Genomic DNA, 57,671 nt, shown 5'->3' with positions numbered 1-57,671 from the left:
AGGAGCACCGTTGGCTACATCGTTGTCTGTCCATGCGCGTCTGAAGTTCGGACACGGACCTTCTTTTATGAATTCTTTTCCGCCATAAACCAGTGATGTGATTTCACCGTTTGCTTTGCTGAATGAAACGTTGAAATTGTCACCATTGATATTATAAGCCTCATTGTTGTCGTTCATGTTCAGATTGCCATTCAGCTTTTCTGTTTTCATTTCAGGCATATCAACCGGAAGTTTCCATTGTTCTATGGCAGCTATATGACCTTTTTCTACCAATGGCGAATTGTTTGTTGTAACAGCTTCCAGTCTCAGGAAATATTCCCTTCCGTCGGCATTCAATCCCTTGAACGGTATTTCTACAATACCGCTTTCGCGTGGAGCCAAGAAAGGCATTTTCATACTTCCGCTTTCAATGCTTTTTCCGTCAGTTTCTACATACCATTTCAGCTCGTAATTATCCAATGAAATGAAGTCATGCCAGTTGGTTACCTTTATCTTGTTTTTAGTGAAGCCAACAGGAGCGAAATGTACATATTGGTAAACTTTCTTCACTTCCCAGATGTGTGGATGCAAGCTTCTGTCCGAAGCAACCAGACCGTTGGCGCAGAAGTTAGAGTCGTTAGGAATACCGGCATATCCCATGTCGCCGCCATATGCCCAGATATTGTTTCCTTTTTCATCTTTCTTTGCGAATGTCTGATCTACCCAGTCCCATATGAATCCGCCCTGCAACTGGTCGTATTTATATATCAGATCCCAATAATCTTGAAGATTACCCACACTGTTACCCATGGCATGAGCATATTCGCACATAATCATAGGTCTTGCGTCACGCTGGTTGATATGTCTTCTCAAAGACCATATTCTGGCATACATAGGGCAGTAAATGTCGCTCACGCTGTCATATCCGCCACCTTCGTACTGAACAGGACGTGTCTTGTCAATGTTTTTTGTCCAGTGGTATATAGTTTCAAAGTGTTTGCCATATCCAGACTCATTGCCAAGCGACCATGTAACGATTGATGTAAAGTTGCGGTCTCTCATAACCATTCTGCTCATTCTCTGCATGAATGCACCTTCCCAATCAGGATAGTTGGCTAGAGTTTCATCCTTGTGCGACATCATTCCATGACTCTCAATGTTAGCCTCATCTACCATGTAAAGGCCGTATTTGTCGCATAGATAATACCATGCATAGTTGTTAGGGTAGTGGCAGTTTCTGACAGAATTGATATTGAAATGTTTCATCAGTCTGATATCCTCAACCATGCTTTCCACAGTTATGGTACGTCCCTTCACGTTGTCATGTTCGTGTCTGTTCACACCTTTGAACAGAACGGCTTTTCCGTTTATCAATTGCATACCGTTGAACATTCTTACATTTCTGAAACCGAAAGGATGGGCAAACGATTCCAGACAATTGCCTTGTCCGTCAGATGTAGTAATCACCAAAGTATATAAGTTTGGAGTCTCGGCATTCCACGGCAAAACATCTTTAAATTGTTTTCTGATGCTGATAAGCGTATCATTTTCATTCTCCAGTTTTTCTTCTGAGGTGAAAATTTCCTTGCCCGTATTGTCAAGAAGTCTTACGGTTACGTTGCTTCCGTTTACCGGAGAATTTACTATGGCATCAAGACTGAAATCACCGTCTTTATATTCGTTCACAAGGTCAGCGTTTAGCTTGAAATCCTTTATTCTGGTGTGTGGACGGGCATAGACGTAAACATTTCTTTCTATACCGCTATATTTCCAGTAATCCTGATCTTCCATATACGAACCGTCACTGAAACGGAACACCTTTACAGCAAGTTTGTTTTTCCCTTTTTTCAGAAGCTTGGTGATGTTGAAATGCGCAGGCAGACGGCTATCTTCGCTATATCCTGCCAGTTCTCCATTCACCCAACAGTAGAAAGCGGATTCCACTCCTTCAAAGTCGATATAAATATCCATTCCGTTCCAGTTTTCAGGAACTGAGAATTCTCTTATGTATGCTCCTACCGGATTATAGTCTTCCGGCTGTACAGGCGGGTTGGTAGGGAAAGGATATGATACGTCGGTATATATAGGAGCGTCAAAGCCTTGAAGTTCCCAGCTGCCAGGTACTTCAATGTTTTTCCATTTTCTGGTGTTGTAACCCGGCTTGTGGAAGTCGGCTGGACACTCATTGTTGTTTTTTGAATATAAGAATTTCCATGTGCCGTTTAGCGAAATTCTTCTTTCTATCTTCGGATTGACATTGAATCTTGTCACATCATCCAGTAATATCTGGTTCAAGGCAGCCTTTTCGCTTGTGTATGGGATGAAATGTGCGTGCATAGGTTCGCGGTTTATCTCATTCACAAGAGGATTTTGCCAAGGCTTGTCCGAATGTGCAAAAGAAGTAAAAGCAGTAAACGACAGTATTGAGTATATAAATAGTTTCTTCATGATATCAGTTTTAAATAGAACAGAAAAAAGTAACAAGGAAAGGAACGCTGAAGTCAACCACAAATCCGTGGAAGATTGAAACCACCACAAATTCCTGTCCGCTGCATCTTGTGATGATCGGCAGTGTGGTATCCATGGTTGTAGCTCCACCTGATGATATTGGAGCCAGATTGCCGAACCATCTTACCAGTAATGGCGCAGCCAGCAGAGTTATTATTTCCCTTGTAATGTTTGACAGAAGGGCTATAGTTCCCAGTTCGGCTCCTTTGTATTCGGTTATGAATATACTTGATAGCGAATAATAGCCGAAACCGCTACCTACAGCCATACATTCAGCCATAGTTCTGTGTGTCAACACGAAACTGGCTAAAGCTGTTCCTGCCAATGTTCCCAGTATTGTCATTACCGGTAGAAAGACCAGTCTTGGATTTAATTCTCGGAAGTTCTTTATAGTTTGCGGATCATTACCGATGCTTAGCCCTACACTGAACATAAGGGCACATAAAGCATAAAAACTTATGTCTGTTTCAGCAATATTGAATGAAACAAGATTGAATAATCCTGTGAGACATCCCAACGCGAAAAAACCTACTATTATCAGACTTCCTTTCATGCTTTTCCTCCTTTCTTTCTTTTATATAGTGCATACCATAATAACCATGCCGCCACACAACTGCCAAGGACGGCTGCTATAGTAATGACAATAGCTTCAAGTCCCAAAGTGGCCAGCCCGTTTATTATTTGCTGGTTGCTTCCAACTTCTATACCCAGAATGAAAAGTAATACCCAAATTAGAGTAGTGATGATAGAGCTTAGGAATTTCAGGCGGTAATTTTTAATTGCATAGCCTAAAATAATTCCTCCGAACATTATTCCAATGACTGTGAACATAATAAATGTTTTAATATACTATATAATTGCTTTTAAAATTGCATTTATAAACGTCTTCCATAATTGTCATGTTGCCTGTATATATCATTACAACTTTCGTTGTTATTGAATATAGGACAAATACGGAATGAGTAACTGTAATTTGAAGCAGGTATTAAATATTGTTGATGTGGGAAAGCTCCCCAGCTGGTATCTCCACCTACTCCCATCTGTCTAAAGTCAATATTCCATGTTATCAAGTCTTTCATTTTTATGTCAGAGATGTGGCGCTGGCTTTTCTTTGTGCCCGGCTCATCCAGATCATCGTTAGTGAAAGGATATACACTGGTACTTATATACGGTTCGCCTATTACCATTATACCTTTTCCTGATTGGTCTTTCAAACTCATCCATCTGACATCTATTTTGTTTCCTGTTTCTTGAGGTCTGTCGTACAGGAAGAATTGTTCGGTTACGTCCCCTTTATACAATCCTACATATGCAGATGTATAACGGTCAATATAGTTTTCGTGAGGACCTCTGCCGAACCATTCAACATTTTCGAACTGTCGTTGCAGAGTAAATGTCAGCCCTAATTTTGGCATAAGTGGTAATGTGTCGTTTCCTGCTGCAAAGTTACAGCTTAAATCAATTATTCCATTTTGAGAAATATTATATTTTACGTAGAAATCAGAGTCACCTACAGGTAATTTATAATGGGATTTAATTGTATGTGAGCCGTTTGTGCAAGAATTGTGCTCAATTGATATTAACTTGCTTTCATTTCCTGCATGTCGCCATGGTCTAAGTCTTTTTTGCAGACCTGCTCCCATATCATTGTCTGTAACAGGACGCCAGAAATTTGGAGTAATGCTGTTTTTCAATATCTCTATTCCGTTTACCTTGTATGAATATAAGGCACCGTTTTGTTTATCAAAACTGATAGATATTCCGTTTTCAGTTTTAAATTCATAAGCATCGCTGTTTTCTGAAAATTCTATTTTTCCTTCTGCCTCTTTTACCTTTTCGTTTTTATAGAAAGGAAGTTTGAATTGTTCGGAAGCCAATATTTCACCGGCATCAACCAATCCGTCTTTTTCTTTTACAGAAGCATATATGTTCAGGTAGTATTCAGTATTTGGCGTAATTTCTATTTTAGGTAAAATGGTTTCCACTACGCATTTTCTCTGTGGCTCAAGTTTAATGTCATTTAGTTTACCTTCTGACAGTTTAATGCCATTTGCTTCAAGTTCCCAAGTAAAATTGAAATTGTCAAGATTAATGAAGAAATATTTATTCTCAATTTCTATCAGTCCTGAAGAATAATCAAGAAGTTTAAAACCTATGTTCTGATAAACTTTCTTTACCTCATGAATGTGTGGTTTCAGGGTTCTGTCTGCGCATATCAAGCCATTCATACAGAAATTCGCAGTGCTTGGAGTTCCTTTAGGAGCCAGGTCACCTCCATAAGCCCAATAGAAATTTCCATTTTCATCTTTTGCTGCTAAACCTTGGTCAACCCAGTCCCATATAAATCCACCTTGCAGTGATGGGAAACGCTCGATTACATCCCAGTAATCCTGAAGATTTCCTACACTATTTCCCATCGCATGTGCATATTCACATAAAATCAGAGGTTTTGTAGGCATATATATGGCGTGGTTTATAAGCACGTCTATTTTTTTGTACATAGGGCAGAAAATATCTGTATTGGGCCCTTTAATTCCATCTTCAGAATGTACCGGGCGGTTTGAACGGTCATTGTCGTGAATCCATTTGTAGGTAGTGGCAAAATTACAGCCTTCTCCAGATTCGTTGCCCAACGACCATATTATTATTGAAGGATGGTTCTTGTCTCTTTCAAACATTCTTTCTGTTCTGTCAACAAATGCTTTTTCCCATTCAGGCTGATTGGCCAGACATTTGTCTTTATCATATCCCATACCGTGACTTTCTATATTGGCTTCATCTACTACATAAAGTCCATATATGTCGCATAGTTCATACCATCGTGGGTCGTTAGGGTAGTGTGATGTTCTGACAGCATTGATGTTATGTTTTTTCATCAGCATAATATCTTTTATCATAGATGCTTCATCTACTACATGTCCGTTATAAGGGTCGTGTTCGTGTCTGTTTACACCTTTTATGTAAATAGGCTTTCCGTTAACCAGCAATTGGGCATGCTTTATTTCAGATTTTCTGAAACCTATATATTGCGATATATATTGTTGCGGTTTACCGTTTACGGAAAGACATAAATTCATTCTGTACAGATTTGGTGATTCTGCACTCCACAATAAAGGAGATTTGATATCTTTCTCAAAAGATATTTCTTTTGTACCCTTTGCTGCTTGTTTACGTTCTTTATAAACTTTATTTCCTTTCAGGTCTGATATTTCTATTTCTACAGTTGAACTCTGTGGAACGGATTTCATACTGCCAAGTTCAACAAATAGTTTGAATTTTGCATCTTTATATGATTTGTCCAGGTCCGTTACAACTTCATAATCTCGTATGAAAGTTTTCGGACGGGCATATACATATACATCGCGTTGAATGCCGGCCATTCTCCAGAAATCCTGATCTTCAAGATAATATCCGTCGCTGAATTTGAATACTTGTACAGCTATTTGATTCTCACCTTTTTTTACATATGATGTAATATCGAATTCTGATGGAGTTTTTGAGTCTTGTGAATATCCTACCTTTTCACCATTTATCCATACATAGAATGCAGAAGCTACACTTCCGAAGTATAGAATTATTTGTTTGTCTTTCCAATTGTCAGGAATAGTGAATGTACGTTTATAACTTCCTACGGGACTATTCTCTACAGCTATGAGAGGCGGATTCTTTTTGATACCATATCCTGCACCAATATAAAAAGGATAGCCGAAACCTTGCAGTTCCCAGTTTGACGGAACTTTAATATTGTCCCAATTGGACAGATCAGCGTCTTTTTTATAAAAATCCATAGGTCTTTCATCGTACCGTGGAACATATTTGAAATTCCAAGTTCCATTCAGAGAAAGATAATAAGGAGATTTTTCTTTGTTTCCTGCTATGGCCATTTCCCTGGTTGGATACCACATGAAGGAAGCAGCAGACGGAAGTCTGTTTATGTGTAAAATATCCATATTTTCCCAATCGTTTTCTGATTTTGGATATTTCGACTTAACGCTTTCCTTGTTTGTGATGTTTTCTTTGAGAGCGTTGGATTGTTTTTCCATTGGAGCTCCGTCGTATTGAGATTGTGCAATAGCGGGCATGTTTAGTAGTCCTACTACTGCGAGCAGTATATTAATTCGTTTCATATCGGATATATCTTTTATTTGTTAACCAAGAGTTTAAGAATCAATGCAGATGACCAGCCGAAATTAGGTGCGTTTAGAGCCTCTCCTGTCAGAGGATTGTAATTTTCGTGTATTGGGCCGTCCGTCATGAGTCCTTGTGCATTATTCATAAATTTTCGTGTTAGATAGTCAGCTTCTTTTTCGTATCCATAGTTCTTTAATCCTATAATGCCAAAATATACCTGATTAAACCATACCGGACCTCTCCAATAACCTCTGGTAGGACGTAATGCCGGGTGGCTTATATCAAGAGTGCCTAAAGGAAGGTGTGAGTTGAAATGATTTTCATTCATCATGTTTTGTTTGACTGATTCAGCTTGTTCTTTTGTTGCTATACCAGCCCATAATGGTAACCATCCTTCGGCTCCCATTACTTTTACTTTTTCTTCAGAATCTATTTTTACATCGTAGAAAAAGCCGGTTTCTTCATCATACATATTTTTCTGTACATATTCTTTTATGAATTCGGCATCTTTGTTAAGTTTTTCGGCAATGTCAGTTTTGCCTAAAATCGAGGCCATTTCAGCAAGCACTTTTTTGTCTATGTATAGGAATGAATTTAGACATATGCTTTCTTGATTCATAGACCATGCATCATCACGTCCATTATTCAAGATTTCTGTGTCATCGAATCGTACGCCATTGTCCATTCCGCTTTCCCATGCTGCTGCAATAAGTGAGCCATCTGTAGAACCGTATTCACAAATACCGTTTTTGTTGTGGTCGCGGTCATTATACCACCAGTTATGGAATTTATAGAGTTTGTCAAATATTTCCTCAAGGAATTTCTTGTCACCGGTTGCCTTATATACATTCATTGCTCCCCATGATGCAACAGGTGGTTTACTGTCTCTCCAGTTGTTTCTTTTTTTGTTGTAATTTATAAAGTCAGGAACCATGCCGTTATCAGCCTGATAGTCAAAGAGTGCTAACATTTCGCTTTTGGCTCCTTCCGGATTGTAAAGTACATTTCCGGATGCTATTTGCCATGCATCCCATGACCAGCATCCTCCAATGAAACCTACATATGAAGGGAAACTGCATCCGCGCAAGATGTCTCCGGCGCTGCTTCTCCAGTTTGAGTTTAATGTCATCATTGCTTTGACAGCTATATTACGATATGAATTTTCTTTCATGTACGGGCTGTCTGAGTCCATTAACTTTGTGATATATCCGTTCCATCTAGTTTCATTTTTTATGAAACATTCATCTATGGATATATTTGATAAACAGTCTTTTTCTTTATTAATATCTTCATCTTTTAATACAAGAGTTTCTATATATGATGACTGATACTGTTTTCCCGGCTCCAATGTATAATTGTTTTTTTCATTGACAAAAAGACTGTCTTTTCCGTTGGTTACTACATTCTCGGCAGTATTGAAACTGATTGAAATGTTAACATTGTCAACTGGTGAGGTCTTTGGTTTATCGTTTTCTTTTGTTCCATATTTATAGAATGGATAAAAAATATTTATTTGATTATCTTTGGCATCCAGTTTCGCAGTATTTTCGAATACTCCGCCTTTCCATTTGAGTGATATATTTAGTGGAGCTTCTGTCAGGTTTGTTATTGTTGAACGAACTACAGCTGAACGCGAAGTTGCAAAACATAATTCTGTCACAAACTTCAGATTTCCATTCTTATATGTCTGGATGAGCTTGCCCGGTAGGTATTCAGATGTCTGGATGTTACGGGCAAAGTCGAACTTTTTACCATTTATAGATAAATCGGGTTCTGCTAGTGATTGTGCCAGCCATCCGCGTCCCGTCATAACCATTGGACCGATAAAAGCTCCGGCATTATAGCTGCTTTCATTTTCAGGCAGAGCATAACCACTCCATGCGCCCAGGTCAGAAAATAAGTACAAATCATATTCATGCTGTTCGGATGGAACATTCTTTATGTTGATTAGATTTGGGAAATCTTTTTGTTGTTCATTTAGAAAAGAAGTGTTTGTAGTAGGAGTATTGCAAGAACAAATAAGTGCGGTACTACAAATTCCTATTGTATTTATGATTTTCATGGATTTGATAGTTTTAAAGTCTGCTTAATTATAATATAGCGAAGAGTTAATCAAAGACCAATCTCTTCGCTATATAGGTATTATAAGAATGTGTTTATGTTACTTACCGAAGTTAGGATTCTGTTCCCAATCCGGATTAAGAAGGAATTCCTGATGTGGAATAGGGAATAGCTTGTGTTTGGTGTCAACATAATTCTCAACAAGTTGCTTGTTATGATCCTTAAGTGTTTGTTCCGTAATTCCCCAGCGTACCAGATCGTACCATCTTGAACCTTCCAGTGCAAGTTCACATGGGCGTTCTACATCTTGAAGATGTTTAAGTATTTCATCTTTACCCATTGGTGCTTCCAATTCAGGAACTCCTGCACGTCTGCGTACATCATTGATATAATCAATAGCACCTTTTCCATTATCATCTGTAGCTCCTCTATCGTTCAGACATTCTGCATATAGCAATAATACGTCGGCATAGCGTACTATAGGTATATTGAAGAAACTCATATCCCAATATGGACTCATACCTTCTTCCCATGTTACAAATTTTTTCCAATATTTTTTACCTCCTTTATGATAGTCACTATAGCTTTTACCTGTTTCGTAATACCAAGGTTTACAGCCAGGATCGTCAATCATTATAGTGTTCAATGTACGTACACTATATTCACCTGTCGATGTCTTATCGTTGCTTAAGACTTCATATATCCAATCAGAAGGATAGGCTTCTTCATATCCACCTATAACATCTGTTGCAAGATGTAATGTTATGTAGTTATATTCGGAATGATCTCCGGTTGTATTACCAGTAAATTGTACTTCAAATATTGATTCTGAATTATTTTTATGAAGTCCGTCAAAATTATCATTCCAGTTTTCTGTTAGTTTGAATAGAGTATTCTCCTGATCAATGATTTTTTTGAATTCGGCTTCAGCTTTTGTCAGTTCATGTCTGAACATATAGAATTTTCCAAGGATTGCTGCAGCTGCATATCGTGTAGCACGTCCTTTATCTTCTTCTGTATCGTATTTTTCCGGTAAACTAGGCTGTATTTCGGAAAGTTCAGTTTCAATAAATTGAACCAATTCACCTTCTTTTGCCTGTTCTGGATAAAATTCTGAATCTTCTCCTTTTATCTGTGTTTTATAAATAGGAATTTTTTCACCAAAATTGAGATAAAGTCTGTAGTAAAAGTAAGCTCTTAAAAAACGTGCTTCGGCTATAGCCTGTGTTTTAAGTTTTTTTATATCGTCATTAGTCTCTGGTACATTGGGGATATTGTCTATACATTGATTTGCATAGTTAATACCTTTATATAAGTTTGTCCATTCTCCTTTTGTTACAGAATTGTTTTGATCGTTGTTGAATGAAGCAATATCCATCCATGAAGTAACGTCATCACGATATTTAATTTCATCACTTCTGTAATTATCAATAACAATGTAACGTTCGTAAGGTATTGCCCAGTTCATATTCGGCTGTAATGCTGCATAAACAGATGTAAGCCCTTTAAGTATATCTTGTTCACTTTTCCAAAAAACTGAAGGTGATAATTCATTCGGGTTAATATCCTCATTTAAAAAGTCAGCACATGAACTTAATGACATTGATCCAATAAGTGCTGTGTATAATATAATGTTTTTTATTTTCATAATAGTATAAGTCTTAAGTTGTTAGAATCCAAATTTAATACCCATCATATAATCTCTGCTCAATGGTACTGATGCATAATCAAATCCCATACGTCCTGCTGCAGAACCTGTAGAAGGATCATATCCGGTATATTTAGTTATGGTGAACAAACGAGTACCACCTACATATATTCTAAGATTGGATAGACCTATTTTCTTGCAGTATTTTGCAGGAAGATTATATCCAATTTGCAAGTTGTTCAAACGAAGGTAATCTCCGTTTTCTACAAAACGGTCTGATTGTCTTGAGTTTTTGTTTGGGTCACCTGACACTGCTCTTGGAATATCGGTATCTGTATTATCCGGTGTCCATGCATCAAGGCAATTCTTACCGTAATTGAAGACTTGATCCATTCTTTCAAGTTGGTATTTAGTGTAATTATAACGTTTTGCACCGAAATTTCCGTAGAAATTAGCGACAAGATCAAAAGCTTTGTAAGAAAGGTTGACATTGAAACCTAATGATACTTTAGGTGTACCACTTCCCACTTTAACTTTGTCGTTTGTATCTAATTTTCCATCACCATTCTGATCTACGAATTTTATGTCACCAGGTTTTGCACTAGGTTGCATTTTTTGCCAGTTACCATTTTGGTCTTTGTAACCGTGTTCTTTGTTCCATTCATCCACTTCTTGTTGGTTTTGGAATATTCCAGCAGTTCTATATACCCAGAATTCTCCGATTTCACCACCTACATATGTACGGATTGCACCACCATATTCATCTAAGTAGTCAGGATTAGCCATTTCTTTCAAAACACTTTTATAGTGTGACAGGTTTAAATCAAGGTCGTATTTGAAATCTCCTGCATTTCCATGATATATAGCCTGAAATTCAGCTCCTGTTGTACGTAGTTTACCATCATTTACTAAGATAGAACCATATCCTGTACACAAACTGATATCTTTGCTTGAAAGCATATCGTGTGTGTCTTTAATGTATGCTTCTGCTGTAAGTTCTAGTTTGTTGTTCCATAAACTTACATCTAATCCTATGTTTTTATAGTATGTTGTTTCCCATTTTATATTGTTTGATGGTAATGATGTTATTGCATATCCTAATGATGTATTTTGACCTCCAAAAGGATAGTTTAGAGTGTTATTGTTTGAACTTAACGTAGGAATATATTTATATAGACCTATTTGCTGGTTTCCTAAACCACCATAACTTAATCTGAACTTAAATGTTGATACTTTTTCTTTAAATGGTTCCCAAAACTCTTCGTTTGCAATGTTCCATCCTAATGACATAGAAGGGAAGAATCCCCACTTGTTTCCTTCGGCAAAACGTGAAGAACCGTCGTAGCGGAATGAGGCCATGACCATGTAGCGCATTTTGTAATTATAGTTCAGACGTCCAAATAAAGAACGTAATCCACTACGGCTTTCATATCCACCAACAGCATAGTTTTCTTGTGCGTGACCCAGGTTGTCCAGTTCGTTATTTTCGAATACTTCACCATAAGAACTTATCTCTTCATATTTGTTTTCTTCCTGTGACAGACCTAACAATACAGAAAGGTTATGATCTTCTTTTATGGTTGTGTTGTAATTAGCTGTAAATTCAAGTAAGTCGTTTATAGTTTGAGACCTTTCTTCGTATAAACTGGCTCTGGTGTTCACTTTCAAAGATCCAATTTCGTATGTTGGAGTAAACTGATGTAATTTACCGAAATATATGTTACGGCTTGCATTAAATTTTAAAACAAGTCCTTTGATAGGTTCATATTGTAAATATCCTGATGCTGCAATATAGTCATTAGACTGTGAATTGTCGAGTAACTTGTTGTAAGCTATCTGGTTTCCTGCATCTGACATACCCATACCACTGATTGCACCACCATATCCGCCAATGTTATTTTCGTCATAAAGTGGAGCCAAAGGTTCCATATTTGTGATCTGGTATATTGATGAAAATCCTGAATTAGATTCTAGTTCAGCATTCCATTTACTGTAGTTTACAGATTCTCCCATTTTGAATTTACCGATAGTTACATCTGAATTTAATCTGAAACCGAATTTTTCATCTCCTGTAGCTATGGCAACTCCATCTGTGTTAGAATAGAAAGCAGATAATGAGATATTTGATTTGTCACTTCCAGCTGTATAACCAACGTTGTATTTTTGTGTAAATCCACGGCGGTAATATTCATCCTGCCAATCTGTATCGGCAAATTGACTTGGATCTCTTTCGTATTCTTTTATATATACAGGCCAATCTTCTTCAGGTGTACCGGCATTAGTCAAAGCCATTTTACGTACTTTGATAAACTCTTCCGCATTACAAACAGGCAACTTTTTGGGAGTGTCTGTTATACCCCAGTAAGCAGAAAAAGATACTTTAGGTTTTGTGTTTGTCGCACCTCTGTGTGTTTCAATAAGGATAACACCTGCTGCTGCACGTGCACCATATATTGCGGCAGTTGCCGCATCTTTTAATACTGATATTGATTTTATGTCTTCTGGGTTAAGATATGACATGTTTCCCGGAGCACCGTCTATGATAACCAACGGTCCGTTACTTTCTCCACTTTCTGTTTCATCTGATTTCCATGATGTCACACCACGTACTTGTAGTGAGGCTGAAGAACCGGCAGCACCACTGCCAAAGTTTACCATAAGTCCTGGAGCCATTCCCTGAAGTGCCATTTCTGCGTTGGCAGTAGGTATTTTAGACAATTTTTCTCCTGAAACGGAAGCTACAGAACCTGAAACGTCAGATTTCTTTTGTGTACCGTAACCAATAACTACTACTTCATCCAATAATTCATTGTCTTCTTTTAATGTTATATTAAATACTGTTTGTCCGTTAACAGGAATTTCCTGTGGCTTATAGCCAACATAAGATACTGATAAAGTCGCATTTTTGGATACGCTGAGTTTAAATTTACCGTCGAAGTCGGTGATAATACCGTTTGTTGTACCTTTTTCAAGGACACTAGCCCCAATGACAGGCGTAGAAGAATTGTCTAAAACTGTTCCTGTAATTTCGATAGTTTGGGCAAAACCCAAGACAGGAAACATAAAAGATAATAGCAACACTAGTTGCATTACTTTTGAATAAGTTCTTGTTTTCACCATTTGTGTTTTTTTAAGGTTAGATAATAATGTTTAATGGTAAAGGCTATTAAATGAATAATTAACCTTTGCCGTTATCACAAAATTATTAATCTAGTGGTGTTAAAACAAGAAATGTGATATTCATAAATATCTACAATGTAATTTATTATATATGGTAATAATCTACATTGTAGTTTTTAATGTGCTGATAAATAATGTGTTAACTATTTATTGTATATCTACAAAGTATATAACTTATTGTCTTTGTCTAGATTTGCTTTATGTATTCCGAAAGGTCTGTTTCATTGCTTAAGTTTAGTGCCTTTCTTAGTCGGTATCTATTCATGTTTATGGTTTTTGGTGTAGTACCTGTAATAATTGCAATTTCTTTTGCGGACATGTCTGTTCTTAGCAGACATGCCAGGTGTTTTTCACCTTGGGTTAAGTTTGGATGTCTCTTTTCCAGTCTTTCAATGAATTCATTATTTATGTCTTCCGTGCTTTTTAATGTGACACTATTAGTCTTGTCATTGTTTTGGTACTGAGTAATTATTGCATTTATTTTCTTTAAATGTATAGTTGTCTCACTTCCGTTCAGTTTATATCCTTGCTTTATTAGTTCTTTTATTTTTTCCAGCAATTCGTTTCTGCTTTTCAGGAAAGCGGCCATATTGGTCATTTGTTGTTTATTGTTTTCTAATGTAAGTTGGGCATTCTGTAATTCCATATTCTGCAATTCCATTTTCTGCCGTGCTATTTCATGTTGGGACTGTTCCAGTTTATATTGTGCTTTAATTAAGGTCAGTTTCTTTTTCCTTTTAGAACGTTGAGTCAACAAAATGGTAATGACGGTTATCAGGCTGAATATAATAATAATCCCGTATATGTTTCTTTCCAGTTTTTGTATTTCGTATTCTTGTTTTTTAATTTCGTTTTCCCTTATTACTTCTTTTAATCTCTCTTCGGCGATGTTTAATTCTATTTTTCTGAGATTGTTTTCGCTTTGGAGTTCCTGTTTTAGAGAGTTAAGTTTTGTTTGATATTCAAAGGCTTTCTGATAGTTACCTGATTGTGCATTTAATCTGGAGAGATATTCATAGTTATCGCAGACTATACCTTTAGCGCCGATTTCGTTGGCTATAGTATATGCTTTTTTCAGTGCGGTATTTGCGTTTTCGTAGTTCTTTTCGTAAATATATAATCTTCCCAGATTATTATAGTTTTCTGCCAGTGCCCATTTGGCATCAAGGTTCTTGTTTATTATTATAGCTTCTTGTATGTATTCTTTTTGTTGCGATAAGTTTCCGTGGTATAAACATAAGTTGTTTAGATTGGCAGATATTCCCTTAATGTTTCTCAATGCTCTGTTGATTCTTAATGCTTCCAATAAAAATTTCTCAGTTTGTGTGTCTTCTGACATGTGGTTATGAATTATTCCTTTGTTATTATATGCATATGCCAATCTGATAGAATCGTTATTTATTTTAAATATTGATATGGCTTTGTCATTAAGTTCGATAGCTTTTTGATAATCTGATAGATTACAATAATTTAGTGCCATTAAATTATATATTTCGCCCTTAATATCAGTTTCATTTAATGATTCAAGATTTATTTTATATAGAGAATTTAGACTTTCATCAAAATTGCCTAATAGTCTTTCTGCCTGTGCTTTTGTAAACAACAATCTGACTATATCGTTTTCATCATCAGTTTCTGTAAGTGCTTTTGATGCAAGGAATACTGTTTGTCTCGGGTTTGTGTAAAGTCCGTCTTCTGCCTTTTTTATTGTGTTTTTAACATCACTGTTTGCTGCAAGAATATTGAATAACGAGCTTATAAATATGAATATTATGGCAATAGAGTAATTTCTCATGATTGGAGTAATATATGGTTAATATTAATAATCGTACAAATATAATACATATTTGTTACAAACATTGGCGGTAATGTTCTGTTTTTGTTAATAAAGATATATGGCTTGTAAATCGTGTTATAAAACATACTTTTTCTCTTGAAAAAATTGCAGATTAAATTTTACTCCTTATCTTTGTACTGTGTTTTTCATAGTATTAGATTTAAGGTTAATAAAGGTTGGAGTACAGCGGTACTCCTTTTTTTATGTCCGTATTTTTGGCTTTTAGAACTCAATATAAAGCGTGCGCACGTTTGACCTTAAATGTGCGCACGCTTCAATTAAAACGCGGGCACGTTTTACTTAAAACGACAGTGCGTTTTTTTATAGAATTATCACTCGGAATTTTTATATACAAAAAGGAGGTTTCAGCCGAATAGAACTGAAACCTCCTTTTCTGTTTTAGAATATAATCGATTATCCTATATTCTTGACTTTTATCAGATATTCTGCAATCTGTACTGCATTGAGAGCGGCACCTTTCTTTATCTGGTCGCCTACAATCCAGAATGTAAGTCCGTTTTCGTCTGCCAAATCCTTACGGATACGACCAACGTAAACAGGATCCTTGCCAGCAAGGAACAATGGCATAGGATATTCTTTTTCAGCAGGGTTGTCCATCAAAACAAGTCCTTCACCTTTTGAGAATGCTTCGCGAGCCTCTTCTACTGATACTGGACGTTCTGTTTCAATCCAGATGCTTTCAGAATGTGAACGAAGAGCAGGAACACGTACACATGTTGCACTAACCTTAACGTCAGAGTGCATGATCTTGCGTGTTTCGTTATACATCTTCATTTCTTCTTTTGTATATCCGTTATCTGTGAACACGTCAATCTGAGGAATCAGGTTGAAGGCAAGCTGGTAAGCGAACTTTTCAACTTTTACAGGTTCGTTTGCCAATACCTGACGATACTGCTCATAAAGTTCGTCCATAGCTGCTGCACCTGCACCGCTGGCTGCCTGGTATGTTGATACGTGAACACGTTTGATATGTGTCAGGTTTTCGATGGCTTTAAGTGCCACAACCATCTGTATAGTAGTACAGTTAGGGTTTGCGATGATACCGCGAGGGCGGTTCAATGCATCCTCTGCGTTAACTTCAGGAACTACCAATGGAATGTCGTTATCCATACGGAAAGCACTTGAATTGTCTATCATTACCGCTCCGTACTTGGTGATTGTTTCCGCAAATTCTTTTGAAGTACCAGCACCGGCAGAAGTAAAGGCAATGTCAACACCTTTAAAATCATCGTTGTGCTGCAGAAGTTTGACTTCGATTTCTTTTCCACGGAATGTGTATTTTCGTCCTGCACTACGTGAGGAACCGAACAAAACTAATTCATCTAAAGGAAAATCTCTTTCTTCGAGCACTCTCAGGAACTCTTGTCCTACGGCTCCGCTCGCACCAACAATTGCTACTTTCATGTCTTTATAAATCTATTAAGTTAATATTTCCCTAACTATTATATATTCGTAAATTTTAGTCGTATTGTATCGTTTGTTATTATTTAGACTGCAAAAATAAAACATTCTGACTGATAAATATTGAAACTCGGAATTTTTTTTCTATTTTTGTTCAATAAATGAAAAATTACGATACGAATTTATGAAAGATTTGCTCAATTTACTAGACCTTGATTTTCATTTCCCCATAACAGACCCGACGTGGATTTTCTTTTTGGTGCTGGTAATCATATTGCTTGCTCCTATTATCTTGGAAAAACTGCATATTCCGCACATCATAGGAATGATATTGGCCGGAGTCGTTATCGGTGAGCATGGATTTAATATCCTGGCGCGCGACAGCAGCTTTGAACTGTTCGGGAAAGTAGGACTGTATTATATCATGTTCCTTGCCGGTCTGGAAATGAATATGGAGGACTTCAAGAGCATACGTGGAAAAGCGATGGTATTGGGGTTGTTGGCCTTCGTCATTCCGTTGGGCATCGGTTTTTGGACCAATGTAAACATCTTGGGCTATGGAGTCGTCTCTTCGGTATTGCTTGCCAGTATGTATGCGTCGCATACTCTTATCGCTTACCCCATTGTCATCCGTTACGGCATAAACCGCCATCGGGCTGTAGGTATCGCGGTAGGGGGTACGGCGGTGACAGATACCCTTACTTTGCTTGTGTTGGCAGTCATCGGCGGCCTGTATAAAGGCGAGACTTCGGATATGTTCTGGGTATGGCTGGTGTTGAAAGTGTTAGTGCTTGGAGCCATCATTATGTACACTTTCCCGCCTATAGCCCGCTGGTTCTTCCGCCGTTATAGTGACAATGTGGTGCAATATATTTTTGTCATGGCGATGGTGTTCCTTGGTGCCGGACTGATGGAAATCGTTGGCATGGAAGGTATATTGGGAGCGTTCTTGGCCGGATTGGTATTGAACCGTTTGATTCCTCACGTGTCACCGCTGATGAATCATTTGGAGTTTGTGGGTAACGCGTTGTTCATCCCTTATTTCCTTATAGGTGTCGGCATGCTGATAAACGTAAACGTGTTGTTCGGGCATATAGATTCTATAAAGGTAGCTTCTGTGATGATTGTGGTGGCATTGGTCGGGAAATGGATAGCTTCGTGGTTGACTCAGAAGATTTTCCGGATGCGTGCCGTGGAGCGTGAGTTGATGTTCGGGCTGAGCAACGCGCAGGCGGCGGCCACTCTGGCGGCGGTATTGGTGGGTTACGACATTATCCTTCCCTCCGGTGAGCGGCTGTTGAACGAAGATGTGTTGAACGGGACGATTTTGCTTATATTGGTGACATGTGTTGTCAGTTCGTTCATTACCGAACACACGGCCAAGCAGATTGCCACGAGCGACGATGTAGGCTTGGATGAAGGCAAAGAGCATGAAAAAGAGCGTTTCCTGGTTCCTATAGCTAATCCGGAAACTTTGGAAAGCTTGATGAGTTTGGCGTTGGTCTTGCGCAACGAAAAGATAAGCGACAATTTGGTTGCGCTTAGTGTCATCAACGACAACAACGATTCGGTGAAGCAGGAAATGCGAAGCAAGCGTAACTTGGAGCGGGCGGCCCAGATAGCAGCGTCAACCAATGTGCGGATGAAGACTGTTAGCCGTTTTGATTTGAACATAACAACAGGCATTCTTCATACGGCAAAGGAATGTGATGCGACTGACATTATCATAGGTTTGCATTATAAGGCGAGCATCGTTGACTCTTTTTTCGGTAACATGACAGAGAATTTGTTGAAGAATACATATTTGCAAGTGATGATTGTGCGTTTCCTGATACCTGTCAATACGTTGCGCCGAATAATTGTGGCGGTGCCTCCAAAAGCCGAGTTCGAGCACGGTTTTACCAGATGGATAACATATATGTGCCGTTTGAGCAGCCAGCTTGGGTGCAGGGTGCATTTTTATGCTCCTTTGCGTACTTTGGGATACATCAGCGGTTTTATACAAAAGAAATTCAAGGACACGCGCACCGTTTATTCCGAACTTGAGAATTGGGAAGACTTGTTGTTGTTGACCGGGCAGGTTAATTACGACCATCTGCTGGTTATTGTAAGTGCGAGGTGCGGGTCTATTTCTTACGATTCTTCTTTCGAGAAACTTCCGACGCAGGTCTCCAAATATTTCAATAACAACAGCATCATGCTGCTCTATCCTGAACAAAAAGGCGATCCTAACGAGAGTCTTTCTTTCTCCGACCCGCACGGATGGGCAGAGACGCAATATTATGATAAAGTAGGTAATTGGATTTATAAATGGTTCAAAAAGAATTCGTAAATTGGCAGCAGCGCACGGAACTGTTGCTGGGAAGAGAAAAAACGGAGCGGTTACGCCGTGCCCATGTACTGGTGGTAGGTTTGGGAGGAGTAGGGGCGTATGCTGCCGAGATGTTGTGCCGTGCAGGCATAGGGCACATGACTATAGTAGATGCCGATACCGTGCAGCCTACCAATATTAACCGTCAGCTTCCGGCACTTCATTCCACGTTGGGGCAATACAAGGCAGATGTGCTTGCCACACGTTTTCGCGATATTAATCCCGATATACGATTGGATGTATTGCCTGTATATTTGAAGGATGAAGCTATTACGGAGTTGCTGGACAGTGAAAGGTTTGATTTTGTTGTTGACGCCATTGACACCGTGGCTCCGAAATGTTATCTTATATATAATGCTTTGAAGCGAGGGCTAAAGATAGTCAGCAGCATGGGGGCAGGTGCCAAGAGTGATATTACGCAGGTCAGATTTGCCGATTTATGGGAGACTTACCATTGCGGACTTAGCAAGGCTGTGAGAAAACGTTTGCAGAAAATGGGGATGAAGCGGAAATTGCCGGTGGTGTTCAGTACAGAGCAAGCAGATACGAATGCCGTCGTATTGGTAGATGACGAGCAGAATAAAAAATCGACTACAGGCACTGTGAGCTATATGCCGGCGGTGTTCGGGTGTTATCTGGCTGAATATGTGATAAAGAGAATCTAAACATTCCTGAGATATGATAGAGATAGAAGGAATAACGAAAAGTTTTGGACAACTTCAGGTGTTGAAAGGTATAGACTTGAATATTGATAAAGGTGAGGTCGTGAGTATTGTAGGACCGAGTGGAGCGGGAAAAACCACGCTTCTTCAGATAATAGGCACTCTTGACAGAGCTGATTCGGGTAGGGTAATTATAAACGGTACTGACGTAAGCCGCATGAAAGAGAAAGAACTGTCTGCGTTCAGGAATAAGGAGATAGGTTTCGTTTTTCAGTTTCATCAGTTGCTGCCTGAGTTTACTGCATTGGAGAATGTCACTATTCCTGCCTTGATTAAAGGAGTTTCAGCTACAGATGCTCGCAAGCAGGCACTTGAAATGCTGAACTTTTTAGGATTGTCAGACCGTGCATCACATAAGCCGGCAGAACTCTCGGGTGGAGAGAAACAGCGTGTGGCTGTGGCAAGGGCTTTGATAAACAATCCGGCTGTAGTGTTGGCTGATGAACCTTCGGGAAGCCTTGACACTAAGAATAAGGAGGAACTACACAATCTGTTCTTTGAATTGCGCGATAAGCTGGGGCAGACTTTCGTAATAGTAACTCATGATGAAGGACTTGCCGGCCAGACTGACCGGACTATTCACATGCTGGATGGAAGGATTGTTTAACCAACAACTATAAACCAACAACTAACAACTATATATAATTATGAGTCATATTAGATTGGGAGAATACAACCTTCTGGAAGTCGTAAAGGAAGTTGATTTCGGGGTTTACCTTGATGGTAGCGAAGATGGAGAAATATTGTTGCCTACACGTTATGTACCTCAGGGATGCAAGCCTGGTGACGTACTGAATGTGTTTATTTATCTCGATATGGACGAACGCCTGATTGCAACTACATTGCAACCTTACGTTAAGGTGGGCGAGTTTGCATGTCTGGAAGTGGCATGGGTGAACCAGTATGGTGCTTTCCTTGACTGGGGACTTATGAAAGACCTTTTCGTACCTTTCCGCGAGCAGAACATGAAGATGATAAAAGGAAATTCGTATGTAGTTCATGTACATCTTGACGAGGACAGCTATCGTATAGTGGCATCGGCGAAAATAGAAAAGTTCCTTTCGAAGGATATGCCGGAATATAATCCTGGCGATGAGGTGGAGGTCCTTATATGGCAGAAGACAGATTTGGGATTCAAGGTAATTGTTGACAATAAGTTCGGTGGTATGATTTTCAAGAACGAGATATTTACCGATGTGCGTACAGGCATGAAGATGCATGCATACATAAAGCAGGTACGTCCTGACGGCAAGATTGACCTTGAACTTCAGAAAGGTGGAGTGAAAAAGGTGGAAGACTTTGCAGATACTCTTTTGGAATATATCCGTAGTAACGGTGGTTCTACACCATTGAACGACAAGACTGACGCAGACGTGATATACAGCACTTTCGGGGTAAGCAAGAAGACCTTCAAGAAGGCTGTGGGTGACTTGTACAAGAAGCGCCTGATTGTTCTCGAAGGTGAACAGGGAATACGTCTGGCCTGATAATAGCAGTATATAGGATTTATCCTATGTCATGTAGGAACATTCCTAAAAACGTTTGGGAATATTCTGTTGTAGGGGGATTTTTATCCTCCTATTTTTGTATCAGGAAATTAAAACGGTAAGATTATGAAGAGAAGATTTTGTTTAATGATTATGGCAGTTGCAGCCTTTATGTTTGTGTTGCCTGCCGGTGCCTTCGATTTGGGCGACGTCAGGGTTAATGCCCGCTTCCTGACTGACAGGATGGCATTCGAACTGAAGTTGAACGAACGTCAGTATAATGATTTGTATGAGATCAATTTCGACTTTTTCAGTAATGTCGATCCTTATCTGGCGGCTTTGTCAAGGGCGGATGCCAGAGCCATGGATGCGTACTACAGGTATCTTGACGAGAGAAACGATGACCTGAGATGGATATTGTCGAATACGGCATATGTGAAATTCATGTCGATAGACTATTTTTTCCGTCCTATATATGCAATGAATAATGTATGTTATGTACGTGTATATAAAGTTTATCCAGACAGACGTTTTTACTATTACGGATTGCCTCCGCACTATTATACTTACAGAGGAGCACACGCACGTGCACATTGTGGTGGAGTAAGTTATTATAAGAAGAATTTCAGAAAGTATTATAACCACAAGGTATATGCGGGACATTATCAGTGTCGCCCGGAACACAGACCGCATGATTTTGGAAGACCTGAACCTCCGTTACGTCCGCCACGTCAGGTGTGTCCGCCGTCACGACCTATTCCTCCGTCAGTGTCACGTCCGCCAAAGCATGACAATGACAAGCATGACAGATACGAACGACGCAACGAAAGAAAGGAGAAAAGGAGCAATGTCAGAAAACCGAATGACAGGAACTTTTCACGTAGCGCAAATGAAAGCACCCGTAGAATAATGCGGGAAATTTGAAACAGCATCAATTAATTCTTTTTATTATATCTCTCTTGTTACAGTTAGTATTTTTTTTCTAAGGAAATGTTTTCAGGATAATAAAAGCCGGCCATACTTATTTGTGCGTAACAAATTGATATGGTCGGCTTTTGATATAGTGGTTTATATATCCGGATTATTTCAGTGTCAGAGGCACTCCTTTATAGAAATCAAGAATCTTCGTACGGAATATATAGTCGTATTTGGCCTGAAGCTTTTCCGAGATTGCTTTCATCCAGCTTGTACGGCTTTCGTTGTATTCGGTGGCATTGGCCTTACCTTCTGCATATTTTTCTTTCATAAGGTTGAAAGATGCTTCTGCAGCCTCGTCGGCTGTCAAGCTGCTCTGGTATCTGCTTTCAGCGCCAAGTGCATTGTAATATGCTTGTTGTATTTCTTTGTATAAGGCTTTTTTGCTGTCTTCAAGTTGCCAGTTCAGGGTGTTCTGCTGTATTCTGGCACTTCTTACCTGGTTCCTTGTGCCGAAGCGGTTGAATATGGGAACACTAAGCTGGAAACCGAAATACTGGCTGAAATTGTCCCTTAACTGTGAACCGAATACAGGATTCTTCATGCCTGCTACCTTGTAATAGTTTGTACTAAGGCCGGCTCCGAAGCTTAATTGAGGGAAATAAGCGCTTTTGGCTATTTTCACTGACTTGGCGGCTCCTTCAAGACGGTATTGTGCCGCTTTAATTGATGGTTTGAACAGTATAGCCTGATTGTAAATGTCAGTAGGTGAGGTTATGCTGCTCATATACTCTTCCATCTCGGCTGTTGGAGACACAATGGAAAAGTTGTCCGGTGATGGAAGTTCCAGCAATTGGCTCAAATCCAGTAAAGCCAATTTGTAGTTGTTGTCTGCCTGTACAGCCGACAACTGGTCCTGTGCCACTCTGGACTTTGCCTCAAGCCATTCTGCTTCAGATGCCTTTCCGGTTTTGAAATATGCTTCCTTTTGCTCTAGCATTTCTTTGCTGAGTTCAACCTGTATGTGTGCCACCTGGGCAAGCTCGTCGTTGAAGAGTACTTGCAGATAGGCTGACGCAACCTGTATGCTGATGTCTTCTTTTGCTTTATTCAGGTCTTCGGTTGCAGCCTGCAGGTTAAGTTTTGCAAGGGCTATGTTGTTAGTTATCTTCAGTCCTGTGAAAAGCGGTATGCTTGTATTCAGGCTGAATGCCGTGTTTTGGGTGTTAAGGCTTTGATACGTATTGTCTGCCTGGATGCTTCGTCCGAAGTTGAAAGAGTGCGATGCACTGCCGTTCAAGTCCGGCAATCTGCTCCATTTGGCTGTATTAAGCTCTACTTCGCTCTGCTCTTTTGACGCTTCCTGCTGTTTGATATTGAGATTGTTCTCTATGGCATGTCTGATGCATCTTTCTAGGTCCCATTTTTCCTGTGAGTATGCATTTGCCGATAGCAGAATCATCAAAGCCGAGGTTATGATTATGTTGTTCTTCATTTCAGTTTCCGATTAAACTGTTATACATTATTCTTTCTTTAGTCCGCGGACAAACTCGTTCTCTTTCAGTCCTGATTTTATTTCAACGTTAATTCCGTCGCTGACTCCGGTTATGACACTTTTACGCTCGAATTTCTGACCTGACACGCTGTCGGTGAGCAGGAATACGAAAGTGGAGTCTCCCTTGAATTCCAATGCGCTTTCGGGTATGCTGAGCACATCGTTTGCTCTCTGAAGTTCCATTTCGGCATTTGCACTATATCCTGAACGGATTGTAACACTGTCGGGCACTGTAATGGCAGCTTTGATTTCAAACTGGTTGGCTCCGTTGTTTTCCACGCTTTTAGGTGAAATGTATTCCAATGTTGCGTTGAACGACATATCCTGTAGCGCACCTAAAGTAATCTTTACAGGTATTCCTACGGCTATTTTTCCAACTTCTGTTTCGTCAACGTTTCCACGGAAAATGAGGTCGCCCATGTCGGCAACGGTTGCAATTGTCGTACCGTCATTGAAAGTGTTACTCATGATTACCGAGTTACCCACTTTAATAGGTACGTCAAGTATCAGTCCGTCGATAGTGGAACGTATCAGTGTGCTGCTGAATGAAGCACTGTTCTTGGTTATACCTTCCTTGATGATTTCCAGATTGTCCTTTGCTGCCTGTATCTCTTCGCGTGCCTGTTTGGTTGTGAGCAATGTCTTTTCATATTCTTCGCTGCTGACCAGTTTCTTTTCGTAAAGTTTTTCCATTCTTTCAAGGTCAATTTCTGCCTGGCGGCCATTCATCTCGGCCAGACGCACACGGCTTTCTGCAGAATTGAGCTGTCCCAATTCAGGAATAACTTTCACTTTGGCTATCACTTCTCCTTTTTTTACTGTTTCTCCGGCTTCTTTATATACTTCTGATATGATACCTGAAATCTGTGGCTTTATCTGTACCTCGTCTCTAGGTTCTATCTTTCCTGTAGCCACGGTTGTTTGTACGATGTTTGATTTTACTACTTTCGATACGTTGTATTCAACGTCTTTTGGCTGTGATTTCTGGTAAAGGAATACGAAAGTTCCGATGAACAGCAGTGCTATGACTACCATTATACCGATTCTGATAAATTTCTTCATATGATTTGTTTTTTTAAGTTTCCTGTTTTTATGTGTTATCTAGCTATAAATGACTGACAAATAACTCTTAATTTTTCATTATTAATTTTTAATTATAAATTGAACATCACTCATCCCTTATAGCCTCGATTGGTTTTATTGCCATTGCCCTGAAGGCAGGTGCCAGTCCGGCAAGCAGTCCAAGGATAAGCAGTAAGACGCAGGCTCCTATGGCTCCCCAGAAACTGATTTGGAAGTGTGCTGCCGAGGTAGGCGAGGAGAGTGCCTCTTCTACAATATTCAGAAGGAAAACGGCAAAAGATATTCCGCTCATACCTGCTATGATGGTAAGTACCATACTTTCTGTAAGAATCTGGCTGAGGATGTCGTTAGGACGTGCGCCTATCGCTCTGCGGATACCTATTTCAGTGGTTCTCTCTTTTACTGTGACCATCATTATATTGCTCACGCCAATAGCTCCTGCCAGTAGTGTTCCCAGACCTACCATCCATCCCAGAACTTCTATGCCGGAGAACAGATTGTCCATCATTCCGAACATGGCTTCGGCATTTACACTTATCACAGCCTGCTTGTCATCGGGGTGTACATTGTGTGCCCGTTTTATTACCGATTCTACCTTCTTTTGGATTTCACTCACCGAGTATCCCTTTTTAACGGTAAAACTCAACATCTGGATTTTGTCTCCGAAATTATAGTTCTGCTGCATTGTAGAGAATGGTATAATGATTGATGTTTCAGCCTGTCCCTGAACGGACATGTTTCCTGCAGCCATATTGACTCCTATTACCTGATAATATATTCCGCTGACTTCAATGTATTTGCCGCATGGATTGCTCTTGTCAGGAAAAAGACTTTCAAAAATTCTGCTGCCTAACACACAGACTTTTCTCCTGTTCAGAATATCCATATCATTGATGTAACGTCCCATAGAAATTTGCGGCTCTTCTATTTTTGAGTATATAGGATAGAGTCCTTTTAGGGTACCGGAGGTTTTGTTTTCGTTGTAAACCATTTCTATTCCCCATTTGGTAATATTTGGAGTTACAACTTCTATCTCCGGAACGCTGCGTCGTACTCTTTCCACATCAGTGTTTGTAAGTTCCCAGAAACGTCCCTGCTGGAATCCTTTATATGCCTTGCTTGTCTGGTTGGTACCCATAAAACCGGAGTTGGTCGCGAATCCCACGAACTGTTTTGCCATAAGATCCTGCACACCCTTCGTCCCTCCCATGAGGGCAACAAGCATGAATATTCCCCAAAAGACACCGAATGCCGTTAGCAGGCTTCGTGTCTTGTTCCTTGTTATGGTGAGGATTATCTCCTCGCATGTATCCAAATCAAATCGTCTCATAATCAGTCTGCTCTAAGTGCTTCAATCGGTCGTATCATTACAGCCTTTCTTGCAGGGAACAGTCCGGCAAGCGTTCCGGCTATTATCAGTGTAAGAGTGGCTTGTATGGCAATGCTTATATCGACAGTAGGATTTTCGAAGAAAGTCATTGAGAAGACTCCTGCATCCACCACTTGCTTGCCTGCTACTATATTCATGTATTCTGTGGTGGCAATTCCCGCAACCATGCCTATATATCCGAAGAATGTTGTAATTACTACGCTTTCGGATATGATGAGCCAAAGAATGGAAGAAGGCTTTGCCCCGAGTGCTTTCCTTATTCCGAACTCGTGTGTTCTTTCTCTGACCGTAATAAGCATGATATTGCTTACACCTACGATTCCGCTAAGCAGAGTGAAAATACCTACTACCCATATCGAGATTTTTAGGATATTGGTTGCCGACTGCTGTTGCAGATATTGTGTAAATCTGTTCCAGATCCATATCGCGCTGTCATCGTCGGGAGCAAAATTGTTGTTCTTGCCTATTGCGGCGCGGTATTCTTTTTCAAATTTATCGTTTGTAGCCTGGTCTGTAAGATTTTTTGTGGCAAATATTATATTGTCGATACTGTCACCCTTGCTGTATATCAGCTGTAGGGATGTGAATGGAATAAGCGCGCTTGGTGAGAAACTGTTCTGGTCGGAATATATACCTATTACCTGATACATGACACCTTGTGATGTGATATATTTACCTATTCCTTCAGTGTGTGGAAACAGTATGTCGTATGTCTTCTGGTGAAGTACGATAACTTTTCGCATTTCATCCATATCACGCTTGTTGATAAATCTTCCCCTGACAAGTTTCATCGGTTCCATCTCCGTGTGGTTAGGGAATACACCGTCTATGGTGATGCTGACATTTTCTTTGCCGTATGTCAGTATTCCGCTGTGACTTGTTGTGGCTCCTACTGTAGTGATGTTGTCTTTAAATCTTTTTGAAGTGATTTTCATATCGCTTTCGTTAAGCGATATGTTTCTGCCTTCGTTCAATCCGTTGAATGCTTTTGATGTAAATCCAGGATAAATCTTCATGGAATTCATCTTCATATCTGCCGACTGGTTTTCGAAAGCATGGATAAGTCCGTTTCCGGCTCCCAAAAGGACAATAAGCATATATATTCCCCATGCTACGGCAAATCCTGTGAGTGCCGTACGAAGCTTGTTGCGCATTATTGTACCGTATATTTCTTGAATAAGATCTGTCATTTCCCTATGTGTTATTTCATAAATCCGTTTTTTCCGAACGGTGATGCGTTATGATCGATATTGTCTTCTATCTTTTCTATAATACCGTCTTTTATATGGATTATCTTGTTTGTCTGGTTGGCTACACCGCTTTCGTGTGTCACTATAATGATTGTAAGGCCTTCTTTTTCGTGCAGCTCTTTAAGGATATTCATTACTTCTACCGAGGTCTTGCTGTCAAGCGCTCCTGTAGGTTCGTCCGCCAGGATTATTTCTGGTTTTGAAATCAGGGCTCTTGCTATTGCCACTCTCTGTTTTTGTCCTCCTGACAGTTCGTTTGGCATGTGGTGTGCCCATTCCTTCAGACCGAGCTTGTCAAGATATTCCATTGCAAGCTCGTTTCTTTTCTTTCTGCTTACTCCCTGATAATATAGGGGCAGGGCTACATTTTCCATTGCATTCTTGAACGAGATTAGGTTGAAGGACTGGAAAATGAAACCTATCATTCTGTTTCTGTACTCGGCTGCCTTAGTTTCGCTAAGGTCCTTTATAAGTACCCCGTTCAGGGTATATTCCCCTGTGTCATAATTATCAAGAATTCCCAGTATATTAAGTAATGTGGATTTTCCCGAACCGGAAGCTCCCATGATAGAAACAAATTCCCCTTTTTTTATTTCAAGGTTAATACCTTTCAGTACGTGCAGTGGAGCACCGTTGTGGTAAGTCTTGTTTATGTCTTTTAAACGAATCATTTTTTAAGTTGATTAATAAATTCGCGGCTAAATTAGGAAAAAACTTATAGATTCGTATTAATATTTATTTGAAAAATTTGTGAGATTATTGTCTATTGTATATTTTTGTCTCAATAATTAACCCTAAACAATAAATGTCATGACTGTAAATATGGAAAAACCCTATGTGGTTGGTATGGACATCGGCGGTACAAATACCGTTTTCGGTGTAGTTGATTCTCGTGGAAACGTGTTGGCTTCAGATTCAATCAAGACTCAGGAACATGAGGAAATAGATGAATACGTTGATGCAGTGTGCAAAAAACTTATTCCTTTGTTGCAGCAGTTCGGTGGAGCTGAAAAGTTCAAGGGAATGGGTGTTGGCGCGCCTAACGGAAATTACTATAAAGGAACTATAGAATTCGCTCCAAATCTTCCTTGGAAGGGGGTTATTCCTTTGGCAGCGATGTTTGAAGATAAGTTGGGAATACCTACTGCTCTTACAAATGATGCCAATGCGGCTGCAATCGGTGAAATGACATACGGAGCTGCACGCGGGTTGAGAGACTTCATAATGATTACACTTGGAACAGGTGTTGGTAGCGGTATCGTTGTAAACGGACAGTTGGTTTACGGTCACGACGGTTTTGCAGGTGAGCTTGGTCACGTGGTAGTAGAACGTGACGGTCGTCTTTGCGGTTGCGGACGTAAAGGATGTCTTGAAACATACTGCTCGGCTACCGGTGTTGCGCGTACTGCACGCGAATTCCTGGTTGCACGTTCAGAACCAAGTTTGCTTAGAGAGATTCCTGCAGAAGAAATCGTATCAAAGGATGTTTACGATGCAGCTATCAAAGGTGACAAGCTTGCTTTGGAAATATTTGAATATACAGGAACAATCTTGGGTAGAGCATTGGCTGATTTTATCGCGTTCTCAAGTCCGGAAGCAATTATTCTGTTTGGAGGTCTTGCCAAATCAGGTGATCTCATCATGAAACCTATACAGAAGGCTATGGATGAAAACGTTCTTAAGATATATGCCGGTAAGACTAAACTGTTGCTTTCACAGCTTAAAGATGCAGATGCTGCCGTATTGGGTGCAAGTGCATTAGGTTGGGAAGTGAAGGAAGATTAATCTTTAAGTAATATATACATAAAAAACTCATCAGGTGTTTGGTATGATACCTGATGAGTTTTTTTATGCATATATCCGATTATTTCTTATTATGTTTCTTCCATATGTATGGTCGTAATACATAATAACTGAAAATACTGCCCAGTATTACGCCTGTGATGTTGGCCGCAAAATCCAGCCAATCGCCACCTCTTGTCTCTGTCAGTGTGGCTTGACCTATTTCTATGAGTCCGCTCATGACAATAGGGCATATAATTCCTCCTATTATAAGATGTCTTTTTATCAAAGGAAAGTGTTGCCTTATATGTTCAGACCATAGAATGACTGTAAGTCCTCCGTACATACAGATGTGTACTATCTTATCGAGATTCTTTATCTCGTTCAGTGATGTTTGCGGAGGTTTGAAAAACGACAAATAAAGTATTGCCGCTATCACCAGAATAGATAATGGATAACGCTTTAAATATGTAATCATGTTATAAATATTAATTTTCCCGCCAAAAATATGATATTTTTTGTACATTTGTGCCGCTAAACAGTTCTATTTATTATTTAATATGTTTTTTTATGCAACATCATCACGACAGAGTTAGTTTTGGAAGTAAATTGGGTGCGATATTGGCGGCGGCAGGTTCAGCAGTGGGATTGGGTAATATATGGCGTTTCCCTTACGAAGCGGGTAATCATGGTGGTGCTGCTTTTATCCTTATATATTTGGGATGTATCTTCATATTCGGTTTGCCGATAATGGTAGCCGAATTCACTATCGGGCGTAGTGCCAAAGCGAGTACCGGAGGATCTTTCAGTGTTCTTGCTCCCGGCACAAACTGGAAATGGGTGGGATATTTGGGCGTTCTTACCGGTTTCCTTATCTTGGGATATTATTCGGTTGTGGCAGGATGGACGTTGGAATATCTGCTTCAGTCGGCTATAGGAGGTTTCGAAGGAAAGGATGCTAACGGCTTTATTGCTATGTTCAATGAGTTTTCGTCCGATCCGTTACGTCCTATCATATGGCTTACAGTTTTCATGCTGCTTACACATATTGTAATTGTCAAGGGTGTGAAAGACGGAATAGAGCGTTCGTCAAAGGTTATGATGCCTGTTCTTTTCATTCTTGTAGTTCTTCTAGCAATATGTTCTGTCACTTTGCCTGGAGCTGAAAGGGGTATAGAATTCCTTTTTAAACCTGATTTCAGTAAAGTCACTCCTGAAGTATTCTTGGGAGCTATGGGGCAGGCTTTCTTTTCGATGAGCCTTGGTATGGGATGTCTGTCAACTTATGCATCATATTTTGGAAAGGAAACAAGATTGGGACATACGGCGATGAGTGTCGGAATAATTGATACGTTCGTCGCGATACTGGCCGGTATAATTATATTTCCGGCAGCTTTTTCTGTTGGAATAAACCCGGGTTCCGGTCCTTCATTGATATTTATAACATTGCCAAATGTGTTCCAGCAGGCATTTTCCGCAGTGCCGTTATTGGCGGTGGTATGTGCTATGGCATTCTATCTTCTTCTTGCATTGGCGGCGCTTACTTCAACAATTTCACTTCACGAGGTTTCTACTGCCTTTCTCCACGAAAAGTTCGGACTTACACGTGGAAGGGCTGCGACCATTGTGTCTTTGGGTTGTTGGTCTATAGGTGTCGTTTCATCGCTTGCACTGGGAGAATGGAGCGGATTCAAGATTGCTGGTATGAACTTCTTTGATGCCTTGGATTATCTTACAGCAAAAATCATGTTGCCTGTTTCCGGTATGTTGTCTGCTATCTTTGTCGGATGGGTACTAAACAAAGCTATCGTAAAAGGTGAGGCTACAAATTATGGCGCGTTGAAATCTACTTATTATCCTCTTTATATTTTCATTTTGAAGTTTATCGCTCCGGTCGGTATAATGCTTATTTTTCTTAATGAGTTGGGACTTTTCTAAAAAGCATTATATATGTGGAAGGATTGGTTCTTTTATTCTCGCGGACAGCGTAGGGCAATAATATTTTTATTGTTGGTTCTTATTCTGCTGATATGTATTTTGGCGAGCGAAAATATCGGGAATAACAGGACTGAAATTGCTATTGATCCGTTGAAAATTGCTGATTCTTTGTATGTCAGGATTGATAATGACAAGCGTAATCGTGACAATTACAGAAGATATAAAGATAAAGAGCCTGTATATAAGAAGAATAAAAAGCAGTCTTCTGATTTTTCCTATGAGCATAAGAAGGAAGAGAATAAAGAGATAAAGAAATATCCTAAACAGGAGAAATTCAATGCAGGAATCATAATTGATGTAAATACCGCCGACACGTCAATATTGAAGAAAATTCCTGGCATAGGAAGTGTCATTTCAAGAAATATTGTGAACTATAGAAACCGTTTGGGAGGGTTTTACAATACCGCTCAATTACTAGAAGTACAGTATGTCGATTCTACATTGCTGAAATGGTTTGAAGTCAAGTCTGATGTTTTCCGTAAAATCAGAATCAATAAAGCCGGAATAGATGAATTGCGTTCGCATCCGTATATGGATTTCTATAAGGCCAAAGCTATTATTGATTTCAGACGTAAGAGAGGTTCTATAGATGGTATGTCTCAGATATCAATGTTCGGGGAATTTTCGGAAGAAGATATAGATAAGCTAAGTCATTATTTTTCGTTTGAATAGGGAGTTAGCAGTTCTTTTCCATTATATGTTATCAGCCGTTTGGCAACTGTCCGGTTGAACATTCACCTGACAATTTCCAAACGGCTGATAAATATTTTAAAACTATTGTGGCTGTATAGTTTATTTTTCTACTGTATATCCTGCAGATTTTGCTATAAGGACAGGTATTTGTGTGTTGTCCAATCTTCCGCTGAAGTTTTCAGCTCCGGCTCCGATAGCAAATACAGGTACATATCCTGCAGAGTGTCCGCCACTTGTCCATCCGATAAGAGCTATTTCGCTTACTATACGTTTAGCCTCTGCGGCAAGAGCTTCATCGCGTGCATACTCACTTTTTTCCATTTTGGCATTCTGACCCTTCAATGTGTTTTCGTAAACATTTACCAGGCGTTTTTCCTGTTCCTCTGAAAGCTTTATTTCATCCCAAAAACCGAAGTTCTCTTTCAAGGCTGTCTTTACTGATTCCCATGGAACATTATTCTTATATTTCTTACGCAGTGTATTCAGTACTTTGGTAAATCCGCTTTCGCTCATTTTCTGGTTATCCAGTGCTTTCAGGTTAAGTCTGTATTCTCCAGTTCCTAATACTATACCACCGGTTTCATGGTCGGCTGTTACCACAATAAGTGTTTCGTCAGGATGTTGTTTGTAGAATTCGTATGCTTGCCTGATAGCCTTGTCCAAATCCTGCACTTCGCGGAAAGCAGTTGCTGCATCGTTGCTGTGGCATGCCCAGTCTATTTTTCCGCCTTCCACCATCAGGAAGAAACCTTTACTTAAATCTTTTGAAAGGAAATCTATGGCAGAACGTGTAATTTCTTCCAGTGTAAGATCTTTCTCTGTTCTGTCTATAGCATATGGAATGGCACTTCTGTCTTTTGATGAGGCTTCTTCACTTTGGAAAAGGATCATCTTGTCGGCTTTAGCGCTTTTCTTGGTATAGTCATTATAACCTCTGGCGATAGAATAACCGTATTCGTCAGCCATTTTGTAAAGGTTCTTTGCGCTTTTGTCTTCCTTATTGTCCGGTTCCATAAAATCTGAACCTGCGTAGAAATCAAATCCTGCGGCATAAAGATCGGCACCAATGTTGTAATAGCTTCCGCGTCCTGCTTCGTGGGCATAGAATGCAGCCGGAGTTGCATGATCGACGCTGACACTTGTTGCTACTCCAACTTTACGTCCGCTGTTTTTTGCCCATACGGCAACACTGTTTACAGGAGTTTCAAGGTCTTTCAATACACCGATAGCACCGTTTTTTGTCTTGTTGCCTGTAGCCAATGCAGTACCTGCTGCGGCAGAATCGGTAACTCCGTTTGTTGCGGAGAAAGTGGTTGCGACCGTAGATACCGGAAATTGAGTGAAACACAATGGTTCGATGGCTATTTCGCCTTTCATTTCACCCTGGAAAAGTTCTGTTCCCTGTACCTGGTTTACACCCATACCGTCGCCGATAAAATAAAATACATATTTAGCCTGCTGTGCAAAGCTCCAATTGCACGAAAGTAATACGAGAGCAAATAATAAATGGAATTTTTTCATTGTTGTTTGGTTTTTGATTTGTGCAAAAATAAGAAAATATTGTGTTTTAGCTTTAGTTTAATCTTTTTTTACGTTTAAATAATGGATAAAATCCGTTTTTGAAAGTTTAGATATTACAAATAAATTATTTATGATTATGTCTAAAGTCTTTTATCTGGTATCATTGCCTCTGATTTTTTGTTCATGTAAAAATGAATTGCCGTTTAATGATGATATGGCTGTAAAATTATTTGTTGAAGTAGGGAACTCTCCATTTTCAAGAACAGTAACTTCAGTTGACGGAAGTGTTGATTTCCGTGAAAATGATATTACAGGCATGTTTATAGAGAATATTGATAATCCTGTTGAGTGGACATACAGGAATGGCAATTGGGCTACGGAAAACAGTATGATGTGGGAGAACCGTACTGATGATTTTGAGTTCCTGGCATATTATCCGTGTGTACAAACCGATAATGTATTGCGCTCTTCTGTCCCTATGCCTGATCTGTCTGTACAGTCAGGTAATATATCTGATATCGGCGAAAAAGACTTTCTGGTAGGAAAATGTGTTACTTCTTATTCTGATAATAACGGAATTGTATCTTTCAGTGGGGAAAATTCTTTTGTACACGTTTATTCTCTGTTGCATCTGAGTGTCATCAATGACGACCAGTCACAGTCATTTTCCATGAAAGAGTGTAGCTTTTCCGGCGAGGGTATAGTTACTCCTCATGTCTATTCATTCGATACATCATCTGAGGGAATGAAGAAAAGTGGATCTGATGACATCTCAGTATTACGGATTAATGATTTGTCTTCTTTGTCGGCTGTTACTGTACTTATTAATCCTGTCACACTGCAGACGCCGCTTAGATTTACATTGAGATATATTTCCGGCGACAAAGAATACGAGGCTTCAGCCAATTTGGGTAATAATTTTGCAGGTGGAAGTTTCAATAAAATTACATTGAGGGTTATTGACGGTAAACTGGTGATGACAGGTAATGAAGTAACGGATTGGAATGTCATAACGTTGGATGAAGTAATATTAAATGGGGCTTCGGTGTAATATAATGTCATTATTTTGTAATACATAAAGAAATTTCTTGTAATTTTGCACTTTCAAAATCATTTAGAAACTCTTTTAATTATTAGTTGCACGTATGAAAGCACTGAAGGAACGGATATTGCGCGACGGAAAATGTTTTGAAGGTGGTATCCTTAAAGTTGATAACTTTATCAATCATCAGATGGACCCTATTCTGATGAAATCCATGGCGGTGGAATTTGTAAGGCGTTTTGCCAGTACCAAAATTAACAAAGTGCTGACTATCGAAGCAAGTGGTATCGCTCCTGCCATCATGGTGGGCTATTTGCTTGAACTTCCCGTAGTCTTCGCAAAGAAAAAGAAACCAAGCACAATGGAGAATATGCTCACCACTACTGTTTATTCTTTTACTAAAGACAGAAATTATGATGTATGCGTAAGCAGCGACTATCTGTGTCCTGGTGATAAAGTGCTTTTCATTGACGATTTCCTTGCCAACGGTAATGCTGCCAAGGGTATAATAGACTTGGTTAACAAGGCGGGAGCTGAATTGGTAGGTATGGGATTCCTGATTGAGAAATCATTCCAACACGGAGGCGAACAGCTCAGAAACATGGGGGTACATGTAGAGTCACTCGCCATCATTGAAAGTCTTGACGACTGTAAGATTGTTCTTAAAGAAGAATAAAAACTCATAAACTCAAAAACTCAAATCAACAAATGGAAAATGAACAGAATGTAGCCCCAGGCGAGGGGCTGATTTACGGACTTAACGACCGCCCACCTTTGAAGGATACCATTTTTGCGGCCTTGCAACACTTGCTGGCTATTTTCGTGGCAATCATCACTCCTCCGCTTATCATAGCAGGAGCGTTGGGACTTGACATCGAAACTACCGGTTTCCTTGTTTCCATGGCACTTTTCGCGTCTGGTATTTCTACTTTCATACAGTGCAGAAAGGTAGGACCTATCGGTTGCGGACTTTTATGTATTCAGGGAACAAGTTTCTCTTTTATCGGTCCTATCATTTCAGCCGGACTGACAGGAGGATTGTCCTCTATTTTCGGAGCAACTATTGCTGCTTCTACTGTCGAGATGCTTATCAGCCGCGTGCTTAAATATACACGTAAGATTATCACTCCGCTAGTGTCGGGTATAGTGGTTACCCTTATTGGTATGAGCCTTATCAAAGTAGGTATATCTGCATGCGGAGGAGGTGTAACGGCACAGAATGACGGTACTTTCGGAGCGTTCCAGCACGTTGGTCTGGCAGCTTTGGTTCTTGTGCTTATCATAATCTTCAACCGTAGTTCGAACCGCTATCTCCGCATGAGTTCCATCGTTATAGGTCTTCTGGTGGGATATGTCGTAGCCTGGGCTTTGGGTATGGTAGATTTCTCGTCTGTGCAGAGCTATGGAGGTTTCAATATTCCTATACCTTTCAAATATGGTATCTCGTTCGATATCTCTGCCATCATCGGTCTGGGACTTGTCTATCTTATCACAGCCATTGAGGCATATGGCGATGTGACTGCCAATTCGCTTATTTCAGGCGAGCCTGTAGAAGGAGAGAAGTTTGTAAAACGTGCTTCGGGAGGTATCCTTGCCGATGGTTTCAACTCTATGCTTGCAGGTATCTTCAACTCTTTCCCTAACTCGATTTTCGCACAGAACAACGGTATGATTCAGCTTACAGGTGTTGCCAGCCGCTATGTGGGATATTTCATTGCAGGTTTCCTTATCCTGCTCGGTTTATTCCCAGCGGTAGGACTTGTGTTCTCGCTTATGCCTGAGCCGGTACTTGGAGGTGCCACTCTGCTGATGTTCGGTACTGTGGCGGCAGCCGGAATACGTATTATCGCTTCTCAGAAGATTGACAGAAAGGCTACTTTGGTAATGGCATTGAGTTTTTCTTTCGGTCTTAGTGTTGAGCTTGTTCCGGAGATACTTTCTCAGTTGCCTGAAACTGTAAAGAACATATTCTCGTCAGGTATCACTACAGGTGGTCTTACAGCTATTCTGGCTAATATTCTTATCAGAATAAAAGAATAACATTGTTTTAATATCAAAATAAGGGCGATGGCTGCCTTGTTTGTGGACGGCCATCGCCTTTTTTATGTCTTGTCGTAGTTGGCGTTACACGTTCGTGTTACACCCGTTACACGTTCGTGTTACGCTCGTTGCACGTTTGTGTTCCGCCCGTTACACGTTCGTGTTACGCCAATTATGTCAGAGAATTTCATCAAGGGTGTCCATTATTTTCACGTGAGGATACATTTCAAGTTCATATCGAGTGGTCATCCCGTGCAGTACACCTGCGAAATCAGCTCCGGCGTTGCGTGCCGTCTCCGCATCTACGGTGCTGTCGCCGCAATACAGGACATCTGCTGTTTCTAATCCCAGATGACCTATGGCGAACATCAATCCCTCGGGCGAAGGCTTTGGAGTTTTTACATCCTCTCCGCCTACGATTATGTCAAGAAATCCTTCAGGCAGTTTCGTTTCCAACAGTTCCATTATTCTGTATCTGTACTTTGTAGAGATTATTCCGATTTTTGCTCCTCTTTCCTTCAGGCGTGAGAGCACATCGAGTGTTTCCGGAAACAAAACTGTGTTTGCTGTCATTAGTTTGTCGGCTTGTGTCACATATTCTTTGCGGTAGGCGGCCAGAGTTTCTTTATCGTCTATGCCTGTAAGTATAGTGAATGATTCCTCAAGAGTTTTTCCTATGGTACGCTTTATGGCTTCGTCGCTGATGCCTTCATGTCCGTGCGTGGCGAGTACATTTCTGAAACACATAACTATGCCGCGTGACGAGTCGGCGAGTGTATAGTCGAAATCGAAAAGATAAGCCTTGTAAGTTTTCTGTATCATTTGGTTATAAGTTTTTATTTCGCGTAAAGGTAATGCATAATGAGGGTTATCCAAAGTAAAACATGTTTTTTTGTTTTCAGATTGTAGTTTGAGCGATTTTTTTTGTAACCTTTATACCTTCATGCTTATGCATATTTTCTGAATTTTTTGTACTTTTGTTCCGCTTAAACTAATTTAATTGTTTTAAAAGAATGGGAGGTTTTTTTGGTACAGTCTCTAAGGCTGAATGTGTGACCGATTTGTTTTACGGCACAGACTATAATTCTCACCTTGGCACAAAGCGTGCCGGAATGGCTACTTACTCTGCCGGTGAGGGTTTCATGCGCGCTATCCACAGTTTGGAAAGTTCTTATTTCCGCACTAAGTTCGAATCAGAGTTGCCGCAATTTAAAGGAAATGCAGGTATTGGAGTTATAAGCGATACCGATCCGCAGCCTATTATGATAAACTCTCACTTGGGCAAGTTCGCTATAGTGACAGTGGCAAAAATCAATAATGAAGAGGAGTTGGTAAATGAGCTTCTTTCATCGAACATGCATCTGTCGGAAATGAGTATGGGTAAAACCAATCAGACGGAACTTGTAGCATTGCTTATTGTTCAGGGAAAGGATTTCGTGGATGGTATAGAGAATGTATTCAACAAGATAAAAGGTTCTTGCTCAATGCTTATTCTTACTGAAGATGGCATAATCGTTGCGCGCGACAAGTGGGGACGTACTCCGATTATCATCGGTAAGAAGAATGGCGCATATGCTGCAACTAGTGAGTCGAGCAGTTTGCCGAACCTTGATTTTGAAATAGAAAAATATGTCGGCCCGGGAGAGATTATCCGTATGCGCGCCGATGGACTGGAGCAGATGCGCAAACCTAATGACAAAATGCAGATCTGCTCTTTTTTGTGGGTTTACTATGGTTTCCCTGTTTCTTCATACGAAGGAAGGAATGTAGAGGAAGTTCGTTTTATGTCCGGTTACAAGATGGGACAGACTGACGATTCTGAAGTGGACTGCGCTTGCGGTATTCCTGACTCCGGTGTAGGTATGGCGCTGGGTTATGCCGAAGGAAAAGGTATTCCTTATCATCGTGCAATAGCAAAATATACTCCTACTTGGCCTCGCAGCTTTACTCCTAGCAATCAGAGTATGCGTTCGCTTGTGGCAAAGATGAAACTTATACCTAACCGCTCTATGCTTCAGGGTAAGAGACTGTTGTTCTGCGATGACTCTATTGTACGTGGTACCCAACTTCGCGATAATGTGAATATTCTCTATGATTACGGAGCAAAAGAGGTACACATGCGTATAGCTTGTCCGCCGCTTATTTACGGATGTCCGTTTATCGGTTTCACTTCGTCAAAGAGTGACATGGAACTTATCACACGCCGTATTATCAAGGAAATAGAAGGTGATGAGAATGCTAAACTTGACAAGTATGCTACTACTGATTCTCCTGAGTATAAGGAACTGGTGGAGCGCATCAGGTCTCGTTTCGGACTGACTTCGCTGAAGTTCAATACCCTTGAAACTTTGATTGAGGCTATCGGACTTCCTAAGTGTAAGGTTTGTACACACTGTTTCGACGGTTCAAGCTGTTTCTGATATAAATAAGACATATATAAAAAAACTCCGCAGGTCATCGTACCTTGCGGAGTTTTTTAATATATGAAATGTTTTATCAGAATGCTTCTGTCATATTTATATAGAACAGGTTCTGCTTGTTTACGAAGTCCCTACCTATATCAAGTCTGAAATTCATACGTGGCTGTACTTCTATTCTCAGACCGACACCTGCGTTGGGCAGTACACCTTCGATCTTGCCTGGATTCGGTCCCATAAAACCGGCGCCTCCCCATACTACGTATCCTAAGCGGTTGGCTACTTTCTTCCACCAGTTACTTCTGTCGGTATTGAACATCTGTCTGTATTCCAGTATTGCAAGATGTGATGATTTGTCGCGGAACTGTCCCATATAGTAGCCTCTGAGGTCGAACGGCGTACCGCTAAGTACATACTTGTTCAGAGGTATATTATTGCCGAATACGTTTTTGCTCTGTACTGTCCATGCCAGGACTTTCCTTTTGCCTACCGACTTGTACTGGCGGTAGTCGAATTCCAAACGGTAGTAATTGTCATCGCCACCTAACCATTTCTGATACATTACACCGCGGAAATCAAAATACAGACCTTTAAACGGATTGGCAGGAATGTCGCGTGTGTCGTAACTTAACAGGAATCCCAGACCGGAACTGAAATTGCTGTATCCGTCGGCAGTACCTCCGGCCTTTATGTAATTCTTGTCTTGTGTTATACCTTCAGCCACATTCATCATGTGGTCGTAGTTCAAGTCAATCTGCGGACCGGCAAAGAAGTTTGTTTCTTTTATACGGAAAAGGAACCATGGGTTAACCTGTATTCCGCTGTATTTGTATTGGCTGGTTTCTTTGCCTCGGATGTAATTCTTGTTGGTGGTATATCCCACTCCGTAATAGTTTTCCTGTGTGTTCTTGTAGATGAATTGTCCAAAGATACGGAATTTATCGTTCTTGAAGAACAATTGTGGTTTTACTACTATATTAAGTCCGCCTTTGAACATCAGTGCTACCGAAGCTGGAACTACCGAGCGCTTCATAGTGCTGTCCTTTGGATTCATGCTGAAAGTTACCAGTGCGCTACCACCTATCAAAAAACCGAAATCAGGGGTATAGCTCGGACCTCCAAGAATATTATAATGTACGTTTCGTTGGGCTTTTTTTTGTCTTTTGAGTTCTTTTTTACTTAGAACGACTGTTGTATCACTGGCAATATGAATACCTTGTTTTACAATCTCTGCTTCTTGTCCTAAAGTTTTCACTGGAAGCGCTATTAAACACGCTATGAGCAATAATGTAGAATATAATTTCATTCTGTCTGTATGTATTTTGGTGCAAAATTACGAAACTTACTCAATAGTTTGATGTTCTTTTGATAATACTTTTTGGTTTTTATGATGTATTTCTTTTTAAATGAGTTTCCGAGTATGAAAAATTACCAAAAAAAGGATATGTAGTTTTGTTATTAGAAACCATTTATTTAACTTTACATCAATCAATAATTTAACATATAAAAAACATGACAGTAATAGACAGATTTTTAAAGTATGTGACTTTTGATACCCAGTCGGACGAGAATACAGGCGTTACTCCAAGCACTGCAAAGCAGATGGTTTTTGCAAAATATCTGCAGCAGGAACTTCAGGAACTTGGACTTGAAGAAATATCCCTTGATGAAAACGGATATTTGTTTGCCACCTTGCCGGCAAATATAGACAGACCTATTCCGGTGGTAGGATTTATCGCCCACATGGATACAAGTCCTGATATGAGCGGTGCTAACGTCAAACCTCGTATAGTAGAGAATTATGACGGAACTGATATAGTATTATGCAATAAGGAAAATATTGTTCTTTCCCCTTCGCAGTTCCCTGAATTGCTTGACCATAAGGGTGAAGACCTTATTGTGACCGATGGTCATACTCTTCTTGGTGCCGACGACAAGGCTGGTATCGCCGAGATAGTTTCTGCTATGGCATATCTGAAAGAACATCCCGAAATCAAGCATGGAAAAATCAGAATAGGTTTCAACCCTGATGAGGAAATCGGTTTGGGAGCACATAAATTCGATGTACAGAAGTTCGGTGCCAAATGGGCCTATACAATGGACGGAGGCGAAGTGGGCGAACTTGAATTTGAGAATTTCAATGCCGCAGCCGCAAAAATAGTGATAAAAGGAAGAAATGTTCATCCGGGTTATGCGAAAAACAAGATGATAAATTCAATGCTTGTGGCAAATGAGTTTATGTCTATGCTACCGGCTGATGAGACTCCGGCCACAACCGAAGGTTACGAAGGTTTCTATCACCTGGTAGGCATGAAAGGTGAAGTGGAACAGTCGGAGCTTTCATATATCATCCGCGATCATGACAGGGAAAAATTTGAAAGCAGAAAAGCTTTTGTTGTCGATTGTGCAAGCAGGATCAACGCCAAATATGGTAGTGAAATTGTAGCTGTAGAACTTAAAGACCAGTATTACAACATGCGTCAGGAAGTAGAACCGTTGATGCATATCATTGACATTGCATTCGGTGCGATGAAAGAAGCCGGAGTAGAGCCTAAAGTTAAGGCTATACGTGGGGGTACTGACGGTGCACAGCTGTCGTTCAAGGGACTGCCTTGTCCTAATATCTTTGCCGGTGGATTGAATTTCCACGGAAGATACGAGTTTGTTCCTGTTCAGTCTATAGAAAAGGCTGTAAAGGTAATAGTGAAAATTGCGGAACTGACAGCAAACAGATATTGATTATTGTAATAGTTTGTGAGTTTGTAAGTTTTTAAGTTGGTAATAACAAACTTATAAACTTATAATCTCATAAACTAATAAACTCACAAACTTTAAACTTATACTTATGAAAACTACTCCATTTACAGAGAAGCATATAGCTCTTGGAGCTAAGATGCATGAATTCGCAGGTTACAATATGCCGATTGAATATTCAGGAATTATCGAAGAACACCTGACGGTGTGTCAGGGTGTGGGAGTCTTTGATGTTTCGCATATGGGAGAATTCTGGGTAAAGGGACCATCTGCGCTTGAATTCATTCAGCAGGTTACTTCGAATAATGCTGCAGTACTTACTCCGGGAAAAATTCAATATACATGTTTCCCTAATGAAGATGGCGGAATAGTAGATGACCTATTGGTTTATGCCTACGAGCCCGACAAATATATGCTTGTGGTGAATGCGGCAAATATAGAAAAGGACTGGAACTGGTGCGTTTCGCATAACACAGTCGGTGCAGAACTGGAAAATTCGTCCGACAATATCGGACAGCTCGCCATACAGGGACCTAAAGCCATTGATACATTGCAGAAGCTAACAGATATTGTTCTGGCTGATATTCCTTATTATACTTTTAAGGTCGGCGAACTTGCCGGAGTGAAAAATGTCATTATATCCAACACAGGATATACCGGTGCGGGAGGTTTCGAACTATATTTCTATCCGCAGGATGCAGAGAAAATCTGGAATGCAGTGTTCGAGGCAGGCGAGGAGTTCGGCATCAAACCAATTGGCCTGGGAGCTCGCGATACTTTACGACTAGAAATGGGATTTTGTCTGTATGGTAACGATATAGACGATACGACTTCGCCTATAGAAGCAGGGCTGGGATGGATAACAAAGTTTGTTGATGGAAAGAACTTTACAAACCGTGCTGCACTGGAGAAGCAAAAGGCAGAAGGTGTTTCACGCAAGCTTGTTGGTTTTGAGATGATTGATAGAGGTATTCCGAGACACGGCTATCCTCTTACAGATATTGATGGAAACGTTATCGGTAATGTTACATCGGGAACAATGTCGCCAACACGTAAGATAGGTATAGGCATGGGATATGTCAAAACTGAATTTTCCAAGCCGGGAACAGAAATATGTCTGGACAATCGTGGCAGAAAACTTAAAGCCATAGTGGTAAAACCGCCTTTCAGAAAATAAAAATATTGTCTTTTTGATATTATAAAGCGGAAGTTTATGTGATATTTTACATAGACTTCCGCTTTTGCTATTATTTTATTTAGTAATTTTGCGGTTGTAATAACTATTTATAACGATTATGTCTCATTTGGCTCCTTTAATAAGCGATTTGGCCCTGATATTGATATGTGCCGGTATAATGACTCTTGTGTTCAAGAAACTGAAACAGCCATTGGTGCTGGGGTATATAGTTGCCGGATTTTTGGCCAGTCCGCATTTCACTTTTACTCCTTCCGTAACTGATGCCGACAGTATAAAGACCTGGTCGGATATAGGTGTGATATTCCTTTTGTTTGCCCTTGGTCTTGATTTCAGTTTCAAGAAACTGATGAAAGTCGGGGGGGCGGCAGTTATTTCGGCATGCACCATTATCTTGTGTATGATAGCGGTGGGAATATTCGTAGGTTGGACCTTCGGATGGAAGCAGATGGACTGTATCTATCTTGGAGGTATGCTTGCCATGTCATCTACCACCATTATATATAAAGCATTTGATGATTTGGGCATCAGGCAGCAGAAATTCACAGGACTTGTGTTGAGTATTCTTATTATTGAAGATATTCTTGCCATCGTACTTATGGTTATGCTTTCCACAATGGCTGTGAGCAAGAATTTCGAAGGAATGGAGATGGTAGGTAGTATCCTGAAACTGGTGTTCTTCCTTATCTTGTGGTTCGTGGTCGGCATGTATCTCATTCCTACATTCCTCAAGCGCTCGCGTAAGCTGATGAGTGACGAGACACTTCTGATATTCTCCTTGGGCATGTGTTTCGGAATGGTGGTCCTGGCTGCCAAGGTGGGATTCTCTCCGGCATTCGGAGCTTTCATTATGGGTTCCATACTTGCCGAGACACTCGATTCGGAACGTATAGAAAAGCTGGTTGCCCCTGTAAAGGACTTGTTCGGTGCCATATTCTTCGTGTCTGTGGGTATGATGGTCGATCCTAATCTGATAGTTGAGTATATATGGCCTATTGTAGCCATAATAGTGGCAATCCTACTAGGACAGACCATATTCGGTACAGGCGGTGTGCTGCTTTCCGGGCAGTCGCTCAAGACCTCCATGCAGTGCGGTTTCAGTCTGACACAGATAGGTGAGTTCGCGTTTATCATAGCGTCGCTTGGTGTAAGTCTGAACGTGACCAGCGATTTTCTGTATCCGATAGTCGTTGCGGTGTCTGTAATAACCACGTTCCTTACACCTTATATGATCCGTCTTTCTGTTCCGGCATATAACTTTGTAGATAAACGTATGCCTCCTAAATGGAGAAACATGATAGAAAGATACTCGGGCTCCACCCAGCCGGCCAATTATCAGAGTAACTGGAAATCGTTGATTTATGCCATAATCAGGATTACTGTGATATATTCTGTACTGACTATTACGGCCATTTTTATATCTTTCAGCTTTATTCTTCCTTTGCTTGTTGAAACTATGGGAGACAAATGGGGACGTTGGGCAGGCGCGGCCATAACGATAATTCTTATATCGCCTTTCCTGCGTGCCATGATTATGAAGAAGAACCACTCCATCGAGTTCAAGGCTTTGTGGAAAGACAGCAGGTTCAATCATGCTCCTCTGATATCTGTGGTGATACTCAGAATAGTGATAGGTGTGATATTCGTGATTTATGTGATTAACCATATATTCCAGGCTTCCGTGGCTATAGTTGTCGGAGTGGCAATTGTAGTTGTGCTTACCATGATATTCTCCCGTTTCCTGAAGAAACAGTCAATTTTGATGGAGAGGACTTTCGTCCAGAATATGAGGTCGAAGGATATGTTTATGGTTTATAGGGGAAGCAAGAAACCGGAGTACGCAGGACGATTGCTTGACAGGGATATACACCTGACAGACATAAAGATTTCGGCAGATTCGTTGTGGGCAGGTCTGACGCTGATGGAACTGAACCTGGGAAAAAGGTTTGGAGTTCATGTGGCATCAATCATACGTGGTACACACAGAATCAATATTCCGGGCGGGCAGACAAGGATTTTCCCCGGTGACACTATCCAGGTTATAGGTTCCGACTCGCAGTTGTCGGCATTCGCCGAACATGCGGAAGCTATCTCTGAAGGCTGTGTGGATGATGACTTTGAAAAGAAAGAGATGCTTCTCAAGCAGTTTGTTGTTACAGAAAATTCAAAATTTGTAGGTAAGACAATACGTGAGAGTGGAATAAGAAACAAGTATCACTGTCTTGTGGTAGGAGTTGAGTCTTCCGACGATATGTCGTTGCGTCAGCCTGATGTTGATGCAGAATTGCAGGAGGGTGACATAGTATGGGTAGTGGGAGAGGAGTCCGCTCTCGATTCATTATTCGAGGATTGATAGTTTATTCATGTATATAACACTTAAAAGACTAAAAAAATATATCTGAAAAGACTGTATATTATTTAGATATTAATACGGTTTTGTATCTTCGTAATAATATTAACCTTATCCTGATTTTATGTCTTTATACAGTTTTTTCAGATATCTGATATATTCTTTTCTTTTTGTCTTTATCATGTCTTCCTGTTCGCGTCGTGACGATGCCGATGTGAAACGTGCGGTAAATGTTTTGTCAATGGTGAAAGACATGTGCGATAAAGACAGTTTCCCAAAGAATGATTCTATATTGAATTTCTCGGTCAAGGTGTTTTCGCGCGAGGAGATGGATTCATGTCTTGCTACTGCTTATTTTTATCAGGCCAGAATTCAGCATAAGAATTTTTATCTTCTAAGGGCGATAGACAGCTATGTCATGGCGGGTGAGTATGCCGGTTCGGACAGTATGCTTCATTTTAAGGTCAATCTGGAACTGGCGAAAATATACCGTTTCAAGATGAGGCACGACATGGAAAAGTCGTACATAAATTCAGCTGAACGCTTGTTGAAGTCACTGCACGATTCATCGGCAAACATAGATTTTCTACATGAAAAGGCATTATATTATCTGAATAAAAAAGACATGCCGAAGGTATATTCCACTTTAAGGAAGGCATTGGCATATTTATATGATAAAAACGATAATACTAAGTCGGATATATATAAACATTTGTCGGAGGCATATATGGCTTCGGGTAATTCTGACAGCGTAGTGTATTTTGCCGACAAAGGTCTGGAACTGGGGCCGGTTCCCCAGTTGAAGAGTGAACTGCTCATGTTAAAAGGGTTGGCATACACCTTGAACGGGAACTCTGATTCTGCATTGCATTATATAATCCCCAACATGTATAGTGTAGATATGCCTGCACGTATTAAATCGTACAAGGCTATGGCTGAAATGTATGACGGTTTGGGAAAACTTCCGCAAGCTTATGATTTTCTTAAGAAATATACTGCAACTCTTGATTCTCTGATAGAGGACAGGCGTGATGAATTTATGGAAAAGATGCACGGATTACATGAATATAACATACAGAAAAAACGTGCCAACAAGGCTGAGATGCAAGCTGCATCAAGCCAGTTGATGTTTTCCAACTTTGTACTTGCCGCATTACTTCTTATTATGTTCTTATCCATATTGCTCCATTATTACCGTTCCAATAAGCGTAAACTAACTGAACGCCTGAGGGAAGAAACATGTCTGAAAATGGAAGAAACCATAAAACGCAGAGATATGGAAATATCGCTTGCGCGCAAGCAGGAAGAACTGAAACAGAAAGAGATAGAAAAGCTTAACAAGAATATTGATTATTACAAGCAGCTTAACAATATCACTCTTCCGGTGATAATGAGGAGACAGAATGCACAAGGTTCCCTACACCTTTCGGATGATGACTGGAATATAATAATAGGCAATGCAGATGCTTGTTTCGATATGTTCACGGAGAGATTGAAGAAGCTTTGTCCGCAACTTACTGACGATGACATACGTTTCTGCTGTCTGGTTAAGATGGAGCTTTCCATGTCAATGCTTTCAGAAATATATCACATTGCAAAGGCCAGCATATCCCGACGCAAGATGAGGCTGAAAGAGAAAATAGGAATAGAGAATACCAGCTTCGATGAGTTTATTATTGATTTCTAGGATATTTGCTCAAGTTTCAGTTTAAAAACAAAAACGGCTGTAAATTATTTGATTTACAGCCGTTTTTGTTTTTAAACCTCTCCTATATTGAACTTCTCAGGATGTTTTCCCTTGAAATCCTTGAAGTAGAGTTTTATTTCGCGCATATCTTTATCTATATCGCCTGTAGGCATGATAGCTTTGTTGGCATAAATGCACTTTTTCTGATAATCTATACCTATAAGTACAATAGGTATATTTGCGCCGCTTGCTATAAAATAAAAACCTTTTTTCCAATTAGGGTTTGCCGAACGTGTACCTTCCGGAGTTATTGCCAAATGGAATTTCGGACTTTTCTTTATCAGTTCCACAGTCTGTTCAACCAGTGAAGTCCGTTTGTTCCTGTTTACCGGTATTCCGCCCATCCATCTGAACAGGTATCCCAGCGGGAAGAAAAACCATTCTTTCTTCATCAGAAAACCAGATTCGCGACCTATTGCACCGATGAACAGTTTTCCTATTATCAGGTCCCAGTTGGTGGTGTGTGGGGCAGCACAGATTATACATTTGTCGTAATCGGGAACATTGACTTCAGCCTTCCATCCCAATAGTTTGAAGTAAATAAAACTGAAAAGCGCTTTCTTCATTTCCTCCTGTCAGTGGATTATTTTTCGTTCAGCTTGTTGAACACTTCTTCAATCTGTGTATTGAAATCCGATTTCAGTTTTTTGTAGAAACCTTTTACATTTCCTGGTTCAGTATGGCTGATTCGGCTTATTATATCTGAACGGAGGTTTAGTGTCTTTTCTACAAGGTTTGCGATAGCTTCACGTCTTTCACTTTCGGCGTTCATGCCTTCTATAATACACATACCAACAGTTACTTCAGAAATATAGTTCACATGTTTTTTCAAGTCTCTTCTACTAGCCATAATTCTATGATTTTAATTGATTAATAAAAAATATTTTGTCGTAAAGATAATGTTTTTGTTGGAATATCTACCTCTTTTTGTCAAATATTATTCCTATGGTGTATTTTTTTTATCCGTCATTTTCGTATTTCCGAAAAAAAGGCGAAATTTGCACGGAACGTTGAAAAAGCATTAAAAATAAAACGTCCGCACGTTTTGACTAAAACAACAGGTCGTTTTGACTAAAACGACAAGGCGTTTTTTTAAAACGTATAGAAGGATAAAATAATATACACCTTATATAAATAAATTTTGAAATTATGACAAAAAGTGCATTACAAATTGCTAGAGCTGCTTATCAGCCAAAATTACCAAAAGCCCTGACAGGTGCGGTTGCAGTGAAGGAAGGTGAAGCTACTCAGTCTGTAGCCGATCAGGAAGCTATCAAAAAGTTGTTCCCTAACACTTACGGAATGCCTTTGATCCAGTTCGTAGAAGGACAGGCTCAGAACACTGCAGAAATGAATGTCGGTGTTATCTTGTCTGGTGGACAGGCTCCTGGTGGACATAACGTTATCTCTGGTCTTTTCGACGGTATCAAGAAACTTAATCCTAACAACAAACTTTACGGATTTATCCTTGGTCCTGGCGGCTTGGTTGACCACAACTATAAAGAACTTACTGCTGATATCATCGACGAATACCGTAACACAGGTGGTTTCGATATCATCGGTTCAGGTCGTACAAAACTTGAAAAAGAAGAACAGTTCGAAAAAGGTTACGAAATCTTGAAAGAACTTGGTATCAAGGCTTTGGTTATCATCGGTGGTGACGACTCTAACACTAACGCTTGTGTATTGGCTGAATATTATGCAGCTAAGAACTATGGCGTACAGGTAATCGGTTGTCCTAAGACTATCGACGGTGACTTGAAGAACGAAATGATTGAAACATCATTCGGTTTCGATACAGCTTGTAAGACTTACTCAGAAGTTATCGGTAATATCGAACGCGACTGTAACTCAGCTCGTAAATACTGGCACTTCATCAAATTGATGGGACGTTCTGCTTCTCACATCGCTCTTGAATGTGCTCTTCAGACTCAGCCAAACATCTGTATCATCTCTGAAGAAGTTGAAGCTAAGAACATGTCACTTGACGATGTTGTAACTTACATCGCACAGGCTGTTGCAAACCGTGCTGCTGCCGGAAACAACTTCGGTATCGTTCTTATCCCGGAAGGTCTTATCGAGTTCATCCCTGCCATGAAGGCTCTTATCGCTGAACTTAACGACTTCCTTGCAGCTAACGGAGAAGAATTCAACAGCATCGAACCTAACAAACAGCGTGAATATATCATCAGCAAGCTTTCTGCTGAAAACGCTGCTATTTATGCTTCTCTTCCAGAAGGTGTTGCTCGTCAGTTGTCACTCGACCGTGACCCACACGGAAACGTACAGGTATCACTTATCGAAACAGAAAAACTTCTTTCTGAAATGGTAGGCAAGAAACTTGCTGCATGGAAGGCTGAAGGCAAGTTCGCAGGTAAGTTCTCTGCACAGCACCACTTCTTCGGTTACGAAGGACGTTGCGCTGCTCCATCTAACTTCGACGCTGACTACTGCTACTCACTTGGTTACACTGCTTCATTGCTTATCGCAAGCGGTAAGACAGGTTACATGTCATCAGTGCGTAACACTACTGCTCCTGCTGCTGAATGGATTGCAGGTGGTGTGCCTATCACAATGATGATGAACATGGAACGTCGTCACGGCGAAATGAAACCAGTTATACAGAAGGCTCTTGTTAAACTTGACGGTGCTCCTTTCAAAGCATTCGCTGCACAGCGTGAAGCTTGGGCTAAGGAAACTGCATATGTTTATCCAGGTCCTATCCAGTACTTCGGTCCTACAGAAGTTTGCGACCAACCAACAAAGACTCTTCAGTTGGAACAGGCTAAATAATATCGGTTAATGACTGATATGATATAATTGCCAGGAATCACCACAGACAAGCAACAGAGTATGTATGCTCCTGTGGTGATTCTTTTACTATAGTGTATGTACTTGTAACTCTCTGTCTGATTTTTATAATAATATTTTAAACCATGATTAAAGAACCGAAAGTTTCTGTGGAGAAGAAGGCTGCAAAAAGGCCTGCCACAAGGCGCAAACCGTTGCAAACAGCAAATGGCGGAAGTCGCAAACCGGTAAGGGCTAAATCTTCCACTTCAAAGAAACAGTCACAGTCTGTAAAACTGTCGGATACTGCCCATTATGTATTGATGGCAGTCGGTGCATTGATATTCGTGGTTGGATTTTATTATTTCTTCATACGTCCGTATTCATACAGGTGGAAACCGTGTTATGGGATGAAAGCATACGGAGTTTGTCTCCCTTATGGATATGCGGTACATGGAATAGATGTTTCACATCATCAGGACGAAATAGACTGGAAAGTATTGAAAAGTGTACAGTATGCACAGTTTCCTGTACGTTTCGTATTTATAAAGGCTACAGAAGGAGGAGATTTTAAGGATAAGGCTTTCGACTATAACTTTGCTGAAGCTGATAGCACTCATTTTATACGTGGAGCATATCATTTTTATAATCCTAACACAGATCCTATAAAGCAGGCCGATTTCTTTATAGACAATGTAAAATTGAAAGCGGGCGACTTGCCTCCGGTACTTGATATTGAGAAAAGACCAAAGGATGCGGTTAAACTGAAAAGAGACCTGCTTGTATGGTTGAACAGGGTTGAAAGACATTATAAAGTAAAGCCTATATTATACACTTCTTATAAATTCAAGAACAAATATTTGTCCGATTCTGTTTTTAATACATATCCTTATTGGATTGCACATTATTATGTGGATTCGGTGAGATACGAAGGCGAATGGAAATTTTGGCAACACACGGATGTAGGAACTATGCCGGGAATAAATGAGCAAGTCGATTTGAATGTGTTCAACGGTTCCATGAGCGACTTACTGGAATTAACAATTAAGAATTAATAGCTAATAATTAGCCCCTGCCGGTTGCTGACAACTAACAACCAATAACCAACAACTAACAACTAATAACCAACAACAAACCCATGAATATTTTGATGAACATTCTTTGGATAATCTTCGGCGGATTATTCGTATGCCTGGAATATGTGATTTCCAGTTTTCTTCTTATGATTACCATCATAGGGATTCCTTTTGGTCTCCAGACTCTAAAGCTGGCAATGCTTGCGCTTTTTCCTTTTGGGGTGAAGGTACAAAGCACATCTTCAGATGGAGGATGTCTTAGTGTATTCATGAATTTGTTGTGGATACTTTTGGGGGGTGTATGGATTGCTCTTACACATCTTCTTTTCGGTGCCTTATTGTGCATTACAGTGATAGGAATACCTTTCGGAATGCAACATTTCAAACTCGCTGGACTGGCTTTGACTCCGTTTGGTAAAACTATATCCTGACACTATTATTTTTTAACCATTAATACATTTTTAATTGATGACAAAATTCTCTCGTGCGTTCTGGACAGCCAACTTGTCGGAACTTTTTGAACGTATGGCCTATTATGCCATCTTTATCGTAATTACACTTTATCTATCTAACACATTAGGCTTCAACGATATTGAAGCGAGTCTTATTTCAGGTCTTTTCTCCGGAGGACTTTATTTCCTTCCTATGTTTACCGGAGCGTTTGCCGATAAGATTGGTTATCGTAAGGCAATACTGATTGCATTTACGCTGCTTACAATAGGATACCTAGGGTTGGGTATGCTTCCTGTGATGCTTGAGTCGGCAGGATTGGTAGAATATGGCGAAAAAACTCATTTTACAGGACTTGAAACCAGCAGTCTGCGTCTGCTCATTGTGCCAGTGATGGTGATACTTGTGATTGGAGGTTCTTTTATCAAATCTATAATCTCTGCTTCTGTGGCCAGAGAAACAACATCCGAAACGCGTGCACGCGGATATTCGATATTCTATATGATGGTAAATATCGGAGCATTTACGGGTAAATGTTTTGTCGATCCTATGCGTTCGATAGTAGGCGATGAGGCTTATATCTATATAAATTTCTTCTCAGCCACATTGTGTTTCATCGCTTTGCTTACTATATTCTTTTTCTTCCATTCTGCCAATACATCAGGTGAGGGAAAAAGTATGGCGGAAGTGTTCCGTGGATTGGGTAAGGTATTTACCAACGGACGTCTCCTGTTGCTGATACTTATAGTGACAGGTTTCTGGATGATACAGCATCAGATGTATGCCACAATGCCTAAGTACGTAATCCGTATGGCGGGCGAGACTGCAAAACCGGGATGGATTGCCAATGTCAATCCGTTCGTGGTGGTAATATTCGTGAACATCATTACACAGCTTATGGCAAAGCGTAAGGCTCTGACATCAATGGCGGTAGGAATGTTCCTTATACCTCTTTCCGCATTGATTATGGCGTCTGGAAATCTGTTCGAAGGAGATATTTTCGGAATGCATCCCATAACAGTGATGATGATTGCCGGAATTGCCGTGCAGGCACTTGCCGAATGTTTCATATCTCCGCGATATATGGAATTCTTCTCATTGCAGGCTCCAAAAGGAGAGGAGGGACTGTATCTGGGATTCAGTCATCTTCACTCATTCCTTGCTTCAGTAATCGGTTTCGGTTTGTCAGGTATTCTTCTCACAGCATATTGTCCTGATCCAGCACTGTATGATTCCGTAGAGGCATGGAAAGCCGATGCAGCAAACGCGCATTACATCTGGTACTGGTTTACAGGTATTGGTGCCATTTCGGCTATTGCGCTTATAATTTATGCTAAGGCTACAAAGAGTGGAAAATGATATTCTGTTCAGTGAACGGCTGCTGAACGGGCAGTGAACATATTTTGAAAATGTCTTTTCCTGATTTTGGTTGACTGTTATCATGTCATTACCACTGATTTAAGTTGACTCTATTATACTTATCCCTAACGGGAGTTGACTGTTCTTTGTTTTATCCCTGGGAGGGGTTGACTGGAGGCCGTAGGCCGTAAGTCAACCCCTACTATGGGCAAAGGTAAACTTTTTTCAGCGATTATCCCTATGCTGTCTGCTTTTTTATTGCATCCTCGCGATATGAATGCCACCACTTGCGAATTTCCCCATTGCAGCGTGCGGCTTCTTCAGGTGTCATCATATCAACACTCATATGGGGCCTGCGCGTGTTGTAGAACTCCACAGCGACTTTCAGGGCATCTTTGATTTCCGCTAGTGAGTGGAAGCGTATGTCCTTCAGCAACTCGTTTTTAACAGTCTGGTTAACGCGCTCTGCAATAGCATTCTCTTTGGGGTCACCATTCTCAGTCATGCTGATACAAATATTGTTTTCGTGGAGCAAACTGACGTATTCATCAGAAGCATATTGTACGCCTCTGTCGCTATGATGTATAAGTCCGGAGACGTTTTCCTCACCTTTGCCGTCAAGACGGTGTAGTGCCATCGTCAGAGCCTCAGAGACATAGCACGTTTCCAGAGTCTTTCCTACGGCCCAACCTACTATCTCATGGCTGTAAGCATCGGTTATGAGCGAGAGATAGGCGAATGTATAACAGGATTCGGAAAGCCAGACTTTGATGTAGGTGATATCACTTACCCACAGTCGGTTTACACGCTCCGGAAGAAAACTGCGTACAAGATTGGGATATACCGGAAGTCCATGTGTGGAATCGGTGGTTCGTGGTTTACGCATGCGCTTGCGCACATTCAGGCCATGACGAATAATCAGATCCTCGAACCGGTCACGCCCTAGACGCTCCCTGTCGGGAAATTCACAACGATACATATACCAAAGCTTCATGCCGCCTATTCCGGGAGCTGTCTTCCGGATACTTCTTATATATTCCAAAGCAAAGGCTTCAATGGCAGCCTTGCGAGCTGCCGATTGGCCTTTCTGCTTGTGATAAGCCTGCTTGCTAACACCAAACAATCTGCACATCAACTCAATTGGATACTTCTTGGGAGATTGTGCATGCAGGTTCTTCATTGCTTGGTGCCAGCTTTTTTTCTTATCTGGATATTGAATTTTTCCTCGGCTACGTTGATTATCTCGTTGTAGATGTCGGACAGCATGCGTGCTTCCTGAAGTTCGCGCTCAAGGCGTGCAATCTTTTGTGCATCGGTCTCTGAGCATTTTGTGACTGTTGACAATGGAACTGCCATTTCCGGAGCTCTTGCTCCAACTAATCTTTTAGAGGGTACTGAAGACTTCTTTTTCATTACGGATTGAGTTTCTGTTGCAAATTTACTAACCCAATTCCATACTGTGGCAGGGGATACACCTAATTTTTCGCCTATTTGACGATAAGAATAGCCTTGCTTATGAAGTAGGATACCTCTTTCTCGTTTTTCTCTAGAAATTTGTGAACTCATAATGTTGGTTTTATGAGTCAACTTTTTTCAGGGTAAGACAAAAGGAGAAGACGCATAATGAATGGGTTCTGAGGCCATTCGTTATGCGTCTTATTATTATGGGTAAGGTTTGCAATATTCTTGCAAAGGTTTTGCAAAGCTTTTTAATCCTTTCTCTAATAGTTTTTAAACGGTATTTAAATGATGTTTAATCAGTGTTTAATGTTGTATCTATTCTATTCTTTTATGAATACAGAAAGTACAAACATGCATATACTTGGAATAGTAAGCACTAAAGTAAAAAAGCTGGCTATAGCAATGCCAAATGAGTGTTTTATTCTTTTCTGCATAAGATCTACTTTGCTTGACCTGTACTTGTCACTTCTTGATAAAACTTCATCAAAGTTCTTGTAAGCAAATATACCTATTGGTATAGACATTATTATTGCTATAATGCATGTAGCAATGAAAATAACTTTTCCTAAAAGATTTATATCTTCACCATTATCAGATATTGTGTAACTACAATATTTTAATGCAAAATATCCTAAAAATATTGATAAGGTAAGGAATGCGTATATGCCATTGGCAAGAATGTAGAGTAATGTTTTCATTTTAGTCTGAATTCTTTACATATTTTGTTAGCATCATCGTAATTATATATTACATCGTCACCATCGTAAGATGTAGAAGGTAGTAGTAGAGCAACTAAAGTTTTCTTGAACTTCGGGCTTAATTCTGCTCCTTGATAGTCTAAATGTATCAATAGCTTTTTTATGGCATTATTATTCTTGCTATGTATTTCATTTATTTCGTCGGTTGCCCAATGACACATGATTGATGAATATCCAGTACCAGCCCAATATCTTGGAGATGCATTATTTATTAGAGGATAATTAATAAGCGACATAGCTTTTATTACATCTTCTTCCCCTCCATTACTATAAATATAGATTAAGTTCTCCAATACAGAGTTTGCGTAATAACCTTCATCTTTTAGTCTGTCTTTGGAAATGTTTAAAGCAAAAATGAAATCTTTGTTCTTTATCATGTAGTCGATTTCAGCAATAGGCACATAGTCAATATTCATACCTTCCTCGTTCATAATCTTATATGCCGTTTCAAAATCGTTTTCATTTACATATTCCATTAATCTTTTTTCCAAAGAATCGTATTTTTCTCTTTCTTCTTTTCTTCTGTTACTATCAACACAGTCATAAATTATGGCAATGACTAAAAAAATAAAGAAAGCAATCAGACACCCTATTTTATTCATGAATTTATTCCTTTCCAAAATAGAATAATTTACCTAACCAGCTCATTTTCTCGTAGTTTACATCTTTCTTGTATTTTTCTAACAAAGTAGTCTGTCCTTCTATTGCTACTTTTGTTGACATTTCTGTTTTATACATATCCAATTCATACTGTCTGTCGAGCTGTTTCATTGTTGAATCCCATTCCCTCATGTCCTGCTCATGTTTTAGCTTAGCTTCCGGATTAAGGCTTTTTATATATTCAGAGTATATTTTGTCGGCTTCTTTTTTGGCCTTCGAATCCGATGGTATATTCCTGTATATAGCCATAGCTTTTTCAGAAAATCCTCCAATATTATCTCTTTCTGTTCCTAATGTCGCTTTAAAGTCATTCAGCATTATATCGGAGTTATTTTCCATATATTTTTCTATAGCATCAAACCTCATTTTAGAAGATTTCCTATATAGTTCCTGACATTCATTTGGTATTGAATTTAATATAGCTAATGCTTCTTCATATTTATGATTATTAATGTAGCCGACAGCTTCATTCAGTAATAATTCTCCATTAGTATTATAATAATTGATGATTTTCTGTTCAGTTCCGCTAATGAGATTTGTTATATCTGTATCATTTGTAGAGATAGAAGAAATGGCATTTATAGTAGCCAATTCCTTTGAATCGCCTACTCCTATAAGCGTTTTGTTTATTGAATTGAATATTTCTCCTGTCAGAATATTTCCAATATAGATTGTGGCACTATAATTAATTTTATGTTTTTGGGGTAGGGTAGAGGTTATATCATAGTTGATTTCTGTCAAAGTCGGAGCAACTATGATTTGTGGATTAACGCCTTGTGATGCTATACCATTATGTGTTATAATATTTATAATCTTTGATTTCAGTAATTCTGCACTTTCTGATGGCAGATTGTTTTGTACAATAACGCTTAGTGCAATATTGCCATTAATTGGAGATACAGTTTTGCTGATATTGGATATTTTATTGGTTACAACAGTTTCTTGTGTAGTCGGATTGAATGTCGGCTTATTGTTCTTTTTATTTTCCGAACATGCTCCACATCCACATAAAACTATACCAAACAATAGGATAATCTTTTTCATATATAAGTGATTAATTTATGATTACTAATGCATTACCTAAGCCTTGAGAATTGTTGCTTGACTGTAAGGAGAATGTTTTGAAGAAATCTTTTCTGAACTTTCTTGCAAATTCGTATGCATTAAATTGAGTTCCATCATTCATTACATTTGATATTCTCACATTGGTAAATGACATTTCCTTTTTTGTATTTGATACCATATTTGCACTGCCGTTTTTAGCATTTGTTATTACCCAGCGGCGAATCCAGTCAGAATATGTATCCCCTTCATTATTATACATGTCCGATAAATTGATTGGGCAGTCATTGCTAAGAGTAACTCTAAATGAGATTTCTCTACCATTAGCAACGATATCAGTGAAATAGTTTCTTAGCTGAGGCTCAAGTATTTCCAAATCTTTTGTAATTCCTTTTTCCAAATATTCATCTAAACTAATATCAAGATTATTTTTATTTGATACGGCAATGACTTTATCGGAATATACATCTATGGCTGACAATGCTATATTGATATACGATTTTCTTGAAGTCCTTCCTGTTATAACATTTTCTTGATAGTCAAGTTCCAGTATTATATCGGGTGAAACTGTATTCAGAAGAAGTGTCTTGGCGTCTTTTACAATATTGTCAGCTTCATCCAAAATTTGTCTGTCATTTATGGCTTTAAGTGATTGTTCCAGATCATTCAGAGGATATCCTATTTGTATGAAATACTTTTGAATAGCCGAGATTATACTATTTGACTTTTCACTTTTTACTATAAATCCAGATATATCTCTTATTATAGTTTTCTTCCCATTGAAAGTATTGATTGTAAGGCATTTCTCGTCCTTTAACATTCTGTCACTTGGGATAATCATCAGTTTGGGTTTTGCCTGATTGATGACATTAACGGTGTTGTCTTTGTTTTCCGAAATGCTAATATCTGTAATATTTTTTTGCTTGTTCCCTTGTCCACAAGAAACACAGTAAAAAGCTAATAATATATAGTAAAGG

At 39.8% G+C, this 57,671-nt stretch carries 46 protein-coding genes (1 of these 46 running past the window's edge); 20 read left to right on the top strand and 26 right to left on the bottom strand.

Going from position 1 to position 57,671, the window contains the following annotated elements:
- From H6A61_RS02695 to H6A61_RS02655, 9 genes are all read right to left on the bottom strand, one after another.
- On the bottom strand, nucleotides 1–2,427 hold the 5' portion of the coding sequence (locus tag H6A61_RS02695) for a glycoside hydrolase family 2 TIM barrel-domain containing protein (protein WP_204390729.1). 735 nt of this gene lie to the left of the window's left edge; the window shows 2,427 of its 3,162 coding nt (coding positions 1–2,427); it begins with the start codon at nucleotides 2,425–2,427; its stop codon lies beyond the left edge, outside the window.
- Between the two features lie 10 nt (nucleotides 2,428–2,437).
- Nucleotides 2,438–3,040 (bottom strand): lysine exporter LysO family protein, encoded by a 603-nt coding sequence (locus H6A61_RS02690; RefSeq protein ID WP_204390727.1) that lies wholly within the window; start codon nucleotides 3,038–3,040, stop codon nucleotides 2,438–2,440.
- On the bottom strand, nucleotides 3,037–3,318 hold the full coding sequence (locus tag H6A61_RS02685; RefSeq protein ID WP_204390725.1) for a LysO family transporter: 282 nt from the start codon (nucleotides 3,316–3,318) through the stop codon (nucleotides 3,037–3,039). Before H6A61_RS02685 ends, H6A61_RS02690 begins: the two co-directional genes overlap by 4 nt.
- A 44-nt stretch (nucleotides 3,319–3,362) precedes the next feature.
- Nucleotides 3,363–6,614 carry a glycoside hydrolase family 2 TIM barrel-domain containing protein gene (locus tag H6A61_RS02680; RefSeq protein ID WP_204390723.1) on the bottom strand — a complete coding sequence of 1,084 codons (3,252 nt, stop codon included), beginning with the start codon at nucleotides 6,612–6,614 and terminating at the stop codon, nucleotides 3,363–3,365.
- A gap of 14 nt (nucleotides 6,615–6,628) precedes the next feature.
- Complete coding sequence (locus H6A61_RS02675; RefSeq protein WP_204390721.1) at nucleotides 6,629–8,680, bottom strand: MGH1-like glycoside hydrolase domain-containing protein; 2,052 nt, start codon at nucleotides 8,678–8,680, stop codon at nucleotides 6,629–6,631.
- 99 nt (nucleotides 8,681–8,779) lie between these two features.
- The gene (locus tag H6A61_RS02670) at nucleotides 8,780–10,327 is read right to left on the bottom strand and encodes a RagB/SusD family nutrient uptake outer membrane protein (RefSeq protein WP_204390719.1); all 1,548 of its coding nucleotides are present in this window, start codon (nucleotides 10,325–10,327) and stop codon (nucleotides 8,780–8,782) included.
- 21 nt (nucleotides 10,328–10,348) lie between these two features.
- Nucleotides 10,349–13,447, bottom strand: coding sequence for a SusC/RagA family TonB-linked outer membrane protein (locus H6A61_RS02665; RefSeq protein ID WP_204390717.1), 3,099 nt, complete (start codon nucleotides 13,445–13,447; stop codon nucleotides 10,349–10,351).
- Between the two features lie 247 nt (nucleotides 13,448–13,694).
- Nucleotides 13,695–15,302 carry a LuxR family transcriptional regulator gene (locus tag H6A61_RS02660; RefSeq protein ID WP_204390715.1) on the bottom strand — a complete coding sequence of 536 codons (1,608 nt, stop codon included), beginning with the start codon at nucleotides 15,300–15,302 and terminating at the stop codon, nucleotides 13,695–13,697.
- 456 nt (nucleotides 15,303–15,758) lie between these two features.
- Nucleotides 15,759–16,769: an aspartate-semialdehyde dehydrogenase gene (locus H6A61_RS02655; protein ID WP_204390713.1), complete on the bottom strand. Its 1,011-nt coding sequence runs from the start codon at nucleotides 16,767–16,769 to the stop codon at nucleotides 15,759–15,761.
- 181 nt (nucleotides 16,770–16,950) lie between these two features.
- Here H6A61_RS02655 and H6A61_RS02650 point away from each other — a divergent pair, with 181 nt between their 5' ends.
- The 5 genes from H6A61_RS02650 (at nucleotide 16,951) to H6A61_RS02630 (ending at nucleotide 22,270) form a co-directional block, all read left to right on the top strand.
- The gene (locus H6A61_RS02650; RefSeq protein WP_204390704.1) at nucleotides 16,951–19,098 is read left to right on the top strand and encodes a cation:proton antiporter; all 2,148 of its coding nucleotides are present in this window, start codon (nucleotides 16,951–16,953) and stop codon (nucleotides 19,096–19,098) included.
- Nucleotides 19,077–19,802 carry a tRNA threonylcarbamoyladenosine dehydratase gene (locus H6A61_RS02645; RefSeq protein WP_154044301.1) on the top strand — a complete coding sequence of 242 codons (726 nt, stop codon included), beginning with the start codon at nucleotides 19,077–19,079 and terminating at the stop codon, nucleotides 19,800–19,802. The genes H6A61_RS02650 and H6A61_RS02645 overlap by 22 nt, the downstream gene beginning before the upstream one ends.
- A gap of 13 nt (nucleotides 19,803–19,815) precedes the next feature.
- A complete protein-coding gene (locus tag H6A61_RS02640; protein ID WP_204390702.1) occupies nucleotides 19,816–20,466 on the top strand; it encodes an ABC transporter ATP-binding protein in 651 nt (216 codons plus the stop codon).
- Nucleotides 20,467–20,506: 40 nt separating this feature from the next.
- Nucleotides 20,507–21,346: a CvfB family protein gene (locus tag H6A61_RS02635; protein WP_204390700.1), complete on the top strand. Its 840-nt coding sequence runs from the start codon at nucleotides 20,507–20,509 to the stop codon at nucleotides 21,344–21,346.
- Between the two features lie 126 nt (nucleotides 21,347–21,472).
- Complete coding sequence (locus H6A61_RS02630) at nucleotides 21,473–22,270, top strand: hypothetical protein (protein WP_204390698.1); 798 nt, start codon at nucleotides 21,473–21,475, stop codon at nucleotides 22,268–22,270.
- A 157-nt stretch (nucleotides 22,271–22,427) separates the two neighbouring features.
- Here H6A61_RS02630 and H6A61_RS02625 read toward each other — a convergent pair whose 3' ends face one another.
- The 5 genes from H6A61_RS02625 to H6A61_RS02605 all read right to left on the bottom strand — a co-directional run bounded on the left by H6A61_RS02625 (nucleotide 22,428) and on the right by H6A61_RS02605 (nucleotide 28,210).
- The gene (locus H6A61_RS02625) at nucleotides 22,428–23,756 is read right to left on the bottom strand and encodes a TolC family protein (RefSeq protein ID WP_204390696.1); all 1,329 of its coding nucleotides are present in this window, start codon (nucleotides 23,754–23,756) and stop codon (nucleotides 22,428–22,430) included.
- 27 nt (nucleotides 23,757–23,783) lie between these two features.
- On the bottom strand, nucleotides 23,784–24,878 hold the full coding sequence (locus H6A61_RS02620) for an efflux RND transporter periplasmic adaptor subunit (protein WP_204390694.1): 1,095 nt from the start codon (nucleotides 24,876–24,878) through the stop codon (nucleotides 23,784–23,786).
- Nucleotides 24,879–24,984: 106 nt separating this feature from the next.
- Nucleotides 24,985–26,229 carry an ABC transporter permease gene (locus H6A61_RS02615; protein WP_204390692.1) on the bottom strand — a complete coding sequence of 415 codons (1,245 nt, stop codon included), beginning with the start codon at nucleotides 26,227–26,229 and terminating at the stop codon, nucleotides 24,985–24,987.
- A 2-nt stretch (nucleotides 26,230–26,231) separates the two neighbouring features.
- Nucleotides 26,232–27,479 carry an ABC transporter permease gene (locus H6A61_RS02610; protein ID WP_154044308.1) on the bottom strand — a complete coding sequence of 416 codons (1,248 nt, stop codon included), beginning with the start codon at nucleotides 27,477–27,479 and terminating at the stop codon, nucleotides 26,232–26,234.
- An 11-nt stretch (nucleotides 27,480–27,490) separates the two neighbouring features.
- Nucleotides 27,491–28,210, bottom strand: coding sequence for an ABC transporter ATP-binding protein (locus H6A61_RS02605; RefSeq protein WP_204390690.1), 720 nt, complete (start codon nucleotides 28,208–28,210; stop codon nucleotides 27,491–27,493).
- A 139-nt stretch (nucleotides 28,211–28,349) separates the two neighbouring features.
- On the opposite strand from H6A61_RS02605, the gene H6A61_RS02600 reads away from it, so the two are divergent.
- Nucleotides 28,350–29,324: an ROK family protein gene (locus tag H6A61_RS02600; protein WP_204390688.1), complete on the top strand. Its 975-nt coding sequence runs from the start codon at nucleotides 28,350–28,352 to the stop codon at nucleotides 29,322–29,324.
- Nucleotides 29,325–29,403: 79 nt separating this feature from the next.
- Here H6A61_RS02600 and H6A61_RS02595 read toward each other — a convergent pair whose 3' ends face one another.
- Entirely contained in the window at nucleotides 29,404–29,799 is a 396-nt protein-coding gene (locus H6A61_RS02595) for a VanZ family protein (RefSeq protein WP_204390687.1), read from the bottom strand.
- A 92-nt stretch (nucleotides 29,800–29,891) separates the two neighbouring features.
- Between H6A61_RS02595 and H6A61_RS02590 the strand changes: the two genes are divergently transcribed.
- On the top strand, nucleotides 29,892–31,259 hold the full coding sequence (locus H6A61_RS02590) for a sodium-dependent transporter (RefSeq protein ID WP_204390685.1): 1,368 nt from the start codon (nucleotides 29,892–29,894) through the stop codon (nucleotides 31,257–31,259).
- Between the two features lie 12 nt (nucleotides 31,260–31,271).
- Complete coding sequence (locus tag H6A61_RS02585; protein ID WP_204390683.1) at nucleotides 31,272–31,991, top strand: helix-hairpin-helix domain-containing protein; 720 nt, start codon at nucleotides 31,272–31,274, stop codon at nucleotides 31,989–31,991.
- Nucleotides 31,992–32,111: 120 nt separating this feature from the next.
- Here H6A61_RS02585 and H6A61_RS02580 read toward each other — a convergent pair whose 3' ends face one another.
- Nucleotides 32,112–33,533 (bottom strand): alkaline phosphatase, encoded by a 1,422-nt coding sequence (locus H6A61_RS02580; RefSeq protein ID WP_204390681.1) that lies wholly within the window; start codon nucleotides 33,531–33,533, stop codon nucleotides 32,112–32,114.
- Nucleotides 33,534–33,669: 136 nt separating this feature from the next.
- Between H6A61_RS02580 and H6A61_RS02575 the strand changes: the two genes are divergently transcribed.
- The 3 genes from H6A61_RS02575 to H6A61_RS02565 all read left to right on the top strand — a co-directional run bounded on the left by H6A61_RS02575 (nucleotide 33,670) and on the right by H6A61_RS02565 (nucleotide 36,615).
- A complete protein-coding gene (locus tag H6A61_RS02575) occupies nucleotides 33,670–34,584 on the top strand; it encodes a fimbrillin family protein (protein WP_204390679.1) in 915 nt (304 codons plus the stop codon).
- A 94-nt stretch (nucleotides 34,585–34,678) separates the two neighbouring features.
- Nucleotides 34,679–35,251 (top strand): xanthine phosphoribosyltransferase, encoded by a 573-nt coding sequence (gene xpt, locus H6A61_RS02570; protein WP_154044316.1) that lies wholly within the window; start codon nucleotides 34,679–34,681, stop codon nucleotides 35,249–35,251.
- A 32-nt stretch (nucleotides 35,252–35,283) separates the two neighbouring features.
- Complete coding sequence (locus tag H6A61_RS02565) at nucleotides 35,284–36,615, top strand: nucleobase:cation symporter-2 family protein (RefSeq protein ID WP_154044317.1); 1,332 nt, start codon at nucleotides 35,284–35,286, stop codon at nucleotides 36,613–36,615.
- Nucleotides 36,616–36,792: 177 nt separating this feature from the next.
- Here H6A61_RS02565 and H6A61_RS02560 read toward each other — a convergent pair whose 3' ends face one another.
- Nucleotides 36,793–37,437: an HAD family hydrolase gene (locus H6A61_RS02560; protein ID WP_154044318.1), complete on the bottom strand. Its 645-nt coding sequence runs from the start codon at nucleotides 37,435–37,437 to the stop codon at nucleotides 36,793–36,795.
- Nucleotides 37,438–37,628: 191 nt separating this feature from the next.
- Between H6A61_RS02560 and H6A61_RS02555 the strand changes: the two genes are divergently transcribed.
- Nucleotides 37,629–39,035, top strand: coding sequence for an amidophosphoribosyltransferase (locus tag H6A61_RS02555; protein ID WP_154044319.1), 1,407 nt, complete (start codon nucleotides 37,629–37,631; stop codon nucleotides 39,033–39,035).
- Nucleotides 39,036–39,111: 76 nt separating this feature from the next.
- Here H6A61_RS02555 and H6A61_RS02550 read toward each other — a convergent pair whose 3' ends face one another.
- Complete coding sequence (locus H6A61_RS02550) at nucleotides 39,112–40,338, bottom strand: BamA/TamA family outer membrane protein (RefSeq protein WP_204390677.1); 1,227 nt, start codon at nucleotides 40,336–40,338, stop codon at nucleotides 39,112–39,114.
- A 206-nt stretch (nucleotides 40,339–40,544) separates the two neighbouring features.
- Here H6A61_RS02550 and pepT point away from each other — a divergent pair, with 206 nt between their 5' ends.
- The 4 genes from pepT to H6A61_RS02530 all read left to right on the top strand — a co-directional run bounded on the left by pepT (nucleotide 40,545) and on the right by H6A61_RS02530 (nucleotide 47,018).
- Nucleotides 40,545–41,771 (top strand): peptidase T, encoded by a 1,227-nt coding sequence (gene pepT / locus H6A61_RS02545; RefSeq protein WP_204390675.1) that lies wholly within the window; start codon nucleotides 40,545–40,547, stop codon nucleotides 41,769–41,771.
- A gap of 106 nt (nucleotides 41,772–41,877) precedes the next feature.
- Nucleotides 41,878–42,963, top strand: coding sequence for a glycine cleavage system aminomethyltransferase GcvT (gcvT, locus tag H6A61_RS02540; protein ID WP_204390673.1), 1,086 nt, complete (start codon nucleotides 41,878–41,880; stop codon nucleotides 42,961–42,963).
- A 118-nt stretch (nucleotides 42,964–43,081) separates the two neighbouring features.
- The gene (locus H6A61_RS02535) at nucleotides 43,082–45,334 is read left to right on the top strand and encodes a cation:proton antiporter (protein WP_204390671.1); all 2,253 of its coding nucleotides are present in this window, start codon (nucleotides 43,082–43,084) and stop codon (nucleotides 45,332–45,334) included.
- A 121-nt stretch (nucleotides 45,335–45,455) separates the two neighbouring features.
- Nucleotides 45,456–47,018, top strand: a complete 1,563-nt coding sequence (locus H6A61_RS02530; RefSeq protein ID WP_204390669.1) for a tetratricopeptide repeat protein — start codon at nucleotides 45,456–45,458, stop codon at nucleotides 47,016–47,018.
- A 71-nt stretch (nucleotides 47,019–47,089) separates the two neighbouring features.
- Here H6A61_RS02530 and H6A61_RS02525 read toward each other — a convergent pair whose 3' ends face one another.
- Nucleotides 47,090–47,644, bottom strand: a complete 555-nt coding sequence (locus H6A61_RS02525; protein WP_204390668.1) for a 1-acyl-sn-glycerol-3-phosphate acyltransferase — start codon at nucleotides 47,642–47,644, stop codon at nucleotides 47,090–47,092.
- A gap of 17 nt (nucleotides 47,645–47,661) precedes the next feature.
- On the bottom strand, nucleotides 47,662–47,928 hold the full coding sequence (locus H6A61_RS02520; protein ID WP_204390667.1) for a hypothetical protein: 267 nt from the start codon (nucleotides 47,926–47,928) through the stop codon (nucleotides 47,662–47,664).
- A 299-nt stretch (nucleotides 47,929–48,227) separates the two neighbouring features.
- Between H6A61_RS02520 and H6A61_RS02515 the strand changes: the two genes are divergently transcribed.
- The 4 genes from H6A61_RS02515 (at nucleotide 48,228) to H6A61_RS02500 (ending at nucleotide 52,753) form a co-directional block, all read left to right on the top strand.
- Nucleotides 48,228–49,871 (top strand): diphosphate--fructose-6-phosphate 1-phosphotransferase, encoded by a 1,644-nt coding sequence (locus H6A61_RS02515; RefSeq protein ID WP_204390666.1) that lies wholly within the window; start codon nucleotides 48,228–48,230, stop codon nucleotides 49,869–49,871.
- 143 nt (nucleotides 49,872–50,014) lie between these two features.
- Entirely contained in the window at nucleotides 50,015–50,923 is a 909-nt protein-coding gene (locus tag H6A61_RS02510; protein WP_204390665.1) for a glycoside hydrolase family 25 protein, read from the top strand.
- Nucleotides 50,924–51,006: 83 nt separating this feature from the next.
- Entirely contained in the window at nucleotides 51,007–51,375 is a 369-nt protein-coding gene (locus tag H6A61_RS02505) for a YccF domain-containing protein (protein ID WP_154044329.1), read from the top strand.
- Nucleotides 51,376–51,412: 37 nt separating this feature from the next.
- Nucleotides 51,413–52,753 carry an MFS transporter gene (locus tag H6A61_RS02500; protein WP_154044330.1) on the top strand — a complete coding sequence of 447 codons (1,341 nt, stop codon included), beginning with the start codon at nucleotides 51,413–51,415 and terminating at the stop codon, nucleotides 52,751–52,753.
- A gap of 238 nt (nucleotides 52,754–52,991) precedes the next feature.
- Here the strand turns inward: H6A61_RS02500 and H6A61_RS02495 are convergent, their stop codons facing one another.
- The 6 genes from H6A61_RS02495 to H6A61_RS02470 all read right to left on the bottom strand — a co-directional run.
- Entirely contained in the window at nucleotides 52,992–53,972 is a 981-nt protein-coding gene (locus tag H6A61_RS02495; protein WP_346342325.1) for an IS3 family transposase, read from the bottom strand.
- Nucleotides 53,930–54,319 (bottom strand): helix-turn-helix domain-containing protein, encoded by a 390-nt coding sequence (locus tag H6A61_RS02490; RefSeq protein ID WP_204390664.1) that lies wholly within the window; start codon nucleotides 54,317–54,319, stop codon nucleotides 53,930–53,932. The genes H6A61_RS02495 and H6A61_RS02490 overlap by 43 nt, the downstream gene beginning before the upstream one ends.
- Nucleotides 54,320–54,534: 215 nt before the next feature.
- Nucleotides 54,535–54,912: a hypothetical protein gene (locus H6A61_RS02485; RefSeq protein ID WP_204390663.1), complete on the bottom strand. Its 378-nt coding sequence runs from the start codon at nucleotides 54,910–54,912 to the stop codon at nucleotides 54,535–54,537.
- Nucleotides 54,909–55,463 carry a hypothetical protein gene (locus H6A61_RS02480; RefSeq protein ID WP_154044332.1) on the bottom strand — a complete coding sequence of 185 codons (555 nt, stop codon included), beginning with the start codon at nucleotides 55,461–55,463 and terminating at the stop codon, nucleotides 54,909–54,911. The genes H6A61_RS02485 and H6A61_RS02480 overlap by 4 nt, the downstream gene beginning before the upstream one ends.
- A 115-nt stretch (nucleotides 55,464–55,578) precedes the next feature.
- Nucleotides 55,579–56,676 (bottom strand): hypothetical protein, encoded by a 1,098-nt coding sequence (locus H6A61_RS02475; protein ID WP_204390661.1) that lies wholly within the window; start codon nucleotides 56,674–56,676, stop codon nucleotides 55,579–55,581.
- 10 nt (nucleotides 56,677–56,686) lie between these two features.
- On the bottom strand, nucleotides 56,687–57,671 hold a 985-nt coding region (locus H6A61_RS02470), incomplete at its 5' end, for a DUF6175 family protein (RefSeq protein WP_204390660.1).

It is taken from the genome of Bacteroides caecigallinarum (assembly GCF_016901995.1).
Classification (GTDB): Bacteria; Bacteroidota; Bacteroidia; order Bacteroidales; family Bacteroidaceae; genus Phocaeicola; species Phocaeicola cellulolyticus.
This window is presented reverse-complemented; position numbering and strand designations above follow the sequence as displayed.

Excerpts from the sequence above, each read along its gene's own strand:
- H6A61_RS02690 (WP_204390727.1), bottom strand. The coding sequence starts at position 3,040 with ATGAAAGGAAGTCTGATAATAGTAGGTTTTTTCGCGTTGGGATGTCTC.
- H6A61_RS02685 (WP_204390725.1), bottom strand. The coding sequence starts at position 3,318 with ATGTTCACAGTCATTGGAATAATGTTCGGAGGAATTATTTTAGGCTAT.
- H6A61_RS02680 (WP_204390723.1), bottom strand. The coding sequence starts at position 6,614 with ATGAAACGAATTAATATACTGCTCGCAGTAGTAGGACTACTAAACATG.
- H6A61_RS02675 (WP_204390721.1), bottom strand. The coding sequence starts at position 8,680 with ATGAAAATCATAAATACAATAGGAATTTGTAGTACCGCACTTATTTGT.
- H6A61_RS02670 (WP_204390719.1), bottom strand. The coding sequence starts at position 10,327 with ATGAAAATAAAAAACATTATATTATACACAGCACTTATTGGATCAATG.
- H6A61_RS02665 (WP_204390717.1), bottom strand. The coding sequence starts at position 13,447 with ATGGTGAAAACAAGAACTTATTCAAAAGTAATGCAACTAGTGTTGCTA.
- H6A61_RS02660 (WP_204390715.1), bottom strand. The coding sequence starts at position 15,302 with ATGAGAAATTACTCTATTGCCATAATATTCATATTTATAAGCTCGTTA.
- H6A61_RS02655 (WP_204390713.1), bottom strand. The coding sequence starts at position 16,769 with ATGAAAGTAGCAATTGTTGGTGCGAGCGGAGCCGTAGGACAAGAGTTC.
- H6A61_RS02650 (WP_204390704.1), top strand. The coding sequence starts at position 16,951 with ATGAAAGATTTGCTCAATTTACTAGACCTTGATTTTCATTTCCCCATA.
- H6A61_RS02645 (WP_154044301.1), top strand. The coding sequence starts at position 19,077 with ATGGTTCAAAAAGAATTCGTAAATTGGCAGCAGCGCACGGAACTGTTG.
- H6A61_RS02640 (WP_204390702.1), top strand. The coding sequence starts at position 19,816 with ATGATAGAGATAGAAGGAATAACGAAAAGTTTTGGACAACTTCAGGTG.
- H6A61_RS02635 (WP_204390700.1), top strand. The coding sequence starts at position 20,507 with ATGAGTCATATTAGATTGGGAGAATACAACCTTCTGGAAGTCGTAAAG.
- H6A61_RS02630 (WP_204390698.1), top strand. The coding sequence starts at position 21,473 with ATGAAGAGAAGATTTTGTTTAATGATTATGGCAGTTGCAGCCTTTATG.
- H6A61_RS02625 (WP_204390696.1), bottom strand. The coding sequence starts at position 23,756 with ATGAAGAACAACATAATCATAACCTCGGCTTTGATGATTCTGCTATCG.
- H6A61_RS02620 (WP_204390694.1), bottom strand. The coding sequence starts at position 24,878 with ATGAAGAAATTTATCAGAATCGGTATAATGGTAGTCATAGCACTGCTG.
- H6A61_RS02615 (WP_204390692.1), bottom strand. The coding sequence starts at position 26,229 with ATGAGACGATTTGATTTGGATACATGCGAGGAGATAATCCTCACCATA.
- H6A61_RS02610 (WP_154044308.1), bottom strand. The coding sequence starts at position 27,479 with ATGACAGATCTTATTCAAGAAATATACGGTACAATAATGCGCAACAAG.
- H6A61_RS02605 (WP_204390690.1), bottom strand. The coding sequence starts at position 28,210 with ATGATTCGTTTAAAAGACATAAACAAGACTTACCACAACGGTGCTCCA.
- H6A61_RS02600 (WP_204390688.1), top strand. The coding sequence starts at position 28,350 with ATGACTGTAAATATGGAAAAACCCTATGTGGTTGGTATGGACATCGGC.
- H6A61_RS02595 (WP_204390687.1), bottom strand. The coding sequence starts at position 29,799 with ATGATTACATATTTAAAGCGTTATCCATTATCTATTCTGGTGATAGCG.
- H6A61_RS02590 (WP_204390685.1), top strand. The coding sequence starts at position 29,892 with ATGCAACATCATCACGACAGAGTTAGTTTTGGAAGTAAATTGGGTGCG.
- H6A61_RS02585 (WP_204390683.1), top strand. The coding sequence starts at position 31,272 with ATGTGGAAGGATTGGTTCTTTTATTCTCGCGGACAGCGTAGGGCAATA.
- H6A61_RS02580 (WP_204390681.1), bottom strand. The coding sequence starts at position 33,533 with ATGAAAAAATTCCATTTATTATTTGCTCTCGTATTACTTTCGTGCAAT.
- H6A61_RS02575 (WP_204390679.1), top strand. The coding sequence starts at position 33,670 with ATGTCTAAAGTCTTTTATCTGGTATCATTGCCTCTGATTTTTTGTTCA.
- xpt (WP_154044316.1), top strand. The coding sequence starts at position 34,679 with ATGAAAGCACTGAAGGAACGGATATTGCGCGACGGAAAATGTTTTGAA.
- H6A61_RS02565 (WP_154044317.1), top strand. The coding sequence starts at position 35,284 with ATGGAAAATGAACAGAATGTAGCCCCAGGCGAGGGGCTGATTTACGGA.
- H6A61_RS02560 (WP_154044318.1), bottom strand. The coding sequence starts at position 37,437 with ATGATACAGAAAACTTACAAGGCTTATCTTTTCGATTTCGACTATACA.
- H6A61_RS02555 (WP_154044319.1), top strand. The coding sequence starts at position 37,629 with ATGGGAGGTTTTTTTGGTACAGTCTCTAAGGCTGAATGTGTGACCGAT.
- H6A61_RS02550 (WP_204390677.1), bottom strand. The coding sequence starts at position 40,338 with ATGAAATTATATTCTACATTATTGCTCATAGCGTGTTTAATAGCGCTT.
- pepT (WP_204390675.1), top strand. The coding sequence starts at position 40,545 with ATGACAGTAATAGACAGATTTTTAAAGTATGTGACTTTTGATACCCAG.
- gcvT (WP_204390673.1), top strand. The coding sequence starts at position 41,878 with ATGAAAACTACTCCATTTACAGAGAAGCATATAGCTCTTGGAGCTAAG.
- H6A61_RS02535 (WP_204390671.1), top strand. The coding sequence starts at position 43,082 with ATGTCTCATTTGGCTCCTTTAATAAGCGATTTGGCCCTGATATTGATA.
- H6A61_RS02530 (WP_204390669.1), top strand. The coding sequence starts at position 45,456 with ATGTCTTTATACAGTTTTTTCAGATATCTGATATATTCTTTTCTTTTT.
- H6A61_RS02525 (WP_204390668.1), bottom strand. The coding sequence starts at position 47,644 with ATGAAGAAAGCGCTTTTCAGTTTTATTTACTTCAAACTATTGGGATGG.
- H6A61_RS02520 (WP_204390667.1), bottom strand. The coding sequence starts at position 47,928 with ATGGCTAGTAGAAGAGACTTGAAAAAACATGTGAACTATATTTCTGAA.
- H6A61_RS02515 (WP_204390666.1), top strand. The coding sequence starts at position 48,228 with ATGACAAAAAGTGCATTACAAATTGCTAGAGCTGCTTATCAGCCAAAA.
- H6A61_RS02510 (WP_204390665.1), top strand. The coding sequence starts at position 50,015 with ATGATTAAAGAACCGAAAGTTTCTGTGGAGAAGAAGGCTGCAAAAAGG.
- H6A61_RS02505 (WP_154044329.1), top strand. The coding sequence starts at position 51,007 with ATGAATATTTTGATGAACATTCTTTGGATAATCTTCGGCGGATTATTC.
- H6A61_RS02500 (WP_154044330.1), top strand. The coding sequence starts at position 51,413 with ATGACAAAATTCTCTCGTGCGTTCTGGACAGCCAACTTGTCGGAACTT.
- H6A61_RS02490 (WP_204390664.1), bottom strand. The coding sequence starts at position 54,319 with ATGAGTTCACAAATTTCTAGAGAAAAACGAGAAAGAGGTATCCTACTT.
- H6A61_RS02485 (WP_204390663.1), bottom strand. The coding sequence starts at position 54,912 with ATGAAAACATTACTCTACATTCTTGCCAATGGCATATACGCATTCCTT.
- H6A61_RS02475 (WP_204390661.1), bottom strand. The coding sequence starts at position 56,676 with ATGAAAAAGATTATCCTATTGTTTGGTATAGTTTTATGTGGATGTGGA.